Source organism: Parafrankia elaeagni (assembly GCF_000374165.1).
Taxonomy (GTDB): Bacteria; Actinomycetota; Actinomycetes; order Frankiales; family Frankiaceae; genus Parafrankia; species Parafrankia elaeagni.
The window spans coordinates 115,343-168,763 of record NZ_KB893705.1 but is presented as its reverse complement, the minus strand read 5'-3'; the positions used below and the strand labels follow the sequence as shown (position 1 = coordinate 168,763).

The following is a 53,421-nucleotide window of genomic DNA, read 5'->3' as shown; positions in this document are numbered from 1 at the left end:
CCTAGAGCCTGTTTGGGAAGTTCATCGGGGTAGCCATTCGTTGATCGCGGCGATGGTGACTGTTGCTTCGTAGCGAACGGCGAGTTTGTCGTAGCGGGTCGCGACCGCCCGGTGACGTTTGAGCCGGTTGATGCCGCACTCAAGGAGCAAGCCGCACTGCACACATAGGCGAGCCAGGGGTGGGGAATGCCCTTGTGGTTGGGGTTGATGGCCTGTTGGCGCTGGTCGCGGTCGTTCGGCGGCTGCGGGAGGGGCGGGCTGACGGGGAGCGCGGGGGTGATCGTGGCGCTGGCGGACGCGGTGGTGCCGCCGTGGGATGCGTTCCCGGAGGCGAACCGGGAGGCGGTGCGGCGTCTGCTGGGCCTGCTGGTGGAGCGGATGACGGTGCTGCCGACACCGGCGAGCGGGCGGTGTGGCGATGAGCGGGACGAGCGTCGCGGCTGATTCGCGGGAGCGTGCGGGTGGCAAGGTTCAGCCGTGGCATCGTGATCGTCTGGCGGCGGTGTATGTGCGGCAGTCGACCGCCGAGCAGGTTGCTGATCATCAGGAGTCGACCCGGTTGCAGTACGGGTTGGTCGAGCGGGCGGTCGGGTTGGGGTGGGCGCGGTCGCGGGTGCTGGTGATCGATGAGGATCTCGGGTGTTCGGCCTCGGGTGCGCAGGCCCGGCCGGGGTTCGCCCGGCTGGTCTTCGAGGTCGGGCTGGACCATGTGGGGATCGTGGTGGGCCTGGAGATGTCCCGGCTGGCCCGGTCCGGCCGGGAGTGGCATCAGCTTCTGGAGTTGTGTGCCCTGTCGGGAACCCTGCTGGCGGACCTGGACGGGGTCTATGACCCGGCCGAGCACAACGACCGGTTGCTACTGGGGTTGAAAGGCACGATCAGCGAGGCCGAGCTGTATCTGATCAAACAGCGGATGTGGTCCGGGCGGCTGGCCAAGGCCCGACGCGGCGAGTTGGCGGTGCCGTTGCCGATCGGGTTCGTGCGCCGGGAGTCGGGTGAGGTGGTCCTGGACCCGGACGAGCAGGTCCAGGCGGTGGTCCGGCTGGTCTTCGACCTGTTCGAGCGGTTCGGCACGGTGAACGCGGTGCTGTGTTTCCTGGCTGACAACGGCATCCAGGTCGGGATACGACAGCGGGCGGAACCCGGACGTGGGCAGGTGAGCTGGCGGCGGCCCAGCCGGGCGGTGGTGCACAACATGCTGCGCAACCCGGCCTATGCGGGCATCTACGTCTACGGCCGCAGCAGGCTGGACCCAAGACGGCGCCAGGCGGGTAGACCGTTCACCGGGCGGGTGCGCACCGAGCGGGCAGAGTGGACCGTCTGTCTGCCCGGGGTGCTGCCGTCCTACATCAGCGTCGAGCAGTACGAGCGGAACATGCAGCGGATGCAGGCCAACCAGTCCCGGGCCGCGAGCCCGGGCCCGGTGCGCGACGGCCCGGCCCTGCTGGCCGGGCTGGTGGTCTGCGCCCGCTGCGGGGCGAGGATGACGGTGCGCTACCAGCACGGGCCGCAAGGACGGCTGCACCCGGCCTACGTGTGCGCCCGGGACAAGACCGACTACGGCACCGGGCAGTGCCAGCAGCTGGCCGGGGACTGCCTGGACACCCACGTGACCGGCCTGCTGTTGGCCGCGCTGACCCCGGCCGCGTTGGAGGTCTCCCTCGCCGCGGCCGACCAGGTCGAACAGCGCCGGGCACAGGTGGACCGGATCTGGCGCCAACGGTTGGAACGGGCCGACTACCAGGCAGACCGGGCCCGGCGCCAGTACCAGTTGGCCGAGCCGGAGAACCGTCTGGTCGTGCGGCAGCTGGAGGCCGACTGGGAAGCCGCGCTCGCCGAACGGGAACGCCTCGGCGAGGAATACGACCGGTTCACCACTGCCCGCCCGCGCACCTTGACCGCCGCCGAACGCGACCAGATCCGCTCCCTGGCCGCCGACGTCCCTGGCATCTGGCACGCACCCAGCACCACCGATGCCGACCGCAAACAGCTGATCCGGCAGCTGATCGAACAGGTCCGCGTCGCCGTGATCGACACCACCGAACAGGTCCAGGTCGAGATCATCTGGGCGGGCGGGCACCACACCCGCTCCCAGATCGTCCGCCCGGTCGCCTGCCTGACCCAGCTCAGCTACTACCCCCAACTCGCCGCCCGGGCCCGCGAGCTGGTCGAGGCCGGGCACACGACCAGGCAGATCGCTGAACGCCTCAACGCCGAGGGTCTTCGTCCACCCAAACGCAGCGCGACCTTCACGCCCAACGCGGTCAACGACCTGCTGCGGGCCCTGGGCATCCAGCGGACCCGCACCCCAGCCCGTCACGCCCGCCCGAAGCTGGATGACCACGAGTGGTGGCTGCGGGACCTCGCCGAACACCTGGACATGCCCGAACCCACTCTCGACGCCTGGGTCCGCCGCGGCTGGGCCACCGGATACCTGCATCCCCAGGCCCGGCTGACCGTCGTGCGCGCCGACCCCGACGAGGTCGAACGCCTCCGCGCCCTGCACCACGTCCCCCGAGGCCAGCACAACCGGCGCCCCTGGCTGACCAATCAGGCAGCACACCTCGACAACATCGACGAGAAAGGAACCGACGGCGATGTCGAACAGCCACAGCTATGACAGCACCGTGGCTTGCTCCTCTCCACGGCGTGGCGCTGCTTGTACGCCTCCGGGTCGAAGTGGGGCGGCCGCCCGCCGCGGCTGCCGAGCTTCTTGCGGTTCGCGGCCTGGTCTTTCTTCTCCGGGATGGTCGTGCGGATCCCGCGCCGGCGCAGGTAGGCCCGGTTCCCCTTCGAGCTGTACGCCTTGTCCGCCAGCACCCGATCCGGGCACGTCCGCGGCCGGCCCGGTCCCGGTCGAGGGACCCGGATCTGGCCCAGCACCGCGGTGAACTGCGGGCTGTCTCCGCGCTGCCCGGCGGTGACCAGCAACGCCAGCGGCTTCTGCCCCTGTTCACAGGCCAGATGCAGCTTGGTTGTCAATCCACCCCGGGACTTCCCGATCCCATGATCCGCCGGTTCGGTGTCAACACCACCCGGGGACTGCCGCTGCGCAGCCCCTTTTTTGACGCCCCCGCCGCATGCTGATGCGCCCGCGCCACCGTCGAGTCCACCGACACGTCCCAGGTGATCAGACCGGCGGCGTCCGCCTGGGCCTGTAACGCGGTCAGGACCCGCTTCCACGTCCCGTCACGCTGCCAGTCCCGGAACAGCCCGTACACCGTGCGCCAATGCCCGTACCGGGCCGGGACATCCCGCCACGGCGCCCCGGTCCGCGTCCGCCACCGGATCCCATCGATCAGCTGACGGCGCGACCACGTCGCCGGCCGGCCCGGTTTCTTCTTATCCGCCTCCGACGGCAGCAACGGCTCCAGCACAGCCCACTGCTCGTTCGTCAGGTCACCCCGCGCCACACAACTGATCATCCAAGCCGGATCACACCAGCCGATCACCAGCAGCACAGATCAGCGACTTCCCAAACAGGCCCTAGGTCCTGGCCATCCCGGGCCGGTCGCGCTGACGACCCGGGTACTGGATTGCTGCCGGCAGGGACGACAATCGCTCGGTGGGGGAACAGGGTTCGTTAGTCGGGCGCGACCGGGAAATGGCCGCGGTGGGCGCCGCGTTGGACCGCCTCGCCTCGGCGCGGCGCCGGCCAGGTTTCGACTGGATGGAGATCCGTGGCGAGCCCGGCATCGGTAAGAGCCGCCTGATCGGCGAACTCGCCGAGCTTGCCGACGCCCGTGGCCATCTCGTACTGCGGGGCCACGGCGCCGAGCTCGAACAGGACATTCCGTTCAACGCCCTCGTCGATGCACTCGACGACTACCTCGGCGCGGTGGATCCGGCGCGGTTGCGCCAGCTCGGCGCCGACCGGCTCGACGAGCTGGCCGCCGTGTTTCCGGCGTTGCGTTCGCTCGGGACCGTGCCGACCGGCAACACCTCCGAGATGCAACGCTGGCAGACCTACCGGGCGGCGCGAGCGCTCCTCGAGCTGCTCGCTGCCAACCGGCCGCTGGTACTGGCCCTGGACGACCTGCACTGGGCCGACACCGCGTCGGTCGAGCTCGTCGCTCACCTGCTCCGCCGGCCGCCGAACGCGCGGGTGCTGCTGGTCGTCGCGGTGCGGCCCCGCCAGGTGCCGAAGGCGCTGGCCGCGGCGTTGTCGGCCGCGTCGGCGTCCGCCGTTGTCGCGGCCACCGACGGCCAGGCCAGGGCGAACTCATCCGCGGCCGTGGGCGTTCGGCTGGAGCTTGCCCCGCTGTCGCCCGAGGACAGCGACACGCTGCTCAGTCCCGTGACCCGTGACCCGGTCGTCCGGCGTCGCTGGTATCGGGAGAGCGGCGGTAACCCGTTCTACCTCGAACAGCTTGCCCGCACCCGCCCCTCCACCCGTCCGCTGTCCGCGGTCTCCGGGCCGTCGTCCGTACCGCCGGCGGTGACGGCCCCGACCGGCCTCGACGGACCGGACGACGTGCCGCCGGCGGTGACGGCGGCGGTCGGCGCCGAGATCGCACAGCTGCCCGAGGTCGTACGGCGGTTCGCGCAGGGCGCTGCTGTCGCCGGCGAGGTGTTCGAGCCGGACCTGGCAGCCGAGGCCGCCGCGCTCCCCGAAGCCGACGCCTTCGAAGCACTCGATTCGCTGGTCGCGGCGGACGTGGTGCGACCGACCGAGGTGCCGCGCCGGTTCATGTTCCGGCATCCGATCGTGCGCCACGCCATCTACATGTCCGCCGGGCCGGGCTGGCGGATCGCCGCTCATGCACGGGCGGCTGATGCGCTCGCCGCCCGAGGCGCGGCGGCCACCGCCCGAGCCCACCACGTCGAGCGTGCCGCCCGTCCCGGCGACGAGGCCGCGATCGCGCTGCTGACCAAAGCGGCCGCGGCCAGCCGGCTGCGCGCGCCGGCAGCCGCCGCGCACTGGTACGCCGCCGCGCTCAGACTGCTGCCGGGCGGTGAGTCGAGCCCCGGCCAGAGTGCCGACGTCGACGGCGACGGCGACGCGGACGGCGGGTTGCGGCGGCTGGAGCTGCTGTCCCGGCTGGCTGCCGCACTCGACGCGAGTTACCAGCCGCAGCAGGCCCGCGTGGTCCTCGACGAGATCATGGGTCTGATTCCGCGGGAATTCGGTGCCGAGCGGGCTCATCTCGTCGCGCTGCGCTCGGCGGTGGACCATGTGCTGGGCCGGCACGGCGAGGCACGTGCCCTGGTCCTGGACGCTGTGGCGAGCGCCGAACCGGGCACCCGAGAGAGCTGTCTGCTGCGGCTTCAGCTTGCCATCGACCATTTCTACACCGGTGAATACGAGGGGATGCGCCGCTGGCAGCAGGAAGCGCACGCGCTCGCCGGCACCCTCGACGACGCCCCACTGCTCGCCGCCTCGGCCGGGCTGCTGGCGGGTGCCGAGTACATGGTCGGTGACGTCCCGGCCGCGATCGCCGAGGCCGCCGGCGCGGCACGCCGCTACGACCTGCTCTCGGACGACCAGGTCACCCCGCACCTCGACAAGCTCGCGTGGCTGGGCTGGACGGAGGCGTTCCTCGAACGGTTCACCGACGCGCTGCGCCACCTCGACCGGGTCGACACGCTGGCGCTGCGCAACGGCCGGGGCAGCATCGGCACTCTGACGGCGGTCGCACGGTCGCTGGTCCTGACATGGCGGGGACGGTTGCCGGAGGCCGCGGTGGCAGCCGAAGCCGCGGTGGAGGCGTGCCTGCTCACCCCGCACCTGCCCTTCCTGTCCTGGGCGCTGGCGGCGCGGTGTGCCGCGGCGACACTGGCGGGGGACCTCCCCGAGGCGCTGCGGTCGGGGGCGCAGGGAGTGCGGGCGGCCAACCCGGAGAATGACGCCGTCTCGGTGATGGCCGGTTCCTTCTTCGCGGAGGCGCTGGTCGAGGCCGGTGAGCCCGACCGCGCCGTCGATGAACTACTGGGTGCGGCCGGCGGCGCCGAGCTGCCACGCATCGAAGCTCCCATTCGGCCGTACTGGTACGAGGTGCTCACGCGGGCCGAACTGGCTCGCGGGATGCCCGAGGCGGCCGCCGGCTGGGCGGTGCTCGCCGAGCGGACGGCCACCGCCGCCGGCGGTGGGCTCGCGGGACGGAAGGCCTCGGCGATGCGAGCGAGAGCAGCCGTCGAGTTCGCCCGGGGACAGTCGTCGGCCGCCGCCGCGTCGGCGCTGGCCTCAGCCGCCGAGGCCGAGCGGGCCGGCCTGCCGATCGAGCTCGGCCGGTCGTTGATCGTGGCCGGGCGGGCGCTGGCCGCCGACGGGCAGAACGCGCGGGCGGTCAGCGAGCTGCGCCGGGCCGAGTCCCGACTCGACGCGTGCGGTGCCAACCGTCCCCGGGACGAGGCGGCCCGGCTGCTGCGTCAGCTCGGCGAGCGGGTGTCGCGGGGCGGTCGACCGTCGGCGCGGGCCCAGGCCCAGGCCGCTGCGACCCTGACTCGTCACCAGTCCCAGGCGGTCGTCCTCAGCGTGGCAGCCGGCACGCTCAGCGCCCGAGAACGTCAGATCGCCGAGCTGGTCGCCGCCGGCCAGACGAACCGCCAGATCGCCGCCGCGCTGTTCGTCAGCGAGAAGACCGTCGAGAGCCACCTGACGAAGGTGCTTGCCAAGCTCGGCGTCCCCACCCGAGCCGGCGTCGGTTCCGCGCTCCGTTCCTGACCGGCCCGTTCAAGGACCACTGCGCGGCACCGGCCGGCACCAGGGGTTTCCCTGATGTTCGGGTGCCTCCCCGGAACCCGAAAGTGACCTTCGTGCCACATGGCACGTCGGGTCACCAGGGAGGGGACGCCGTGTGCGTTTCGCAGGGCTCGTCGAGGCTGGCCGGGTACATGGCCGACCTGCTCGAGTGCAACCGGCTTGTCGCCGGCGGCGACCGGCGCGCCGAGACCTACCTTCGCCGCGGCATCGCGTTCTGGATGGTGCGTGACCACCACCGGGCCATCGCCGACCTGAGCGCCGCGATCGAGGCGGATCCCCGACTGCCCGACGACCGGCTGGCCTACGCGCACTACCGCCGGTCGGTGTGCCGGCACCAGGTGCTCGACCTGGCCGGCGCCGAGGCCGACGCGTCGGCGGCGATGGCGCTCGACCCCGTCTCGTACGTCTACACGGCACGGGCCATCGCCCGCTACTTCGACGGCGACCCGCACGGCACGCTGGCCGACGCCGAGTCGGCCCTGCTGCGCGACCCGAACGACTGGGAGGCCCGCGCGTTCCGGGCCCGGGCCCGGCTGGAGCTCGGGCTGCTGGCCGAGGCGGTCGAGGACTTCGGCTGGGTCATCGCCGACGGCCGGTGTGAGAAGTACGCCTCCGAGCTGCACCTACAGCGTGCCGAGGCGTTGCTCGAACTGGGCCGGCCCGAGGCGGCGGCGGCCGACTGCACGACCGCGATCGACGTCAGCGCGCACGAGCAGTCGCACTGGCCGTTCATCGTGCGGTCCCGCGCGCTGTGCGCCCACCGCCCCTACCTGCTGCGGGCCCGCGCCTGGCTGGCGACGGGCGACCTGCCGACGGCACTGGCCGACTGCTTCCACGCCGCGACGATCGTGCCCGAGGACCCGGCTGTCTACGAACTGCGGGCGCAGGTCTACCAGGCCGCCGGCCTGTTGGACGAGGCGATCCACGACCTGGCGCGCGCCGCCCACCTGCATACCGCCTACCGGGACTCGGATCTGCTGCCGGCGGCCGCGTGATGATCGCCGATCTGCCCTTCCTCGGTGTCGGGCTGAACTACGAGGCGCCGATGCACGGCCAGTATCTCGCCCACCACGACGAGATCGACTACCTCGAACTGCCGACCGACGCGTTTCTGCTGCGGATGCAGTGGGACGACGAGGACGGCCGGACGGCCTGGCGGGACCGGGCGGTCGAGATCGCCGCCGCCTTCCCCGTCGTGGCGCACGGCATCCGGATGGGGCTGGCCGACGCCGCGCCGTACCGGACGTCCTATCTCGACCGGCTCGAGCCGTTCCTGGACCTGATCGACCCGGTGTGGTTCAGCGACCACCTCGACCAGGGGTCGGTGCCGGACGGAGCGCAGCGCAGCGAGCTGATGCACGGCATTCCGATCGCCTTCACGGCCGAACAGGCGCAGGCTGTCCGCCGCAACATGCGGACTGTCACCGACCGGGTCCGGCGGCCGCTGCTCGTCGAGAACACCTGGTACGACTACATGATCAAAATTCCGGGTGCGATGGACGAACCCGAGTTCGTCCGGCAGGTGCTCGACGGCACCGACCACGGCCTGCTGCTCGACCTCACCAACACCTGGATCAACGCCCAGAACTACGGCTTCGACGTCGATGCGTGGCTGGCCGCCGCACCACTGGACCGGGTCGTCGAACTGCATGTCGCCGGCGGCGAGCTGCGCACCCGAGGCCCGAAAGCGGGCACCTGGCACGACAGCCACAGCCGTCCCGTTCCCGAGCAGGTCTGGGCGCTGGTCGAGGATGTCGTCGCCGCCGCACCGGTTCGCGCGATCACCCTCGAATGGTCCAACGACGTGCCGCCGATGCCCGATCTGCTGGACCACCTCAGCCGGGCCCGACAGCTTCTTCACGCCTCGCCCTTTTACCAGAACAAACGTGTCGTCGACCCGGAAGGAATATCGCATGTCACTCCAGGCAATGCAGTTCGTCATCGGTAAGGCGGCCACCGACCAGGCTTTCCGGCAGCGACTGAAGGCCGATCCGCTGGAAATGGTCGTGCACATCTCCGCGCGTTATGCCTACGAGTTCACGCCGGAGGAGGTGCAGGCGCTCGCGGCGATGGACTGGGACGGCCTTGACGGCGTCGCGCAGGACCTGGACGAGCGGATCTCGCGCGTCCGACTGGGCAGGAGCAGTTCGCTGACGAACCCGACCTGCTCCTGCACGCCCGAGTCGGGCAGCAACCCGGACAAGTGAGCCGGCCGAGTCGGCCGTTCCTGCTCCACTTCGCCGAAGCCGAAGCCGGTGCCGAAGCAGCACCGGTACCGGCACCGGTACCGGCACCGTCGCCGGCTCGGGCGGCGGTGGACGTGCGGGACCTGGTCGCCAGGCTGATGCCGGCGTTGGCCGGCCGGATAGCGGCGGAACCGGAACCGGTCGTGCTGCTGCTGGCCTATTCGCGCAACCCGGACTCGGTGCTGCTCGAGCGTGCCCTGCTCGCCCGGGGTGTGCCGTGCCGGCTGCTCGGGGCGGACGACTTCCCCACCGACGTCACGGTGACCTGGCGCGGCGACGGGAAGCGGACGGGCGGCGAGGTGTTCGGCCTCGACTCGGCGCAGGTCAGGAGCGTGTGGTTCGGGCTCGCCGGGCCGACCGGTGTACCGGCCCGGCGCCTGCCGCCGTTCGAGACGGGCGAATGGGCCGACGCGCTCGCTGGCTGGTGGCGGAGCTGCCCGGTGCCGTTCGTCAACGACCCGGACGCCGGCAGCCGGGCCGGCAACAAGATCACATCATTGGAGCACGCCATGGAGGAGGGCCTGACGGTGCCGGACACCCTGGTCACCAACGACCCGGACCAGGCCTTGGCGTTCTGCCACGCCTACGGCAGCGCCGGGGTGATAGCCAAGTCGCTGAACAGCCACTACGTCGAGCTGGACGGGCGGCGCCACAGTCTGTTCACCCGCGTCCTGAGCACCGCCGACCTCGCTCTGCTGCCGGCGACGCTGGCCGCCGCGCCCTGCGTGTTCCAGCCGCTGCTCGACAGCCGGCTCGAACTGCGGGTGACGGTCGTCGGCGAGCAGGTCTTCGCCGCCTCGACCGCTACCGCCGACCTCGCGGCGGCGGGGCTGGCGGGCAGCGGTGACGTGCGACGGGTGCGGCGCGCCGTGCCGATGACGGCTCACTGTCTCGACGACGACGTCGCTCACCGCTGCGTGCGGCTGGTCGCCGGCCTCGGCCTGCGCTACGCGGCACTCGACCTGGTCATGACACCGGACGGCGACCACGTGTTCCTGGACCTCAACCCGCGAGGCGGCTGGTGGTTCGCCGAGCAGCGGGCCGGCCTGCCGATCAGTGACGCGGTTGCGGGGTCGCTGTCTTGACGGTCAGCACGCAGGCCCAGCAGCGGCAGGCCGCGCCGGCACCCGTGGCCGCGGCCACGCACACGGCCACGGACACGCACACGGCCACGGACACGGTCACGGCCACGGACACGGACACGGTCTGGGATCGGCTTGCCGACGCTGCCAACCCGGCCCACTACCGACCGAAGCGGCTGGACGGGCTGGTCTGGCGCGAGCTGCGATCCGCGCGGGGCGAGGAGTACGTCGTCGTCCAGAACCCCGACGCCGCGACGTACCGCAAGATCACGATGCCCGAGTTCTACCTGTTCGAGCTGATGGACGGCAGCCGCAGCGTCCAGGATCTGGTCGTCGCCTACATGATGAAGTACCACCGGTTCGCCCTGCCGCTGGTCCTTCGTCTCGTGCGCAACCTGAAGGTCGGGCAGATGCTGACCGACCCGCCCCGGTTCGTGTTCGGGCCGTTGGGCGAACAACTGCGCCGCCGGCCGGTGAGCTCGTTCGCCACCGGGTTCGCGAAGTCCTTCGTCCGGCGCGAGTTTCCGCTGCACGGGCTCGACGGCCTGGTCGGCCGCGCCTACGACCGGGGCGGGTGGGTGCTTTTCACCCGGCCAGCAAAGATCGTCATGTTCGCGGTGGCGGTGCTCGGCGTGCCGCTGCTGGCCTGGTCGCTGTCGTCGTCGGCGTCGGGGCTGGCCGACCAGTCCCTCCTCGTCACGGTTCCGACGTTGTACGGCTGCCTGCTGGTCGTCGCCGTGCTGCACGAACTGGCGCACGCCTTCGCGGCCAAGTCCTACGGCCGGGTGGTCCGGCGCGGCGGACTGTCGATCTTCTACGGCTCGCCTGGGATGTTCGTCGACACCCAGGACATGTGGATGGAGCCGCGTGGGCCACGGATGGTCTCGGCCTGGGCCGGGCCGTTCTCCGGGTTCGTGCTCGCCGGGCTCTCCGGCATCGTCCTGGTGGCCATGCCGGACGCGCCGTGGGCGGCAGTGGTCGCGATCTTCGGCACCGCTGCCCTGGCCGTGAACCTGGCCCAGCTCACGCCGCTCATCCAGCTCGACGGCTACTACATGCTGATGGACTGGCTGGAACTGCCGAACCTGCGAGCCAGGGCGCTGGGATTCATCCGGGGAGAGCTCGCCGGCAAGGTCCGTCGCCGGGAGCGGTTCGACCGCACCGAACGCGTTCTGACGATCTTCGGACTGGCCGCCGCGGTGTACACCGGCTACGTGCTCGTCCTGGCAGCCGGGTTCGCCTGGGTCCGGGCGAAGACGATGGTGAGCGACGCTGTCGCCGTGCCGAGCCTGGGCCGGGTCCTTGCCGCCACGGTGGTGCTGCTCCTGACTCTTCCGCTGCTGTACGTGCTCGGGCAGCGGCTGTGGCGGGGTGGCTCGTCGCTGGTGGTGGCGAGCCGACGGCTGCGCCGGCTGGCCGCGGAGCGCCGCTACCGGGAGCGGGTCGCGGTGCTCGCGGACGTACCGCCGGTCGCCGACCTGGGGAAGGCATACATCCAGTGGATGGCGCGGCGGACCACCGAGAAGGTGTTCCGGGCCGGCACCGTGGTGGTCGCGCCGGACGAGGTCGCCGAGGTCTTCTGCCTGGTGCTGTCCGGCGAGGCCGAGGTCGTCGAATCGGGTGCGAGTGCCGGGACCGGGCCGGGCGCGGGAAGTGCGCCGCGCACGCTCGGCCCTGGCGACTACTTCCCGCCGCCCGGACTGCCAAGGTCGCCCCTGACCGTGCGGGCGCTCACCGACGTGCACGTGTTGCGGCTGGCCGGCCCCGATTTCTCCGACCGACTCGCTCCGCTGCTGGCCCGGCGGGCCGAGAACGACAGCCGGGCCGACGAGCGGGCCGCGCTCGAGGGCTTCGCCCTGTTCGACGGCCTGGGCACCCGTGACAAGGACACGCTGCTGGCCCACCTGCGGGCACGGAGCTGCGTGGACGGCGAGGTCGTCGTCGCCGAAGGCGACCCCGGTTCGGCCTTCTACCTGGTTCGTAGCGGGGCCGTCGCGCTGGCACAGAGCTGCGCCGGCGGGCCGCCGCGGACCCTGGGCACCGGGGACTTCTTCGGCGAGAGCGCACTGCTGCACGACGAGCCCCACACCGCGACGGCCACGTCGGTCGGCGAGACCAGGCTGTGGGAACTGGACCGGATGACGTTCGACGACGTGGTGTGCCGCTATTTCGGGCTGTCCCACGCCGTACGCGCATCCGCCGAGGCGGGCGAAGCGGCCCGTGCCGCCGAGGCGCTGGCGGGCACGGTGGCCGGCCGCTGGCTTGAGATCGAGGTCGGCGACCCGGCACCCGAGTTCACCCTCGAGACCGCCAGCGGGCCGTCGCCGGTGTCGTTGTCGGACTACCGGGGCCAGGTGGTGATGCTCTGGTTCTCCCGCGGCTACAACTGCCCGTTCTGCCGGGAGTACATGGCCCGGTTGGCGCCGGCGGTCGGCGATTTCGAGCGGGCCGGCGTGCAGATCCTGCAGCTGGCGCCCAACCTCGTCGACTCTGCCCGCGAGTTCTGGCGCGGCAGGGACCTGCCGTTCCCGTTCCTGTGCGACCCGGAGAAATCCACCTACCGGCTGTGCGGCCTGCAGGACATAGGTGCCGGTGAAGCGCAGCGCAACTCGGTGCGGGGCTTCACACGCGCGTTCACCACCGGCCAGGGCCGTACGACGATGCACGCGCTCTGGCTTGACGTGGTGAATCCGTCGATCGGCGAACGGCTCGGCCATCACACGATGACGGCGATGCAGCAGGGCGTCTTCCTGGTCGGCCCGGACGGCGTGCTGCGCCGCAAATACGTCTTCGGCCCACTCGACGAACCACCGTCGAACACCGAACTCCTCGAAGCAGCCGCCGAGCTGGGATCGATCGAGCTGAAGACAACACAACTGGAGGCGGGCTCGTGAACTGTTGGGTGTGCAATCTTCCTGGGCACGCGGTCTGTCGATTCTGCGGCCGATGCGTCTGCAAGGACCACGCGAAAACGATGCCGTTCCTGCTCGAGGCCTTCGCCACCAGCCGTGGGCTGGAAGGGTTGGCGGTCGACGAGGCGATCTCGTGCGGCGTCTGCCGGCCGGCGCCTGAGCCGATCCGACTCGACTTTCTCGATCCCGGAGCGCCCGCGCCGCTGTCGCACGAGCCGACCCCATGACAGACCTCGCACCGAAACCTCGTGCTGAGGCCGACCATGCCTCCGCCGCGGTCCCCACAGGGGCCGATCTCCCGGTTCCCCGGCCGCTGCTCACCATGACCGGTATCGAGTTCGTCGTGCTGTTCTTCACCGGCACCGGCCTGGCGTTTCAGTACAAGCTCACGGCCAGGGTGTGGGCGTGGGACGACCTCACGCTGTTCAACAGCCGGTTCCTCGGCGCCATCTACCTGACGTCGCTCGTCGCCGTGGCCTGCCTGCTCGCCACCAGGCGCTGGTCGCCGGCTCGGGTCGTCGCCCCGATGATCGGCGTCTTCACGTTGTGCGTGATCGTCGTGTCGACCGCCTACCCGTCGAGGTTCGCCTTCTCGGACCGGCCGCTGCCGGTGATCGGCTGGTTCGTCCTCTACGTCGCGCTGCCCGTCTGCGCTTTCTGGTACACGTGGCGGCTGCGTGGACGCGGCCGGGCGGCCGGCGTCGCGACTCCGGTGGCGTGGCGCTGCTGGCTTCGGCTGTTCGCCGTCCTGATGACCGGGCAGGCCGTCGGTCTGTTGGCGGCGCCCGAGCAGGTCACCGAGTTCTGGCCCTGGACTGTCGACGCGTTCCACGGCCGGCTCTACGCGGCGACGTTCCTGGCCGGCGGCGTGGGCGCGTGGCTCGTCTCGGTCCGAGCGACACGCGCCGAACTTCTCACTGTGGGGTTGACGCAGGCGTCGTTCGGCCTGTTCGCGATCGGCGGCGCCGCACTGGTCGACCTCGACACCGGTGTCGTCGAGTGGTCCGACCCCGGCACCACCGCCTGGCTCGCGATGATGTCGCTCTGCGCCGCGAGCGGCTTCGCCGTCATAGCCCGTTCGCTCCAGACAGCTGCTCGGCCCGCCCGTTTGACATCTGGCCTCGACGCGCCTGTATAGTACAGAAACACCGACGCGGGGTGGAGCAGCTCGGTAGCTCGCTGGGCTCATAACCCAGAGGTCACAGGTTCAAATCCTGTCCCCGCTACCACTAAAAATTTCTCCCCGAAAACTACGGTTTTCGGGGAGAAATTTTTGTGTGGTTTTTCGGGTTCGGAGCGGTCCCGGTGGGTGACCCGGAACCGACCGGGTCGTCGACGACGGCCAATGCGTCGGGTCGACGTCTCGCGGTGACGACCGGCGATCAGGCAGGGCCGCCTTCGTAGGCTCCGCCCATGTCCGGTCCCAGGATTCACCGTGCTCGGTTCGACGAACTCCCGCCGCGCGTCCTGTACGCCCTGCTGCGGCTGCGGGCCCAGGTCTTTGTCGTGGAGCAGCGGTGTGCCTACCAGGACCTCGACGGCCGGGACCTGGAGCCGGCGACACGGCACCTGTGGCTGGCCGTGGAGCCGGCTGAGCCGCTCGCCTACCTGCGGGTGGTGGAGGAGGCGGAAGGCCTGCGGATCGGCCGGGTGGTCACGGTCGTCCACGCACGCCGCGGTGGCCTCGCCGACCGGCTGCTCACCGCCGCGCTCGGCGACGCGGGCGGCGGGCGGCCGGTGGTCCTCAGCGCGCAGACGTCCGCCGTCGGGCTGTACACCCGCCACGGTTTCGTGGCTGCCGGCGAGGAGTACCTCGAGGACGGCATACCGCATGTCCCGATGGTCCGGCCGGCCACCGCCTCCGGGATCGTCCGGTGAGAGCGGCGGTGGAGGACGCCGCCTCGGTCTGCGGGTCTTCCCGTCGGCGGAAAGTCCGGTATCCGTTGTCAGCGGCAGCCCCGAATTCCTCCGAAGAATGCCGCTGACCTGGAACGCACGGGATAGCTCCGCGATGGTTCGCGGTTGGGAGGACGACGCAGGGAACGGAAATTCCGGGTCCTGGTTGATGTCCGCTCCGGGTGCCTCGCGCGCTTCACCCGAACGGTCACTATTCTCCGCTGCGGGAGGGGTCGGGCTGCCCGCCGCCGCGTTCTTTCGGTGGAGGGAGCCCGAGCGCGAAACGCCGCGGATGGTTCGTCGCGGCATCAGGAGACCACCAGCCGTCGCTCCCCGGAGGATCCAGATGACCTCACCCCCACGGCCGTTCGCGGCCGTCACGCTCGCCGCGGCCGCGGCCGGGCTGCTGATCGCCGGTTGCCAGGTGGGTGTGCCGACGCCAGGATCATCGGCACCGACGTCCAGCGCGACCCCGGCTCTTCCCTCGGCCACACCGACGCAGCCGACGTCGCCGACGCAGCCGCCGAGCACCGCTCCCCCGACGACCCCCGGCCCAGTGGCGACCACCTCGCCCGCCGGCACCCCGCCGCCCGCCAGCACCGCGTCGCCCAGCCCGCCGACGTCCACACCGCCCGGCGGCGGTGGCACGGGGACCCTGACCCCGACGATCGTCGTCTCCCCGACCGGAAACGACTCCGCCAGCGGCACGCTCGCCGCCCCCTTCGCCACGGTGCAGCGCGCGGTCAGCGCGGCGCGGCCCGGGGCCGTCATCGCCCTGCGCGGCGGGGTCTACCAGCCGACCGCCAAGATCGGCATCACGACCAGCGGGACGGCCGCGAGCCGCATCGTGCTGACGTCATACGGCAATGAGCATGCCGTCATCGACGGCAGCCGGCTGCCCTCCACCACCAAGCTGATCATCACCAGCGCGTCCTACTGGGACTTCGAGAACCTCGAGCTGCGGAACTCACCCCAGCAGGCGCTGTACGCGCAGACGGTGCACCACACGAGGTTCCGGCACCTCGACATCCACGGCAACCAGAACACCGGCCTGGACCTGACCGGTGAGGGCAGCAGCGACAACCTCATCGAGAACGTCGACAGCTATGACAACCACGACAACGCGACCAGCGGCCAGAACGCGGACGGCATCGGCGTCAAGTTCGGCTCCGGCACCGGGAACATCGTGCGCAACGTCCGGGTCTTCGACAACTCCGACGACGGCCTCGACCTGTGGGCCTACACCAGCCCGGTGACTATCGAGAACTCGTGGGCGTACGGCAACGGGGTGAACCGGTGGAACATCGGCGGTTTCACCGGTAACGGAAACGGCTTCAAGCTCGGCGGTGGCAGCAACCCGCGGCCGGCCGTCGCACATGTCGTGCGCAACAGCGCCTCGTGGGCGAACACCAGCAACGGCTTCACGGAGAACGGTAATCCCGGGTCGCTGCAGCTGGCCTCGAACACCGCGTACGGCAACGGCGGGGCCGGTTTCTACTTCTCGCTGTCCTCCTCGACGCTGAGGGCGAACCTGTCGGTGAACAACAGGACGCCCGCGAACATCGGCAGCGGGACGAACGCCACCGGGAACTCGTGGGCACTGGGCGGCTCCTACAGCGCCACGAGCTTCGTCAGCGTCGACGACACCCGTGCCCGAGGTGCCCGGGCGGCGGACGGTTCGCTGCCGACGACCGGCGGTTTCCTGCGCCTGACCACCAACCCCCAGGCGCTGGGGGCTCAGCTTCCATAAGCCGGGCAGCTGGCAGCCGGCGGCGTGCCTGACCCACTTCAGGTTCCAGGCACACCGCGCGAGCTGGCGGGCCGCGACACCTGCCGAAGGACCACCGGTCCCAGGAGCAGGTGCCGCGGCCTGCGCGCCCGGGTCGTCACGCCACGCCACTCGGTTCCCTGCCCACGGCACTCGGTTCCCTGTTGCTGACCCGTCGCGGCTCCGGCAACTCGATGACGACGACCTCGTCGAACCCGCACCATGGAGGCATGGCGAAACGCGCTCTCCCACCCCGTGTTCCCTCCCTGGTCGGGGACGGCACCGAGTTCGACTCGAAGGAGTACCTGCGCTTCTCCGTCGAGGTCCTGGCCGACGTCGACGTCGACGCGCTCGACGAGGCGGGGAAGGTCGCCTACGCGCAGGCCCTGGCGCTGATCGCGATCGCGTCGAACGCGAAGCACCTGCAGCACCTGCCTCTGATCGACGGCAACCTTGAGGTGCCCTGACCCGGAGCCCGATCGGACGGACCGCCGGGCGGTTCTCCCGTCCGGCTACCTCCCCGGTGTGGTGAACGCCCAGCCGCGCCAGGTGTCGATCCGCACCAGGATCACCGGCCCGCTCGGGGGGTGGGCCTGGTACTGCTGGTACTTCGCCACCAGACCGCGGACGGCCGCCCTGCGCGCCGCCCCCGGCGAACCCTCCGCTCCCCCGTCGACGATCCGGGCGTGACCGTCCGCCCGCACCCACCACAGGGCGTCCCAGTCGTCGGAGTACTGGTCGACGAGGAGGCTGACCTGCGGATTGGCGGCGATGTTGGCCAGCCGCCGCAGCGCCGTGGAGCGCTTCGGCTTGTGGTCGACGGCGATCGCGACCTGGTCGCCGTCGAGTGCGAAGGTGACGGGCACCAGATGCGGCTGGCCGGCCGCACCGGCCGTCGCCAACCGAGCGACCCGCGCCACCGCGAAGCGGGAACGACACTCGGCGTCGGCCAGGTCCATTCCGGTCACGGTAGCGGGCCGGCGAAGATCAGAGCGCCGCGACGAACTCCGCGACCGACATTCCCGTACCCCGGATGATCCTGCGCAGCGTCCCGACAGGTATGTCGCGCTCCGAATGGACGGGGACCACCGTGAAGCGGCCGTCCGGGTTACGCAACATATGGTGGCTGCCGCTGATGCGGACGGTCTCGAAGCCGAGTTTCTCCAGCACCTTGACCAGCTCCCCGCCTGACAGAACAGGAAGGGGGGGCATCAGGCGACGTCTCTGACAATCGTCAGAACCGGCGGAACGCCAAACTCCTCAATCACCAGACTGACGGCATCGTAGAGGTCGGTGAGGGCTTCCTCGGGGGTGCCGCCGAGCCCATGGGCGCCACCGCTCGGGAAGGACGCATGCGCCGCCCAGGTGCCGTCCTCCTCCTGCTCCAGTTCGTAGGGGATCTGGACCATCCGCTTCATGCAGGCGACTGTACGCCGCCTGTACCGATGCCAGCAGTGGTCCCGTTGCCGGGCCGGGCACGTCGGGCGGTGACCCAGACACCCTCGGGAGCAGCGCGCCCGTCTCGCCACCCCGTACCATCGCCTCGGACAGGGCCTGACCGACCCCGAAGGCGACGTTTCCCTCGCACTGCAGCAGTGAGGTCCTGCCCGTTCGCCGTTCCCTACCGAGGCGTGGCGACCAGGCGCTCCAGGAAGTCCCGGTAGCCGCGCAGCGCGTCGCGCAGCGTGTCGGTCGACGGGGCGCCGTCCTCGCGCCACGCCGCGCGCAGCCGGTCCTGCTCACGCCGGACGGCCTCGGTGAGCTGGTTGACCGCCTCGTCGAGGACCTGGTCGGCCTGGCGTACCGCGCCTCGCGGGTCGTCGACGAACGACAGCAACGCCTCCTGCCACCGCTCCTGCAACCTGGCCGACGCCGCAGGCCCCGCCGGCGGGTCGGTGCCGGCCTCCGCATCCCCGTCCCGCGCCGCCGGATGCTCGGGGGCGAGAGCTGCGGACGACGCTCCGTCCACGGTGCGACCGGGGTGGTCCGGCGTGGCGTCGACCGGACTGGTGCTGTCGACCGGACTGGTGCTGTCAGCCGGGCTGGTGGCACTGATCGGCCTGGTGGCCTCGGCTGCCTCCGAATCGGGGCGGAGGGCGCCGGTCTGGGTCGAACGATCCTCGAGGCTCATCAGATGTCCCTTCAGGCACGCTGCCGGCGGCCGGTGGTCGCCTCTTCGCGGGTGGTCGGGGTGTCGGTGGTCGGCTCCGCGGTGCGTCGGTCCGCGGTGTCCGTGCTCGCCGAGACGGGGGTGGAGCCGACTGGCCGGTCGTAGCGGGCCGTCGTGCCCTCGCTGGAGACGGTGAACGCCTCGAAGACCGCCCGCAGGCCCAGGAAGCGTTCCCGCAGCGCGTCGGTGTCGTCGGTCGCCGCCCCGTCCACAGCACCGTGCGCGCCGCGGTAGCGGGCGGCGGCAGCCGGGTCGTCCACGGCGAGCAGGCCGGCGGTCTCGTCCCGGTCGTCGGTCGGATAGCCGCGCGTACGGAGCGCGGTGGTGACGAGCTCGTCCGCGCGGCTCGTCGCGGTCGCCGGCTCGTCGACGAACAGCGCCTGCAGGGCGGCCCACTCGGTCTGCAGGGCCGCGCGCCGGTCGCTGGTCAGCGGTCGGATGTCGAGTGAGTCCCGGCGGCGGGCAATGCCGGCGAGCCGACGTTCGGTGCCCCGCCGGTCGCCCGTCTCCTGCAACGTCCGGTCGTACTCGGGGCCGAACCGGTTTCTGAGACGCGATGAACGGGAGCGATCGACGACGAAGACGGCGGCGAAAGCCGCGCCGAGAATCAGGACCACAAGAATGGCCCAGGCGAGAAGTGACACCGGACACCGACCTTTCGCACCTTCGCGGATCTGTCGCGATACGCGGTGCCGAGTACCCGGCGTCAACACGTTAAAACGACGGGCCCTTACCGCGTTCCCGTCACCGGCGCCGGGTCAGCCGGACGAGGGACAGCCGCCGCCTGTGCGGCCGGCGCGGCGCGGGCGGCGCGGGCTTCTCTGGCCGGCCACGCCCGGGACAGGACGAGGTGGTTGACCGTAATCAGCCAGCACCACCCGAGAAACAGGCCGGCGACGACGTCCGAGGCATAGTGCATTCCCCGGTAGGAGCGGCAGAACGCCACCACCAGCGGAACGATGACGACCAGCGGCGTCGTCACCGCGGCCGACACCATCGGGATCCGCCTCCCGCGGTGACGCGCGACGCCGATCAGAATGCAGGCCAGACCGCCGTACAGGCAGACGGCGGCCGCGGTGTGGCCCGACGGGAAGCTCGCCATCGGGTCCCCCGGATCCAGGCGGGTGACCTGCGGGCGGGGCCGATCGACGAGGCTGTTCGACACCTCGTAGATCGCCGTCTCGCCGGCGGTGAGCAGAATCGCGCCGCCGGGAAGCCACCACTGCCGTGTCCACCACACGGTCACCGCCGCGATCACCGCGGTGGCGACGATCACGACGTAGGTGTCGGACAGGTACGTCCCGGCCCAGGTCAGGTCGACCAGCCAGCCGTCGCGACGCGCGGCGAGCTCGCGGGCCGCCGCCGCGTCGGCGTCGTCGATCCCGGCGAACCCGTCGAGGATCAGCCGCCCGGCGGCAACCAGCACGACGCCGAGCACCGCCGCAACCGTGACCAGCCCGACGGGGATGCGGAGCTTCGAGGTACGTCTCACCGTGGGTCACCCGCGGGACGGGGGCCCGGTGCCGTGCGGCGGACGTCGGCCATGCCGATCAAGGTGCCCCGTCCCGATCCAGGGGAAACGCCCCGACCGCACCGTGATCGACGCAGTCCGGCCGGGGTGCGCATGGCACGCCAGGGCCAGCCGTCGGCCCGCCGACGGCGGGCCGGCACTCACGGATCACATAGCGCAAACCTTGCCAGGAGACATAATGAGGACACACGATCGGAAGGCCGGTGCCGCCCGCGCCCGCGCGGGGGGAGGCAACATCGATGCCGAGCGCGACCGCACAGGCCGGGAACGATCGACCGGTGGACGATCCGGCCCAGCGGCGGCGGGTCCTGCTGACCTGCCTCACCGGGATGTTCGCGACCACCTTCACCGCGACCCTGCTCACCGTCTCGCTGCGGACCGTCGCCGACGACCTGGGCAGCACCGTGGGGGTGGTCTCCTGGGCGGTGACCGGGTCGTTGTTCGCCCTCGCGGTCGCCATGCCGATCCTCGGCAAGGTCGGGGACATCCGCGGCCACCGCCGGACCTTCATCACCGGCACCGCCCTCGCCGTGGTCTTCTCCGCGGCGACCGCGCTCGCCTGGGACGCGACGTCCCTCATCGCCTTCCGGATCATCGCCCAGCTCGCCGGCTCGGCGACGATCCCGGCGTCGTTCGCGATGCTGTTCGCCGTCTTCCCCCCGAACGAGCGGGTGCGCCCGTCCGCCTGGGCCTCGGGAGTGCTCTCGGGGGCGTCCGTCACCGGGCTCGCCATCGGCGGCGTGATCATCGACCTGGTCGGCTGGCGTGCCGTGTTCTCCCTGCAGGCCGTCATCGCGGCGGTGCCGCTGATGGCGGCGATCCGGGTGCTGCCCCCGGACCGGGGGGTGCGCAGGGTTGCCCTCGACCGGGCCGGCGCCGCCGTCCTGGCGCTGGCGGTGTTCGCGGTGACCTTCGGCGTGAACCGGGCGGCGGTCTGGGGCGCGACGCCGCTCGTCATCATTCTCCTGGTCTCGGTGGTCCCCCTGTTCTGGGTGCTCACCGTGATCGAGCGCCGCAGCGCCGAGCCGGTCGTGCCGCTGGAACTGCTGGCCGCTCGGGAGGTCCGGGCCGCCGGCCTCACCTCCTTCATGCTCTCCGCCTCGCACATGGGGAACTTCCTCGTGACGCCGCTGCTCCTGCAGGGCCGCTTCGGCCTGTCGGTGACGCTCACCTCCGTCGTCACGATGTGCCGCACACTGTCGATCGCCCTGGCCGCGCCGTCCGCGAGCTGGCTCGGAACGAGGCTCGGCCCTCGCCTGCTGGCCAGCATCGCGGGAGGCGTGTACGCGCTCGCGCTGCTCCTGCTCGCCTACGGGACGATGGCCGGAGTCCTGTGGGTGGTTATCGTGGGGCTGATCATGAGTGGCCTCGCGTTCGGGCACGCCCAGCCACCACTGATCGTGATCGCCAGCCACGGCGCTTCGGAGAGCAACTTCGGGCTCGTCACCTCACTGCAGCAGACGGCGGGCCAGATCGGCGGTGTCGTCGGCACCAGCCTGCTCTCCGCCCTCGTCGCCGACACACTGGCCCCGGGGCCGTTCGCGGTCAGCTATCTGATCGCCGCCGGGTTCGCCGTGCTCGCCGCCGCCGGGGTGCTGGTGCTCAGCCCACGCTCGACCACCGGTCCGAGGTCGACCACCTTCGGCGCCCTCGGCGGCACCGGTTCGACCACGGGCACCGGAAAGATCATCGGCCCCGCCGAGGGCGCTGTGACCGGTGATGCCGCGCCCAGCACCGGTATCGGCACCGCCATGGTCACCAGTGCGCTCGCCGACACCGCCGAGACCGCCGACGCCGGCCTCGACGCAGACACCGGCTCGGAAGCCGACTCGAAGGCCGGGAGCGGGAGCGGCTCAGCGACGGGCAGCGGACGGAAGGCCCGCGCTCAGGGACTGTGAGCGGCCGCGCCCGCGGGTGCGTCGCTGCCAGGCGGCAGCGACCTCGCCGGGCACAATGACCTGGCATCGAGTTACCGAAGTCCCGAGCGCGATCCATGCTGAACCGGCACGCGAATCCTGCGTGGACCGTGGCGCCAGCGTGCCCGGGAGACCAGCGTACCCGGGAGAAGAGAGCACACGAAGTCGGTGAACCCGGCGCAGGAGAAGGCCATCTCCGGCGGAGCCGGCTGATACCGCATGCCCGAAAGCCGGCCGTGCAGGAGCGCACGGCCGGTGCCAACAACCACAGAAAGCGGGGACGACGTGGGCAACAACGTGGTCGACGGCATCTACCGAATCAGCATCAATGGTGAGCAGCTCCTCACCAACACGGGCAACGGCCCCACCGTCCTCCTGCCCGAGAACGGCCGCGGCCAGGAGTGGGAGATCCAGAACACCGGAAACGGCACGTACACCATTCGCAACGCCTCCTCCCCGGAATTCCTCGGATTCGAGGGTGAGCCGGACACGTTCGAGCCGGTCCGCCCGCGGCCGGAGCCCCGGGAGTGGCGGATCGAGGAGGGCCCCCGGCCCGGCACCTTCAACATCGCCGTCGTGGACAACAACGAGCTCACGCTGGGGCTGCACCCGGCGCTCATCTACCCGCCCCTGATCGCACTGTCGCCGATCTTCCGCGAGGACAGGGGCTGGAACCTCCAGCCCGTCAACTGACCCGGCGGCCCGCCCGGCAGCTCTGATCGCCGCTGGAGGATCCGCGGGCGGAGACCGGGGGTGGGAGGCAGCGCGGACCGCCCTCCCACCCCCGGACAGGCCCGGCGGTACCCGGCGGTACCCGGCAAGGCACCCGGCAGGCACCGTCAGAAGCGCCAGCGGCTCGCCCCGCCGGGCTCGACAGTCCGCAGCGCCGTGGCGGCGGACGAGGTGATCCGGTAGACGTGCCAGGGCGGCGGTCCCGCGGACGGGGCACTGAACTCGGCGGTCAGCGCCCGACCGGACTCGTCCACCCGCGCCGGCCAGCCGTCCGCGCTCCAGTGGGCGGCCATCGCCGGCCGGATCTCCACCTCCGCACGGCGGCCCGAGCCAGCTCGGCACTGCCCGACAACGCCGGGCTCAGCGCGGCCGTGACGGCGAGGGCGGTGTTGTGGATGCCGATCTCGAACCCGGCCGCGACGGCCGCCGGATGATCAGTTGCCGATCACGACCCGGTTGACGTAGTAGTGACTGGCCACTAACTTCGTCGTGTGGCTACGACCGGGGCGAGGCAGACGGCGGAGGAACGGCGCGTGTCGGTGCTCGCGGCAGCCGTGTCCGAGTTCGCCCGGGGCGGGCTGGAGGGCACCTCGACCGAGGCGATCGCCACCGCGGCCGGAATCTCCCAGCCTTATCTGTTCCGGCTGTTCGGCTCGAAGAAGGGCCTGTTCCTGGCAGCCGTCAAGGAGACGTTCGCCCGCACCGTCGCGACCTTCGAGGCCGCGGCGGGCGAGCGGTCCGGCCAGGAGGCGCTGACCGCCATGGCCACGGCCTACAACGACCTGCTGGCCGAACCGAGCTACCTGCTGATGCAGATGCAGGCCTACGCCTCCTGCGGCGATCCGGACATCCGGGTCGTGACACGGCGGGGTTTCCGCGACCTCTGGTATGCGGTCGAGCGTCTCACCGGTCTGGAGGTCGACGTGCTGCGCGCCTTCTTCGCCATGGGAATGCTCTGCAACGTCTCCGCCGCGATGGACCTGCCCGCCCTCGACGAACGCTGGGCCCAGATCATCTGCTCCGACGGCGTGGGCGTCGAGACGAGCAAGCAGGCTCTGGCCAGGGGCTTCATGGGCCCGGCCAGCGCCGACACCGACGACACCGACGACGACGCCGCCGACACCGACACCGACACCGACGACCCCACCGGCGAGCGCACCCAGCACTGACACCGACCACACGGCCGACGCCACCACCGGCAGGATCGACATCGACTGAGCAGTACCAGACCTTCGATGGCCTTTTTGCGACCTTCGAAGGAAGTGGTCAGTCACTACCTTGGAGGGAAGCCGATGACCACCGACCGGAACCGCCTCACCTGGACCTTCGTGATCACCTGTATCGCCGCCTTCATGACCTCCCTGGACAACCTGGTGGTCACGATGGCCCTGCCGTCGATCCGCGAGACCCTCGACGCCAGCCTGGCCGAGCTGGAATGGACAGTGAACGCCTACACCCTGGCCTTCGCTGTCCTGCTGCTGCCCGCCGCGGCGCTGGGCGACCGGCTCGGCCGCCGCCGCGTCTTCGCCGCCGGCCTGGCGATCTTCACCGTGGCCAGCGCCGCCGCCGCGCTGGCACCGACCGTCGGCACCCTCATCGCGGCCCGGGCCGTGCAGGGCGTGGGCGGGGCAATCGTGCTGCCGCTGTCGATGACCCTGCTGTCGGCCGCGGTCCCCGCCGAACGCCGCGGCGCCGCCCTGGGCATCTGGGGCGCCGTCTCCGGTCTGGCCATCGCGCTCGGGCCGCTGGTCGGCGGGGCCATCACCCAGGGTGCCGCCTGGCAGTGGATCTTCTGGCTGAACGTCCCGCTGGGCGTGGCCGCGATCCCGCTGGCCTTCACCCGCCTCACCGAGAGCCGGGAGGCGTCCAGCCGGCTGGACGTCACCGGCACCGCCCTGGTCAGCCTGGGCCTGTTCGGAATCGTCCTCGGCGTGGTCCGAGGCCAGGAGCACGGCTGGACGAGCCCCGCGGTGCTCAGCACGCTGATCGCCGGCGCGGCCGGACTCGTCGCGTTCGTCGGCTGGGAGCTGCGGTCCGAGCGGCGCGGCGGCGCTCCGATGCTGCCGATGAGCCTGTTCCGCCGGCGCGGGTTCGCCGCGGTCAACGCGGTCGCGGCCCTCTTCTCCTTCGGCATGTTCGGCTCGATCTTCCTGATCTCCCAGTACCTGCAGAACGTCATGGGCTACTCGCCGCTGGACGCCGGCCTGCGCACCCTGCCCTGGACGGTGATGCCGCTGCTCATCGCCCCGATCGCCGGCCCCCTGTCCGACCGGATCGGCGGACGTCCGCTGATGGTCACCGGCCTGGCCCTGATGACCGGTGGCCTGCTCTGGCTCCGCGCCGACCTGGCCCCCGACACCTCGTTCCTGACCCTCGTGCCCGCCTTCGTCGTCTCCGGCATCGGCATGGCCCTGTTCTTCGTCCCGGTCGCCAACGTGGTCATGGGCTCGGTCGCGACCGAGCACGAGGGCCTGGCCTCCGGCGTCAACAACGCCGTCCGTGAGGTCGGCGGGGTCTTCGGCATCGCCGTTCTCGCCTCGGTGTTCGCCACCGCCGGCGGTTACGCCACCGCCGCCGACTTCACCGACGGCATCCGCGTCGCCCTGCTCGTCGGCGCGGCCGCGACCGGCGCCGGAACGCTCGGCTCCCTGCTCGTCCCCCGCCACCGGACGTCCACCGCCGCCGACACCGAGGGCGGCGTCGAGGTCGTGGGCGGCCCGACCCTCCGCCTCGACTACGAGCCCGCGAAGTCCTGACAGCTCGATCGGTCCAGGCGACACGATCGGTCCATGCGACACGCCCCGCGGACTGCAGATCCATCTCGTGGAACGCCAGCACACCGCCCGCCCTGGCGCGGATCCGGGACGTCGGAGTGGCTGCGCGCGCTGCGCCGGACGGATCCGGGCACCTACCGGTCGGTCAACACGGCGATCGACATGCTCGCGGAGGGCGGGCCCGGACTCGGGCGTCCGCTCGTCGACACCCTGCGAGGATCGGCGGTCAGCAACCTCGCAGTCCCGTTGGCAGAGGTCGCGTACGACGGCTGGTTGGCCTCCGAGAGGAAACGGCGGGAAGAAGCATGACCGAGTTCCACGACTGGGACGACATCCGCGCCGAACTGCACGACGGGGATGACGAGGCGCTCGCCGCCGAGCGGGCGCGCATCGAGGCATGGGCCAGCGCGTTCCACCTCGCCGAGGAGCGGAAGCGGCTGGGTCTGACCCAGCGCCGGGTCGCCGAGCTGATGGGCGTCTCCCCGGGCAGGGTGAGCCAGATCGAGAACGGCGATCTCGATGTGAACGAGGTCGCGACACTGAGCCGGTACGCCAGAGCCCTGGGTGCCCGCATGCGCATCATCTTCGACTACGGGAACGACCTCCGCCAGATCGCATGATCCCTCAGGGTCTCGGTAGGCCGCCCTCGACGCTCCCGGCGAGCGGGACCATCGCCGCGGCCGCGGCCGGTACCGCGCCTTCCGCTCCGGTGGTCACGCGTCACGACTGCGGAGTGCATGCCAGCCACCGAAGACCGCAGCCGCCGCCCAGACAGCCATGATCAGTGGGCCCAGCCACGGGTTGTAGGAGACGTCGGGGTCCGGCTGGACGTTCATGACCGCGTACAGCCCGGCCCGGTCAGGCAGGAACTGGGTGACGTTCCACAGACCGGGAACCTCCATGCTCAACGGGGACAGCAGGAACAGGAAAGGCAGGAAAAGGCCCAACGTCGCGGCCAGGGAACGGGTCATCGCGGCGAGGCCCATACACAGGAGGGTCAGCAGCGGAAAGTAAAGGATCAACGAGATCACGCCGCGCACAGCTCCGGGATCGCCGAGGGAGACACCGTTTCCGCCCAGTAGGCCCTGGGTCAGGAAAAAGGTCAGCGGTGCGGCCGGGAGGGCGATGGCCAGTGACAGGCCCGCGGCGGCCAGGAGCTTGGCCAGATAGAAGCGGGTCCGCTGGGGAACGGCGGTGAGCGAGGTGGTGATGGTGCCCTTCTCGTATTCGCCCCCGAGGGACAGCATGGCGAAGACGGCCAGCGCGATCTGGGCGAAGTTCAGGCTCCAGAAACCCACCGCCAGCGGATCGTAGTCCGCCTGGGTGGCCTCCGCGTCGCCGTAGGCCCCACACGCGAGGGCACCGATGCCGACGAGCATGACGGCGGCCAGTGCCAGCGACCAGACGAGGGAACGGAGGGATCGGATCTTGGTCAGTTCCGAGTACAGCACCGGCTTCACGAGCATGTCAGAGCGTGCTCCCGTCCGGCGGTGGCGGTGAACTCGGTGGAGTGAGCAGTCAGGCGCAGGAACGCCTCCTCCAGGGAGTCGCTGTGCAGCGCAAGCTCCTGAAGCGGCACGCCCTCGCGGGCGGCGACCGCGCCGATCTGGTCCGGCTGGGCGCCGGGTACCTCCCACATCCCGCCAGGCCTCGGTGCCAGGGCGAGCCCCACGGCGGCCAGGGCCCTGCCCAGCCGTTCGGGCCTGGTCGTGCGCAGCCGTACCCGGCCGCGGCCGTACCGGGCGCCGAACTCGGTCATGCTGACGTCGGCCAGCAGACGGCCCCTGCCGATGATGATCAGATGGTCGGCGGTCACCGCCATCTCGTTCATCAGATGGCTGGAGACCAGGACTCCCCGTCCGTCCTCGGCGAGCTCCCTGAGCAGGCTCCTGACCCACTGGATGCCCTCGGGGTCGAGGCCGTTGAGCGGCTCGTCCAGGATGACCACCCGAGGATCACCGAGCAGCGCGGCCGCGAGCCCGAGCCGCTGGCGCATGCCCAGGGAGAAGCCGCCGATCCGGCGTCTGGCCGCAGCGGCCAGGCCCACCCGGTCGAGTGTCTCGTCCACCCGTGTGTCCGGGATCCTGTTGCTCCTGGCCAGGACCAGCAACTGGTCCCGGGCCCGCCGCCCTGGATGCACCGCGGACGGATCGAGGAGCGCACCGACGTGCCGCAACGGCTCCCGGATCTGCGCGTACGGCCGGCCGCCGATGAGCACCTCGCCACCCGTCGGCCGGTCGAGGCCGAGCATCATCCGCATGGTGGTCGACTTGCCCGCCCCGTTGGGCCCGAGGAAGCCGGTCACGCGGCCCGGTTCGACCTGAAAGCTGAGCCGGTCCACAGCGACATGCGGCCCGAAGCGTCTGGTGAGACCCCGAACCTCGACGCACACCCGAGACGGTCGTTCCTCCTTGGATGTCATGGTCGTAGTAGGCGCCATGGCATGCTGCGAGCGGATCCCCCGGCGGTCTCACCTTCTCTCCCTCCCCTGGGGGAGGTGCTCCGGGGAGGGCGTGGGCATCATGGAGCAGTGCCGATCTCTGTCGCTGCGCTGCTCCGGCCCGCTGTGTACACGCGCTGGCTGCACCTGGCCATGGGCGGTGTCTTCGCCGGCAGTTGTGTCATGGTGGTGCCCGGTTTCGACGAATCCCTGCCACGTACCCTGCTTTTCTGCCTGATCTCCCCGTTGCCGTTGCTGGCGCTCGCCGCGATCGTGCCCGGGACCCGGCACGCGGAGGGTGCCCAGGCGCGATGGCTCCTGAAACCGCGGGACGGCGCCGAGATAAGCGTCGCGCCCTCGCGTTCGCTGGACGACCGGTGGCGGACCTGGCTTTGGCTGGTTTTCCGTGTCTGGCTCGGCGTTGCCGTCCTGGCGCTGACAGCCAACGGCTTGACCCTCGCCCTCCAGTTCGGTTTCGCTCCTTTCCGGCAGGGATCGCTGCAGGCCGCCGGGGTTCGCATGCTGGACAGCGATCGCCTTTTCCTGGGCCCGTTCCTGGCACCGCCTCTGGTTCTTGCGCTGATGGGGACGATCATCGCGGCCGGCGGGCTTCAGGCGCGAGCGGCCCGGGCCCTCCTCGGCCCGTCTCCGGCCGAGCGGCTGGCGGAGGTCGAGCACCGGGCTGAGCAGCTTCTGGAGCGCAACCGACTCGCCGCGGAGCTGCACGACTCCGTCGGCCACGCCCTCACCCTGACCATCCTGCAGGCCGGCGCGGCGAAGCAGCTCGCGAGCACCGATCCCGCTTTCGTCCACCGTGCGCTGACAGTCATCGAGGAGACCGGCCGGCGCGCCATGGACGATCTGGAACGGACCGTGGGGCTCCTCCGCGACGCCCCGGCAGGACCGCGGGCCCGCCCCACGCTGGCCGAGCTCGATACCTTGCTGGACGGCGCACGGGCCGCGGGAACCCCGATCCTCGCCGACGTCAGTCCACGGATCGACAGCATCCCCGGGGTCGTGTCGCGGGAGGCCTACCGGATCCTGCAGGAGGCGGTGACCAACGCACTGCGGCATGTGCCGGGCGCCCCGGTTGCGATCGACATCGTTGTGGACGGCTCCTGTCTGGAACTACGCGTCGTCAACCCGCTGCCCGCGAGGTCCACCGGCCCACCGCGCCAGGACGGCAAAGGACTGCGAGGAGCGAAGGAACGTGCCGTCCTCCTGGGTGGCGAGTTCAGCGCGACATCCCGGGACGAACACTGGATCGTCGAAACACGACTACCCCTCGACATGGGGTCCGGTCTTCAGGCAACGCGTGGCGGCCTGGCCAGTTTCAGTCGCGGCGACAGCGTCATGGCGGCGGACGGCGGGCCGTGACAGCGAACGGCCACCGGGAAGACCCTGGGCATGCGTGCGACAGCCCGAAACCGCATTGCGCTCAGGATGGCCCGCCGCAGGTCTCGATCCTCCTCATCGACGATGAAGAACTGGTGCGGGTAGGGCTGCGGGTCATCCTGGAGTCAGGCGGCGACATCGTCGTCGTCGGCGAGGCCTCCGACGGCGCACAGGTCGTACCGCTGATTCGGGAGAAGAACCCGGACGTCGTCCTCATGGACATCCGCATGCCGCGGGTGGACGGGTTGGCAGCCATCCGAAAGATCGTCGCAGACGTCGCCCAGCCACCGAAGATTCTTGTGCTCACCACCTTCGAGCTGGACGACTACGTCTACGAGGCCCTTCGCGGCGGGGCCAGCGGATTCCTCCTCAAACGCGCCCCGGCGCAGGAGATCGTCCAGGCCGTCCACACGATCGCCCGCGGTGAAAGCCTGCTCTTTCCCGAAGCGATCCGACACATGGCAGGCAGGCGGCCGAACCGAGAGGCCAACGAGGCGATGCGGCGGGCCGCACTCACCGACCGGGAGACCGACGTCCTTCGCCTGATCAGCGAAGGCCTGTCCAACAACGAGATCGCCAGCAGGCTGTACCTCGGTACCCAGACCGTCAAGACCCACGTGAGCAGCGTGCTCGCCAAGCTCGGTGCACGTGACCGCACCCAGGCGGTCATCGTCGCCTACGAGTCCGGCTTCGTGGATGCTGACAGGCGCTGATGTGCTGCACCCAAACGGCCGGGGGCGGGGCGGAAGATCAGGAACGTGCCGGTTGCGTAACCTGCCCGCAATCAAAGTGCGTAGTTCTCGCTTCGATGGCCACCGCTTCGCGGTAGGCTCCGATCGTCGGTCTCGGGTCCAAGATACCGACTTCAACGGTTTGCTCCGGGGCAACATGATGTGCCGTGAGCGAAGTGTGATCCCGATGCCCACAAGGGGGGGAACCTGAGCATCGAGATATCCGGACAGTAGGCGGCGACAACCGGCGCTGACCAAAGCTGTCCCTGGCTATCCCAGATCCGGGCTGCCAGGAATCGAAGCGTACACGCGACCCGCGGTGGACACCACGACCACCCGCGCCGGTATTTCACGACCGTCACGCCATCTCGCCGGAGCGGTCGTTCTTCTGCGCCCGCACCAGACCACGGAGCTCGAATTCCCGACTGTTCGGCTCCGCTGCCGCTGTTGGTGAAGAGTCAACCGCCGCCCGTTTTTCGGTTACGCAGGCCGTGGCGTGGACCGGCTATTCAGCATGGCCAGTTTCGGGTGAAAGGATCAGCACGTGGCCAGTTCGGACCTGACCAAGATCTACAGTGACCGGAACTATGTCCACACCACGCTGGCGCGGCATCAGGGAGTGCTGCTGGGCTTCGCGATGGACCGCGACCGGCGGATCCACTACACGGTACTGAACCCGGCACCGGGCGCGGGCAACGGTCTCGACACGGCGGCGTGGAGCGCGAACCCGCTTCCGCTGCCGTTCCCCACGGAGATCGCGGAGGTGGGACGCGCGATCGCCGGTACCACCTCGCTGCCGAAGGTGAGGCGCGGCGGGGTCGAGGCCGGCGCGACCGAGACGCTCAGGCCGGACGAGATCGACCCGTTCCTGTCGACGACCGCGCGCCTGTCCGCCAAGGCCGCGTTCCAGGTGGTCTCGGACAGCTCGTACGTGCTGGTGTTCCGCCAGGCCATCGCCGCCACCGACCCGCAGGCCCTCTACAAGGTCGCCGACGGTTCGGCGTCCGCAGCCCCCGGCCGCGCGTATGTGAAGGACACCGCGGGCGAGCGGGTCGCCATCGTGGACTCGACCCTGCTGTGCGACCGGTTCCTGCTGGTCGGCACCGAGCTGAAGCCGGTCACCCAGGTGCGCTACCGGCGCAGCCGCCACGCCACCCGCCCGGAGTCGGCGAAGGACTCGCCGGGCACCACCGACATGGACAACCGCCCGTTCCTCGAGCCGACGCACGAGCTGACCTTCGTCGGCGGGCTGGTCGACGGCGCCTTCACGGTCCTGCTGCTCCCCACCCAGGTCCACGACACCCGCCGCTGGCAGATCTTCGCCCGCAACGCGCACACCGACCGCGTCGACAGCCTCAACATCGAACAGGCGCCTGACGGGCTGTTCAACACCCGCGGCACCCGCTACTACACCAGTCCCGACCCCGCCTACACCCATGACGTGCTCGAGCGCGAACCGGGCGTCTGCCCGTTCACGAAGGAAGCCCTGGTCCCCGTGCACTCCACCGGCTTCGGGGAGACCGCGGTGCGCTTCGACGGCACGGACGCCCACGCGAGCGTGCTCGCCGCGGACGATCTCGGTCTGGACGGCGACGCGTTCACCCTGGAGGCGTGGATCAGGCCGACCGCGTACGGCGGCTGCGTCCTGTCCCAGCTGGATGGCGGCTGCGGGCCATTCGACCTCGGTCTCGACAACGCCGGAGGACTGACCCTGCGGCGCGGCTCGGCGACGGACACCGTCACCGCGACGCCGTCCGTCGCCCTGGACACCTACACCCATGTCGCGGTGATCGTCAGCGGTGACGATGTCACGCTCTACCGCGACGGGATCCCGGCCGCCGCGGGCACGCTCGCGGGCTCGGCGTCGACCGGGCCGCTGCTGATCGGCGCGCGGGACGTCGCCGGCACACCCGGGGACTTCTTCACCGGTGACATCGACGAGATCCGGGTCTGGGACCGGGCCCGCGCCGCGGGCGAGATCGCCGAGGACGCCCGCCACCGCCTCATCGGCAACGAACCCGGCCTGGTCGCCTACTACCGCTGCGACGAGGGCGCCGGCACGACCCTGCACGACCAGACCGACAACCCCCGGAACGGCGATCTCAAGGGCTCCGCCGCCTGGGTGACGTCCGAAGCGCCGGTCGGTGACCATCCCGGTGTCCGCCGCGACAGCTTCGCCTTCACCGGCCGGACTCCCGTCGCGGGCCTCGCCGCGAGCCTCTACTTCCAGCAGGAGGACACCGCCCTGCCAGGCAGCGGGCAGCGGGCTCCGGCGAAGCGACAGGCCCGGGTTCTGCTCGCCGCCCCCACCACCGGGCCGGCCCCCGACGGCACCACCACAGGCCGCGCCTACCTGGCTGCCCTCGACTTCGCGGTGGGCCGCGACGGCCGCCTCGCCCAGGTGCCCGACCAGCTCACACTGCCGGTCGTCGGCAAGCCCGACCCCACCGCGGATGTCAGCAAGGTCTCCGAGCTGGAGGAGGTGATCGAGGAGCTGCTCGACGCGATCGCGAAGGACCGGGAGTTCGTCCGGACGGCCGCCACCGAGACCCAGCGGATACCTGCCGTGGAGACGGACCGGAAGGCGGCCGAGGCCGAGGTCGCCCGGCTGGCGGCGCGCGGGACCAGACCCATGCCCCCCGACTGCTATGTCATCCAGAGCCTGAACAGCAGCTTCCTGAAGGTGATGCTGGACTCGATGCGGGTCGGTGCGCGAGATGTCCGGCTCATTTCGGCCAGCAGTGTGTCGACGGGCAGGCACGGGGCGGTCTGGCAGCTCGTCAGGACCGGCCGGAAGAGTGCCGACGGGCGGGACGTCCACCTCATCTACAACGTTGAGCGTGGCTGGCCGCTGCGGGTGACGGACTCCGTCCTCGCGCCGCGCGACAAGGTCGGGGACCCCGCCGCCGCGGACCTGGTCGAACCGAGCATCCACTACACGCCGGGCTCGCCCGCCACCCCGTACGAGGAGTTCGTGCTGGAGTTCCTGCCGGGCAGCTCCACCGACTTCTCGCTCGTCTCGCTGTGGAACGGCAACCGGGTCGCCCTGATCAAGATCCATCTTCCCGATTACCGGGAGTATCAGGGTGTCTATCGAACCGTCCGGCCGGGTGAGGCGGTCGCCGAGGGCTCGACGGTCTTCCGGCTGCATTACGTGAGTGCCGTCACGGAGAGCGAGCGCGCACGCAGGGAAAGTGCGCAGCAGGCCGAGCAGGCCGAGTTGGACAGCGCGCGGCGCAGGCTCGACGACCTCGCGAAGGAGCTCGCCCGGCTCCACGACATCCAGCCGCAGCTCGCGGCGAAGCGGGCCGAACTCGCCGCCGCCGAGGCCAGGCTGAGCGACACCAGGAACGAGCTGGCGCGGCTCACCGGGGGCCTGCGGGGCAGCGACGACGTGACGCTGCCCATGCGTCATCTCCACACCGACCGAACCGGGCTCAGCGTTGCCGGCGGGCTGCTGGCGTTCGCGTGGTCGGCGCACACCCCGTTCCTGTTCGACAGCGCCACCGGCGACCTGACCCTGTACTTCCGCGGTGGCGACGGGCAGTTCTTCGCCACCTACTACGACACCGACGTGCTGCGCTCCGTCAAGCAGCTCGCGGCCGGCACCAGCCTGATCCAGTTCCGCGGCCGCGACCCGCTCACCGACCTCGACGACGTCAAGATCACGATCAGTGACCACGGCCAGGTGCCGACCCGCTGCACAGTGGAGATCAGACGGGGGTCCCACACCGAGACGTTCAAGGCCGTGCCCCGCGCCTTCAAGGACTTCGCGACTGTCCTCAACGGCACGTCCAAGGCGGCGTCCAGCCAGGTCGGGAAGGTCTCCGCGGCCACGGGCAAGGTGATCACGCTCGCCGAGGAGACGCCCAGGACCGTTCCGGCCGGCGCCTGCCTGACCGTCGGCTCGGCCGTCTTCCTGACCGACACCGAGACACCGTCGGGATCGGCGACGCTGACGCTCACGTCGCCCGCGGAGAACCTGGTCACCGTCGACGAGGAGGTGAACGAGGTGTTGTACGACTACAGCCTCGCCTCCGCGACCCGGCCCGGCGTCTCCGTCACGAAAGGCTCGCAGATCGTCCAGACGGTGACGGACGGAACCGACGGCGAGGTCGGCAATGGCACTGCCACCGACCTCCAGAAGGGTCACGGCTGTCGGTGGCGGGGCGAGTCACCTGGCCGGGCGCTGGGTTTCGCCGCCCGCGACAGTCAGTACCTGTCGCTCGACAGCACGAGACTCGGCGACGCCGCGGCCCCGGGTGACATCACGGTCGAGGCGTGGGTGAACCCCGACGAGGCGCCCGCCAACAGCCGTCTGATCACCGCCAGCATCCCCGCGTCCGCGGCCGCGACCGCGACCGCGTCCGCCGGTGACACCAGGTTCACGCTGGGCCTTGAGCCGGCCCCACGCTCGGACGCACTGGCCTTCGGTGGCAACGCCCTCGCGAACCTGTCCAGCGTCGACCTCGGGGCCACCGACTTCACCATCGAGTTCTGGGCGAAGCGGCAGGAGACGGGCGTCCGCGTCGACCCGGTGATGGTGCAGCTGACCTCCACCCGCCGCGACATGATGGTCATCGGATGGCTTGGGGACGCACGGTTCTCGTTCGCGTTCGGCGCCGACGCGCTGACCACCGCGTCCGCCTACCCGGACCTGAGCTGGCATCACTGGGCCGTCACCTACGACCGGGCCACCGCGGAGCGCAACATCTACCGTGACGGGTTCCTCGTCGCCAGCGGCCGTGCCTCCACCCCGGATCTGGAGCCCGGCTTTCTCCTCCTCGGCTATGCGGTGCATCTGCAGACGTACAGCAGGATCGGTGTGGACGAGGTGCGGATCTGGAACCGCGTCCGCTCCCAGGACGAGGTGATGCTGGACCGGCGGCGGCGGCTCTCCGGTCGCGAGCCCTGGCTGCTGCGTTACTGGAAGTACACGGAAGGTGCCTTGCCGGAACTCACCAGGAAGGGATCGAACGGGTCCCTCAGTGGCCAGGTCCCGGCGACCGAGTCACCGATCAGCGAGTTCCGGTTCTTCGCCGGGTTCGGCGACCGCCTCGTGCGGACGCAGGGAGTACTGCCCTGCGGCGAGTGGAACCATCTCGCCGCCTCGTTCGAACAGTCGTGGGCGGTGCACACGGCGGGTCGAGGCCATCTCGACGCGGGCACCGACAACGGCCTCAACCTCACCGGTGACCTCACCATCGAGATGTTCCTCCGGCTCGACTCGCTCACCGACGTCCAAGGCCTGATCTCCCGCGGCACGCCTGGCGACGGCGCGGGCGGAGCCGTGCCCTACCACCTGGTGGTCCTGCCCCAGGGAACGCTCGTCCTCAGCTTCGAGACCGCCGACGGGACCCGGAAGAGCATCGCGTCGAACGCCGCGATCAAGGCGGGCACCTTCCACCGGATCGCCGTCTCCCGTCGACTCGTCAACGGAACAGAGCAGCGGAACGAGACCCGCACGGTCGGCGGGACGACGGTCAACGTCGTCAACTCCGTTCCGACCGCCGGTTACTACGAGATCGTGTTCTACGTCGACGGCAGTCAGGTCGGCAGATCTCGCGCCGACACGGTGGAAGTCGGCGGCAACGCGGCCCCCGTCGAGATCGGGCGGGTACGCGACGGTTCGCTGACCTACCCGATGCGGGGCACGCTCGCGGAGGTACGGCTGTGGAACGTGGCCCGCGATCCGGCGAGGATGTGCGGACCGGTCACGGCGTCGGACCGCGGCCTGGTCGCCCACTGGCGGTTCGCGGAGAACGCCGGAACGGTCACCACAGATGCCGGCGGGTTGTACCGGGCGCAGCTGCACGACATGACCTGGGTCACGAGCCCCGACCCCGACGGCGCCCGTCTGACCGTCTACCGCAACGGCACGGCGCTCAAGACCGACACCGTGTCCCAGACCGACGCGCTGCGCACGGACGGCTATGGCGAGCGGCAGCTCACCGTCGGCGGGCGGATGGTCGGGGGAGCGCTCCGGAACGCCTTCGACGGGACGCTGGAGGAGCTGCGGATCTGGCGGACCGCGCGCACCCGGGAACAGATCCTGGACAACATGTTCGGCCGGCTGAAGGGCGAGCGGGAGAGCCTCGTCGCCTGCTACTCCTTCGACGCGGACTCCACCGTGGCGACGGCGACCGAGGTCCGCGACAGCGGCCTGCGTGGCTGCCACCTCACGTTGCCCACGGGCGGCCCGCGGCCGACCTCGGTGCTCTCGACCGCCCCGGTGTCCACGGACACCGCCCAGGTCCGCTCGGCCCTCACGGGTGTGCGCAACCAGTTCCACGAGCACATCGACGGGCCGCCCGCCGTCGCCGAGTACGCCGACACCCAGGTCGACGCGCGCGGGCTGATCAGCGGGGTGATGAAACGCTGCTACAGCTACCCGCGCGACGGACGCTGGCATCTGGTCACCGGTTACAAGGTCGGGAACCTGTACAGCGAGTGGGTGAGCCAGGCGCAGTTCGACCCGCAGATCGTCGGCTACGTCGAGGGTGCCCCGCCGATCCCCTCGGAGAACCTGACAAGCACCAGCGGTGTCTTCGGCTCCGGAACCTTCGACGACGCCACCAAGGTCGAGGTCGCGCGGGCCGAAGAGGTCGTCCACACGCAGTCCTCCAGCACCGAGCGGAGCCGCAACCTGGGTTTCGGCCTCTCCCGCAGTCTCGGTGTCGAGGGTGAGATCGAGAACATTCTGGCTCCCCTCGGCCTGGGTGTGTCCATTCCCGTCCAGCTCTCCGCGACGCTCAACCGTGAGAGTCAGTACGAGTTCGGGAACGCGTCGACCAACGAGAGCTCGGTCGAGAAGGGTGAGAAGGTCGGCCGCGACACGACGGTCGGACTGCGCGGCGGGTGGGAGGACCCCGACAGGCTTCTGAACACGACGATCGGGCGCCGCTGGATGCCGTCGAACGTCGGGTTCGCCCTGGTCCGATCGTCCACGGCTGACATCTACGCGCTACGCCTCACGCACAACAAGGCACTCGTCGCCTACCACATGATGCCGAGCCCGGACGTGCCCGAGGACTGGAACCTCATCCAGTTCCCGATCAACCCGCGCTACACGAAGCAGGGCACCCTGGACGGCACGGTCGGGTTCAGCGACAAGGGGAAGGTCCTCGACCCGGACTACCCCCAGGCCGCAGGACGCGGCGAGTACAGCTACTTCAAGCCCGACGAGGCCTACGCGCTGAAACGCCGTATCGAACACAACCGGCAGCGCCTTCGGAGCTACTATCAGTCGCTGTCGACGCAGCCGCCGGACATCCTGCGCTCCTTCGGGGAAGGGCTCGGCGCCACGATGAAGCAGTTCGGCATCGAGGCGGGCCTGACGCTGGGTGCCGCCGCGATCCCGTTCGTCGGCCCCTTCCTCGGCATCGCCGCCGGGGCCGGCGCAGGGGTGCTGAGCGTCCTCAACCCGCACCTGGACGACATCACGCTCCCCGATGACACCCGCCTGGTGGACGGGTTCTCACGGCGCGACCTGGTCAACACCTACATCTGGAGCGCCGACGGCGGGTTCCTGACCGAGACCACCGAGACCACCGACGCCGTCAGCGAGACGACCAGCGGAACATTCACGGCCACCCGGACCGAGAAGATCGGCCTGGAGGTCGGCGCGGAAGTAATCATCTCCGCGGACCTGGGGCTGAACCTGACCGGCAGCATGGGCTACACCTCCACCCGGACGGCGACGAAGACGTCGACGAAGACCTTCTCGTTGAACGTCACCTACGGCTACAACGCCGCCCTCTGGAAGGTCACCAAGGACGGCAACCGGGTGACCGACGCGACGGGAGCCGGAAAGAGGCAGGAAGGCAAGGTCGACGCCTACCGGTTCATGACCTTCTACCTCGACTCCGACAGCGCGAACTTCGAGGACTTCTACGGCAAGGTCGTGGACCCGACCTGGATCAGGGAGAGCACCGACCCGAACGCCGTCGCGCTGCGGCAGGCTCGCCAGTCCACCAAGAAGCCGCCGTGCTGGCGGGTCATGCATCGCGTCACCTACGTCAGCCGGGTACTGCCCGCCGTCCCGCCCGCGTCCGCGCCCCCGCTGGAGAAGGCGATGCGCAAGGCGGACTTCGCCAGCGACGCCGAGCTGATCGCACGCCTGACCCCCTACGTGCGGGACGCCACCGCCGACTGGGACGAGCTGCAGGCCGCCACCGCCGAGGCCGTCCGGCTCCATCTGCCCGAACTCGTTCCCCACACGAAGGCGATCACGGAGCTGTTCGCCCGTTACTTCGGGGTATCGGACGACTCGTGACCGACGACCCGGCGGGCGGCCTCGGGGAACGGTGCGTTCGGAGGGAACCGGGAGACCGCCCGGTGGCCTCGTGTGGTTCTCGTCTCCGGCGGGTGGCCGGGCTGTCCGCCGCGGGCTGCACAATCGACATCGGGGAGCCGGCCGCATCAGACGAGGTGATCATGAGTACCAGGAACCGCGAGAAGCGGAGGGCCAAGCAGAAGGCGCGCGCCGAACGCAACCGTTCGTGGGCGGCCGGTCCGGCGAACGGGTTCGGCGAGGAACCCGACCTTCGGGAGCTCACCTGGGCGTCTGCCGAGCTCCAGCTCACCGCCGCGTTGCAGGCCCGTCGCGGCGGTGACGAGTCCGCGCTGGCGCGCCACGTGGCGGCGCTGGCCGCGGTGTCGGGCGGGCCGGCCGGCCCCGAGATCGTCAACCGCTGTCTGCTGGCCTGGCTCGACCGGATCATCGAGCTCTGCTGGCGAGGCGGCTGGCAGCCGGCGGATGTGCATCGGGTCGCCGGCCGGCAGGCGGGCCCACGGGTGGCACGGCTGGCTCTCGACGCGATCGCCGCGCAGATGCGCCGCTACGCCGCCGCCACCGTCGACGAGCGGTGGGAGGCGCAGCTGCGAGTCCTCGACGCGACTGCCTGGTGGAACGACGACGGCGGATGGCTGGCGGCCCGGGGCACCCGCGAAGGCATCGAGCAGGTCGAGGTGCTCTTCGACGCCGTGGAGCTTCTCCACCTGCTGCACGGCCTGCCCGCGGTGCAGATGCTGTGCCCCGCCCCGGGCACGGCGCGCCGACACACGCGGCCCGGCGCGGGCGCTGCCAGCACCGCCGGCGCCGGTGTCCTCAGCGGCGGCACCGGCATGCTCGACAAGGTCCGCGGGCTGCTGGCGAAGGCCGAGTCGACCACCTTCACCGAGGAGGCCGAGGCACTGACCGCCAAGGCCCAGCAGCTCATGGCCCGGCACAGCATCGACGAGGCGCTGCTGGCGGCGCGCAGCACCGGCAAGGCCGCCGAACCGGACGGCCGCCGGCTCGGCATCGACAACCCCTACGAGGCGGCGAAGGCGATCCTGCTGGACGTGATCGCCGACGCGAACCGCTGCCGCACGGTGTGGGCGAAGAGCCTCGGCTTCTCGACGGTGATCGGCTACCCGGCGGACCTGGACGCGGTCGAGGTGCTCTACACCTCCCTGCTCGTGCAGGCGACCACGGCGATGATGCAGGCCGGTTCCCGCCAGGACCGTCAGGGGCGGTCCCGGACCCGCGCGTTCCGCCAGTCCTTCCTCACCTCGTTCGCGACCCGCATCGGCGAGCGCCTCAGGGCCACGACGGAGGAGGTGGGCGCGCAGGCCGCCGCCGAACCGGGCCACGACCGGCTGCTGCCGGTGCTCGCCGCCCGGGACGACTCCGTCCGGCGGACGACGACGAAGATGTTCCCGGAGGTCGTGACGAAGTCGGTGACCGCGTCGGACAGCGAAGGCAGTGCCCTCGGCCGGACCGCCGCCGACCTTGCGTCCCTGCACGTCCGGGACGAGATGACCGCCCGTCGCTAGTACCGGGTCGAAAGTGACTCAGGGTGAGGCGACTGCCAGCCCGGGGTACGACTCGCCTCGGCCCTCGCCTCCCCAGGACCGCCAGCTCGAAGCACGGGCGGCGCCACGTCTTCCGCTCCGATGTCACGCGTCACGGCTGCGCAGCACATGCCAGCCGCCGAGGAGCGCAGCTGCCGCCCAGACAGCCATGATCAGCAGACCCAGCCACGGATCGTAAAGGTCAGCAGCGGAAAACAGGCGAGGTGGGCGTCCGGGGGCGTCTCCACGGTGTCTCATCCTGGCTCTCGCCAGGGCCGCCCGCGATGTACATCGCATCCGCCGCCCTCCGCCGGACGTCCCACCCAGATGCGCATATTCTCTGGATGTCGGTGCCGGATCTCGCTGTGCCCTGTCTCCGTGCCAGTCGACCCTGGAGGGATCGGTCCGCGTGAGGACAGACACCGTCGTCATCAGTGCCGCCGCCGGCTGGCTCCCGCCGCGCCGCGAGGCCCCGGCCGAGGCCGGCGTCGCCCCCGAGGATGCCGGCTACACCGCGCTGGCGGTGTCAGACGGCCCGTCGGCTCCGGAGATGGCGGTGCTCGCCGCGACCGCCGCACTGGAGCGGGCCGGCTGGAGCGGAGCCGACCTCGACCTTGTTCTGCACGCCTGGAGCTACTACCAGGGCCACGACTTCTGGTCCCCCGCGCACTACCTCGCCGACCAGCTCGGGGCGCGGGACGCGCAGCCGTTCGGGATCCAGCAGATGTGCAACGGCGGGGCGGCGGCGTTGCAGACCGCGGCGGCGCACCTGCTCGCCGATCCGGCCGTCGGCCGGGTGCTGGTCACCACGGCGGACCGCTTCTGCCCACCGGGCTTCGACCGCTGGAACAGTGATCTCGGTGTCGCCTACGGCGACGGGGCCAGCGCCCTCCTGGTGAGCCGGGCGACCACCGCCCCGGCGGGTACCGACGTGGTGGACGTCCGCCCGTCCGCCGCGGGAGCAGCGGATGTCGGTGGGGCGGATGCCGGGGTGGCGGGCGAGCTGCGGCTGGTGGCGGTCAGCTCCGTCTCGGCGCCGAGCCTGGAGGGCATGCACCGGGGCACCGACGACTTCTCCCCCGCCGCGCGCCTGGCCGCGCCGGCGGTGGACGTCCGGCGTACCAAGAAGGCCTACCTGCGCCGGCACGGCAGCTCCGGCTACCGGGTCGCCGAGCGGGAAGGGATCCGGGCCCTGCTGGCGCTGGCGCTGGACGAGGCGGGGCTGAGCCGTGACGGCGAACGGCCTCGCTGCGTCGTGCTCCCCCGGGTGCACCGGGCCCCGCTGGAGTCCGTCTTCGCCCCGGTCGTCGAGGAGGTCACCGGCGCCGAGCCGATCGACTTCGGCCGCGCCACCGGCCACCTGGGCGCCGGCGACCTCACCACCGGCATCGCGGACCTGATCGATAACAAGATCCTCGCTCCCGGCGAGACAGCGCTGGTCCTGAGCACCGGCGCCGGTTTCACCTGGTCCTGCGCCACCCTCACCGCACCTGCCTGCTGACCGGGCGGCCCCGGCCCTGTCCTGATCAGCAGATGCGGGGCAGTTGTTCGCCGAGCGGGCGGTCGACGACGCGGGTGGTCCCGAAGGCGGTGCGGGCGACGACCAGGCCCGGGTGATCCGCGGTGACCGTGCCGATGATCGCCGCCTCCGCGCCGGCCGGATGCGCGCGCATCGCGGCCAGCGCCGCGTCCGCCTCCTCCGGGGCGACGAAGGCGACGATCTTGCCCTCGTTGGCGACGTGGAGCGGGTCGAGGCCGAGGAAGGCGCAGGCCGCCTCCACCACCGGCGGGACGGGCACCGCGCTCTCGGTGAACTCGACCCCGGTGCCGGACGCGGCGGCGATCTCGCACAGGGTGGTCGCCAGGCCGCCCCGGGTGGGGTCGCGCAGCGCGTGCACCCCGCCGGGCGCCGCCGCCAGCATCGCGGCGACCAGGCCGTGCAGGGCCGCGGTGTCGGAGCGGACGTCCCCGCCGAACTCCAGGTTCTCCCGGACGCTCAGCACCGCCACGCCGTGTTCCCCGATCGGCCCGGACACCAGGACCCGGTCACCGGGCCGCGCCCGCTCGGGGCGGATGTCGACGCCGGGCGGGACGACCCCGATGCCGCTGGTGTTGACGTAGATCCCGTCGGCGAGGCCCCGCTCGACGACCTTGGTGTCGCCGGTGACCAGCCGGACGCCGGCGCGGGCCGCGGCCCGTCCCATCGCCTCGGCGACCCGGCCGAGCACCTCGAGGTCGAGGCCCTCCTCGAGGATGAACCCGGCGGACAGCGCCACCGGGACGGCACCGCTGCAGGCAAGGTCGTTGACGGTCCCGTGCACCGCCAGCTCGCCGATGCTGCCACCGGGAAAGAACAACGGGCGGACCACGTAGGAGTCGGTGGAGAACGCGAGCCGGACCCCGCCCACCTCCAGCACCGCCGAGTCCGCCAGCGCCGGGACCGGCGTCCGGGCGCCGTCGTCCGGCGCCGCGGCGAACGCGGGGAGGAACAGGTGCTCGACCAGCTCGCCGGACAGCACTCCGCCGCCGCCGTGGCCCAGCATGACCGCACTGTGGTCCCGCAGCGGGCGCGGGCACACCCAGCGCGTCGGGTCGACCGTCTCAGGCATGGCGAACCCCCGTCATGGCGAACCCCCGTCAAGGTGAACCTCGGTCAGGTGAACCTCGGTCATGGTCGGCCGCCTCCGCCAGGGCCGGCCGCCCCCGGGGCGGTGCCGGCGGGTGCCAGCCGTCGGAACTGGAAGTAGGCCGCGCAGGCGCCCTCGGTGGAGACCATGGTCGCGCCCAGCGGCGTCCGCGGGGTGCACCGACCGCCGAAGGCGGGGCACTGCGGCGGCTTGATCACCCCGCGCAGGACGTCCCCGCTGCGGCATTCCGGTGACTCCTCGGCGGTGAGCCCGGTGACGTCGAAGCGGATCGCGGCGTCGAACGGGGCGTACTCGTCGGCGAGCCGCCAGCCCGAGTCGGGGATCACGCCGATGCCCCGCCAGGCCCGGTCACACACCGTGAAGATGCTGTCCAGGGTGCGCCGCGCCACCGGGTTGCCCTCGGCGCGCACGGCCCGCGGGTAGGCGTTCTCGAGCTCGGCCCGCCCGTCCTCCAGCTGCAGGACGGCGGCACGCACCCCGTCCAGCAGGTCCAGCGGCTCGAAACCGGTGACGACGATCGGCACCCGGTGTGCCGCCACCAGCGGTTCGTACTGTGTGGTGCCCATGACCGTGCAGACGTGCCCGGCCGCGAGGAAGGCGCTGACCCGGTTGTCGGGGGCGGTGAGCACCGCGGCCATCGCGGGCGGTACCAGCACGTGGCTGACGAGCATGGAGAAGTTGCGCAGCCCGCGGTCCCGGGCGGCCACCAGGGCCATCGCGTTGGCGGGGGCGGTCGTCTCGAAACCGATGCCCAGGAACACGACCTGGCAGTGCGGGTTCTCCGCGGCGATGCGCACGGCGTCCAGCGGCGAGTAGACCACCCGGACGTCCCCGCCGCGCGCACGGACGGTGAACAGGTCCGTGGCGCTGCCGGGCACGCGCAGCATGTCCCCGAAGGAGCAGAGGATCACCCCGGGCCGGGACGCGATCTCCAGCGCCCGGTCGATGGTCTCCAGCGGCGTCACGCACACCGGGCAGCCGGGGCCGTGCACGAACTCGACCTGGTCGGCGAGGAGCTGGTCGATGCCGTTCCGGATGATCGAATGGGTCTGCCCACCGCAGACCTCCATGATCGTCCAGCGGCGGGTCGCGGCGGCGGCGATCGCGTCCACCAGCCGGGCCGCCAGCTCGGGATCACGGAACTCCCGCAGGTACCTCATCGGCCCCCACCCGCGTCCTCCCGGACGGTGGTGACGCGGCCAGGGCTCGCCAGGGACACGATCTCAGGTCCTCTCTGCGTGGGCTCTTCGTCGGCCGGTGTCGGTGGGCTCAGCCCGTCGGGCGGCGGTTCGCCCACCAGGTCGGGCGGCGGTTGGCTCAGCGCGGCGATCGCCGCCTGGCCCAGCGCGAGCCCACCGTCGCCCGGCGGAACGACGCGGTGGGCCAGCACCTCGAAGCCGGCCGCGGTCAGCCGGTCGCGGCAGGCGCACAGCAGGATGACGTTCGCGAACACCCCGCCGGTCAGCCCGACCACCTCGACGCCGTGCCGGTCACGCGCCGCGCGCGCGACCTCGACCACCGCCTCGGCGACGGCCAGGTGGAAGGCGCGAGCCAGCAGCCGCGCCGGCGTTCCGGCGCGCAGGCCCGCGACCAGGCCGGTGATCACCGGGGCCGCGTCGAGCACGAAGGAGGCCTCACGACCCCCGGCGCTGGCGCCGGCCTCCCCGCCGACATCCGCGCCGACTCCGAAGGCCAGCCGTGGGACGGCCGGCGTGGGCAGGGTGGGCAGGGTGGTCACGTTGTCCGGGGCCGGTGCGGGGACGTCCGCGGCGAGGGCTTCCAGCTCAACGGCGGCCTGCGCTTCGAAGGTGCTGCGCTGCCGCACGCCGAGCAGGGAGGCCACCGCGTCGAACAGACGTCCCATGCTGCCGCAGGGCACGCTGGAGAGGTTCCGTTCCACGAGCACCCGCAGGACGTCCAGCTCGGTCGGGGAACAGGCGCCCACCGGCGGCAGATCGTCAGCCCAGGGCAGGCCGGCGGCGGCGAGATGGGCCAGCGCGCTGCGGTACGGGTTGCGGGCCGCCGCGTCGCCGCCAGGCAGCGTGACCGGACGCAGCCACGCGAACCGCTCGGCTCGGGTCACGTCCGGGCCGACCAGGAGGCCCTCGCATCCCCAGATGGTCCCGTCGAGACCGAAGCCCGTCCCGTCGAACGCCAGCCCGAGCACCGGTGGCCCCACCCCGCGACCTGTGCCGGCAGGTGCGGCTGGGCTCGCGGGACCCGCTGGGCCGGCTGGGCCGGCTGGGCCGGCTGGGCCGGCTGGGCCGAGGCGCCCGTGTTCGGCCAGCAGGGCGGCGACGTGCGCATGGTGATGCTGGATCTCCCGGATCGGCATCGGCATCGGCGTCGGCACCGGCGTCGCCGGGCCCGCGGGCGTTGCGGTCGCCGCGGCGCCGCCCGGCTGGCGTGCCGCCCAGGCGCGGGTCAGGTAGCCGGGATGCCGGTCGGCGGCGATCAGGGACGGGGCGACACCGTGCAGGTGGGCCATCCGCGCGCAGGACTGCTCGAACAGCCGCAGCGCGTCCAGCCCGGCGATGTCACCGAGATACTGGGAGACGATCGCGTGGCGTCCGGTCGTGAGGCAGATCGTCGACTTGCCGTCGCCGCCCACCGCGAGCACCGGCCGGACGGCGCGACCGAGGTCGACCACCTGTGGCGCGTACCCCCGGGAGCGCCGCAGCGGCAGCACCCGCTCGCCGTCCCAGCGCTCCACCGAGTCGTCGCACGGGGCGACGATCGGCCGGTCATGGGTCAGGTAGGCGTCGGCGATGCCGGCCAGCCGGGTGCGCGCCTGGGCGTCGTCGACGCAGATCGGCTCCCCGGAACGGTTGCCGCTGGTCATCACCAGCGCCCGTGGCGGCTGCGGCATGCCGGGCCCCGGCACCGGCGTGAACAGCAGGTGATGTACCGGGGTGTAGGCGAGCAGGAGACCGATGAGCGGACTTCCCGGCGCCACCAGCGCCGACAGGGCCGCGCCGACGCGGCGGCGCCGGGCCAGGACGATCGGCGCGGCAGCGGAGGCGAGCAGGTCCCGCTCGGGCGTGGACAGGTCGGCGATCAGCGCGGCAGCCGCGACGTCCCGCACCATCACGGCGAGCGGTCTGTCGGGACGTCCCTTGCGGGCCCGCAGCAGCGCGACCGCCGCGTCGTCGGCGGCGTCGCAGGCCAGGTGGTAGCCGCCGATGCCCTTGATCGCGACGATCTGGCCGGCGGCCAGTGCCCGCTGTGCCGCCGCGAGCGCGGCGTCCGTGCCGCCAGCGCCAACCGCGCCGCCCATGTCACCCATGCCGTCCGCGCCGTCTGCGCCGGGCTCGCCGGGCTCGCCGGGCTCGCCGTCGGCGGCGGCCGGGTGGAACCACAGGCTCGGGCCGCAGGACGGGCAGCAGATCGGCTCGGCGTGGAAGCGGCGGTCCGCCGGGTCGGTGTACTCGTCGGCGCACCGCGGGCACATCGGGAAGCCGGCCATCGAGGTCGCCGCGCGGTCGTACGGCAGGCTCTCGATGATCGTGAAACGCGGGCCGCAGTTCGTGCAGGTGATGAACGGATGCCGGTAGCGGCGGTCGGCGGGGTCGGTCAGCTCCCGCCGGCAGTCGGCGCAGACCGCGACATCGGGCGGGACCATCGTGCGCGGCCCCGCCGCCGGTGGGCCGGTCGCGCTCTCGACGATGCGGAACGCCGTCGTGTCCGCCGGTGCCGCTGCGGCCGCCCGCTGCGCCGAGGCCGCCGGCGTCACCGAGACCGCCAGGCTTGCCGGAGCCACCGGGACCCCCGGGGTCACCGGGGCTGCCGGGGCTGCCGGGGCTGCCGGGGCGCTGCGGCGGGCCGGTGCGGCGGAGGCCATCTCGGTCACCGTGATCCGCTCGACGCGCGCCAGCGGCGGCGCCGGCGCCGCGAGCAGCCGCAGGAACTCGGCGACGTCCGGGTCGGTTCCCTCGACCTCGGCGACGACGGAACCGGCGTCGTTGCGGACAAACCCCGTCAGGCCGAGCCCGGCGGCGAGCCGGTAGACATGCGGACGGAATCCGACGCCCTGCACCACACCCTCGATCGTCACCTGCCGCCGGACCCGGGGAGCGCTGCCGGACGTCACGCGCGCCGCCCGCGCCCGGCCCGACGGGTGCCGGCGGTCGCCGGCTGCCCCATCATGTGGAGCCGGTCAGCGCGCGGTGGCGGGCGATCTCGTCGAGCACGGCGCGCACGGCCGCCACCGAGTCGTCGTCCCCACTGTTCTCGAAGATCGAACAGGCCTCCTGCAGCACCGCGGCGGCCTGCGGCAGGGCACCCAGCTGCGCGAGCGCGTTGCCCTGGCTGGCCAGGACCCGGGCGTAGCTGACCGGGCTGTCCAGGCCCACCCGGGTCGCGATGATCTCCTGGTAGCGGCCGGCGGCCTCCACGAGGTTGTCCCGCCGGTGCGCGGACGGCGCGTGGACCAGCGCGTTCGCCAGGTTCAGCTGCGTGCTGGACCACTCCGACGGATGCGTCTCGCGGGTGTAGACGGTGAGCGCGGTGCGCAGGCCCTGCATGGCCACGCCGATCCGCAGCTGGTCGGAGGCGGAGTTCATCGGCATCGCCAGGTAGGCGGCGGCGAGACTGACCTGGGCGGAGGCGAACAGCTCCGGCGCGGTGTCGATGGTGATCAGGCGCAGTGCCGCCAGGTAGTTCTCGGCGGCGGTGCGCAGCCCGGCCAGGTCGTCGCCGGCGAGCTCGTGATGCACCGAGCCGAGGGTGAGGTGCAGCTCGGCCCGTCCGGCGGCCAGGTCGGTGGAGGCGAGGGCGGCCAGCGCCGTGGTGAGGTCGGTGACGACCGCGAAGGTGGGGCCCTCGACATCGCGGCGCAGCCCGGCGGCGGTCGCCATCAGCTGGGCGGCCAGGCCGGGGGCCGACTCCGCTGCCGCGCCGATGCCCTGGGCGAGCGCCCGCCCGGCGTCACCGATGCGGCCGGCCGCCATCGCGTGCGCGGCCTGCGCGGAGCACACCAGCGCCGCGATCTCCCCGGTCGCGTCGCCCGGGGCGGGCGGCTCGCGCCGCTCGCCGGTGGCGAAACGCACGACGTCCACCAGCACGCCGAGTTCCGCGCCGAGGTCCGCGCGCAGCGCCACGAGCTGCTGCGCCGGGGTGCCCGCCGGGTCCAGCACGAACCGGTTGTAGCGGGTGACCACGTCATCGCCCCGCAGGCGCTCGGCGGCGCCGGCGACGTCCCCCCGGTAGGCGAGCTCGATCGCGGCCAGCTCCGGTGGCCACGCGGTCGGGAGCATCCCCGCCGCGAGGGAACGACGGACGGTCGCCGTCTCCTCCCCACCGGGTACCAGCAGGAAGCCCGCGGGCAGCGGGAACACGCCGACCGGCTGTGGGCGCGCACACGGCGCGCCCGGCGCCGTCGCATCCCTCGCATCCCTCGCATCCGGCGCGCCCGAGCCGGTCTCGGCGGGGGCAGGGTTGTCTGTGGCCATCTGTGTCACCCGTCGTGTTCGGTCGGGTGCCCCGGGGGGCACCGGCTGGGCGGGAGGGAACGTGGACGTGTTCGCGTCACAGGGCCGCGCGGCGCCTGCCCACGACCCGGCGAGCCCCTTCGTCAGGTGGAGCGTTCCCGGGTGCCCGGGCAGCCTCCGACGCGGCGTCCGGCGGGCCCGCCGCAGGAGCCTTCGGCAGGAAACGCTATGTGCCAGGGGGCCGGCCGCCGATCGACAGTGGGCAGACGCTGCCACCAACGCGCCAGCGGATGTGTCACCGCCGTCACCCCGGCGGCAACGGACAAAGGTTTGACGGGCCCGATCGGGGCACACAAGGGGCACAGCCGGCCGCACCACGCGAATCCGACGCCACGCGGCATCCGACGGTCCCTGCCCACCAGGAGGAAACGATGGGTCTGCGCTACACGAACCGGTCCAAGGCCGGTCCGCTGCGGTTCAACATGGGCGCCCAGGGCCTGTCCTCGGTCAGCATGAAGGCGGGCCCGTTCACCTGGCGCCTGTGGTCCCGTCGGCAGCGGGCCGGGATGTCATCGGTCGATCTGCCGGGTCACTGGTCGTGGCGGCCGTCCGCCCGGCGTCGCTCGCGGAGCACCTCGCGGGATTCCTGAGCCTCACCGCAGGAGCTGCGGGCGACCAGCGACGGTTCGACGAGCACGGTGACCGTCTCGCCCGGGGATTCGACGACGAGGTCCGCCGCCTGGCGGCCCATACGGATGACAACGCCGATCGTGCGGGAACGACCTGCGAAGATGCCTCTCGTGAGCGCGTTGGGGGTGTATTCGAGCCGGGTGACCGTCTCCCACACCCGGGCGGCCGTCGGCGCGGTGACGGCCCCGCCGTTGAGAACCCGGGAGACCGTCGCCGTGGACACACCCGCGTGCGCGGCGACGTCACCGAGGCAGTTACCGCCGCGCCGTAGACACCGGCGCCGACACGGTCGCTGGCGCCCTCGCCCTGGTACCGGCCCAGGACAGGACGGGGTGCAGACGGGGCCGACCTCCGGGCAGCACCGCACCGGCAACAGATCAGAGTTTCGAACACGGCCCGAGGCCAATGGTAAAAGCTGATTGAAACGCGCGGACAAAGGCTGCCAGCAGATTTTTCCACCTTTCGAAAACCCGCACGGACCACCAACGTGAATCACTCCGTCCGCCCGCGCAACCTATCCGATCAAGCCTTTAACGAGGCCACCGCAACGGACTATTGCTGCACCTTCCAGCGGCCAGGAAGTCACAACAACACTGCTTCCGCCAGACCAGTGCACCGTGCACTGCACGCGATCTACACCATGCCGCCAGCACCGCCGCCGAAGCACCGTCCAACCCGACCCTGCGGCAGGGTGCTCGACGTTCGGGGCTTGCCGCCAGGGGAGAACTTCCAGTTCGACGGCTGCATCGTGGGCCGAGAAAACCCCGCCTGCGCCCACGAATCCGTATGGGCACGCCCACCACCCGGCAGGGAAGCCAGCCAGTTTCGGCGGCGACATAACGCAGACGACGCGAGATGAACGACACAAGAAAGACAGAGATAAAAAGAGGCAGAGAAACGAAAAGGCAGAGAAAAACCGCTCCCCGCCTCTTCTAATTTATAGCGCACCGGGGGGCTTGCGGCAAGGCCCGGGTCATGCCGCAGAATCGTCCGCCGAGGCCACGACGCACGGAAAAGCGCGGTGGGCCCGACGAGAGGTTCGACAGCGCTGGTGGCGGCGGTGATGCGATCGGCCGCCTCAGCAGAGACGAGCATGGCTGCCGTGGAGGCATCGATCATGATCGAGAATTACGTCCTGGATCTTCAGGAGGTCGACGAGACGCAGGCCGCGGCCGTCGGTGGCAAGGGCGCGCACCTGGGCGGGCTGTCGCGGATCGACGGCATCCGGGTGCCGGGTGGCTTCTGTGTGACCGCTGGAGCCTTCCGGCGGATCATGGCGGAAGCGCCGGCGATCGACGATGGGCTGGATCAGCTGTCCGGCGTGAACCCGGACGACCGGGAGGGGATCCGGGCACTCGGCGCGCAGCTACGTCGGCTCATCGAAGGGGTCACCATCCCGGGCGATCTCGCGGCGGCGATCACAGGCGCGCTTGCCCGGCACGGCGAACAGGCCGCCTACGCCGTCCGATCGAGCGCGACGGCGGAGGACCTGCCGGCGGCCTCCTTCGCCGGCCAGCAGGACACCTACCTGAACGTCGTGGGGCCGGCGGAGATCCTGCGGCACATCAGCCGGTGCTGGGCCTCGCTGTTCACCGAACGGGCCGTGGCCTACCGCCAGCGCCACGGCCTCGACCACCGCACGGTCCACATGGCCGTGGTCGTGCAGCAGATGGTTCTCCCGGCGGCGGCCGGTGTCCTGTTCACGGCTGACCCTGTCACGGGCAACCGGACGGTCGCCACCGTGGACGCCGGTTTCGGCCTCGGCGAGGCCGTGGTCTCCGGCCTGGTGAACCCGGACGTCTTCACGGTGCGGCACGGCGATGTCGTCGCCCGGGCGATCGCCGCCAAACAGCGTGCCGTCCACGCCGTGGCGGCCGGCGGTACGCGGGTGGTGGCGATCGACGCGCAGCGGCAGAGGCAGCCGGTGCTGACGGACGCGCAGGTCCTGCGGCTCGTGCGGCTCGGGCGGCGGATCGAAGCGCACTTCGGCCGCCCGCAGGACATCGAATGGTGCCTGGCCGAGGGTGACTTCCAGATCGTGCAGAGCCGGCCGATCACGACGCTGTTCCCCATCCCCGAGGCCGGTGACCAGGAGAACCACGTCTACGTCTCCGTCGGTCACGGGCAGATGATGACCGACCCCATGAAGCCGCTGGGGCTGTCCCTGTGGCAGCTGACGGCCCTGGCGCCGATGCACGAGGCCGGCGGGAGGCTGTTCGTCGACGTCACCCGGCGGCTGGCCTCACCCGCGAGCCGCGCCGGCCTGCTGGACGTCATGGGGAGAGGCGATCCGCTGGTCAGGGACGCGCTGGAGACCGTCCTCGACCGTGACGGCTTCGTCCCGTCACTCCCGGACACGAGTCCCGCCGGGCCGCCGGGCCGCGCCGCGCCCATCCCGATCGAGACCGATCCGGCCATCGTCACCGAGCTGGTCGAGCGCAGCCGGGCGTCCGTCACCGCCCTCGAGCACGACATCCGGACGAGGACCGGACCGGCACTGTTCGACTTCCTGCTGGAGGCCTTCGAGGAACACCGGCGCGTCCTGAGCGATCCACTGAGCATGCAGGTGATCATGGCGGGGATGGAGGCCACCTGGTGGCTCAACGACCGGCTGCAGGAGTGGCTGGGCGAGAAGAACGCCGCTGACACGCTGACGCTGTCCGCTCCCGGCAACGTCACGTCCGAGATGGGCCTGGCGCTGCTCGACGTCGCGGACGTGATCCGCCCGCACTCGGAGGTCGTGACGTTCCTGCAGGGCGTCGAGGACGACGGCTTCCTGGACGAGCTGGCGACGCTGCCGGGCGGGGCCGAGGCGCGCGACGCCATCGAGGCCTACCTCGACCGGTACGGCATGCGCTGCGTCGGCGAGATCGACATCACGAGGCCGCGGTGGCGCGAGCGCCCCACCATGCTCGTGCCCGTCATCCTCGACAATGTCAGGAACTTCGAGCCGGGTGCCGCCCGGCGGCGCTTCGAGCAGGGCCGGCAGAAGGCACAGCAGAAGACGCAGGACGTGCTGTCACGCCTGCGGGCCCTGCCGGACGGGGACCAGAAGGCCGACGAGGCCGGGCGGATGATCGACCGGGTCCGAACCTTCATCGGGTACCGGGAGTACCCGAAGTACGGCATCGTCAGCCGCTACTTCGTCTACCGGCAGGCCTTGCTGGCGGAGGCCGGGCGCCTGGTGCGGGCCGGCGTCCTCCGCGAGCGGGAGGACATCTTCTACCTCACGTTCCAGGAGCTCCACGACGTCGTGCGCTCCTCACAGCAGGTGGATGACCGGCTCCTCCAGCAGCGCAGGGACGCGTTCCGGTCGTACCACGCGCTCACCCCGCCCCGGGTCCTCACCTCGGACGGCGAGGCCCTCACCGGCGCGTACCGGCGCGACGACGTGCCGGCCGGCGCCCTGGTCGGCCTGCCGGTCTCCGCCGGGACCGTCGAGGGGCGGGCCCGCGTCATCCTTGACCTGGCGCAGGCCGAGCTCGAGGCGGGCGACATTCTGGTCACGGCCTTCACGGACCCCAGCTGGTCGCCCCTGTTCGTCGCGGTCGCCGGCCTGGTGACGGAGGTCGGCGGCCTGATGACGCACGGCGCGGTGATCGCCCGGGAGTACGGCGTGGCGGCCGTCGTGGGTGTGGAGCAGGCCACCCGGCTGATCCGGGACGGGCAGCGGATCCGCGTGCGCGGAACCGACGGGTACGTCGAGATCCTGCCCTGACCGACCCGGCGGCCGGGGTCACGGCGTCATGGAGACCGTCGGCGGCGACGGTCTCCTTATCGCCACGCTGGTGCACCGCCGGTCCGTCAGCGAGATCGCCGACAGGCTCGCACGACCTCTTCCGCGACGACCTGCTCGACTTCTGATCCGTCGGACGGCACGGCGGGTGCCGATGCCGGTCGTCGGCCGAGTTCCGCAACGCCGGTGACGTTGTCGCGATCGGGCCCGTTGTGCCCCGGACCAGAGATAGGTTGCTGTGCGTGCCCGATCTCGATCTCGTTGTTTCCTCGCCCGCCGAGGCGTTCGCGGTCCTGAGGGAAGGCAACGCGCGTTTCGTGCAGGGTGAACGCCTGCACCCGAATTAGGACGCCGACCGCCGCTCGGCGGTGGCGCCCAGACAGCAGCCTTTCGCCGTGCTGTTCGGATGTTCCGACTCCCGACTGGCAGCCGAGATCATCTTCGATCGAGGGCTGGGAGACCTCTTCGTGGTCCGGACCGCCGGGCACGTCGCGGGGCCCGAGGTACTGGGCAGCATCGAGTACGGCGTCAGCGTGCTCGGCGCGCCCCTCGTCGTCGTTCTCGGCCACGATTCGTGCGGCGCCGTCACCGCGGCGTCCGTCGCAGATCGTGACGGGAACGTGCCTGTAGGCTACCTCGGGGACGTGGTCGAGCGGGTCATGCCCAGCGTGCTGTCCGCGCGGGCAGCCGGGCACACCGATATCGACGCGTTCGTGCGCACGCACATCCGGCGGACGGTGGACGGCCTGGTCGGCCGGTCGGTCCTTCTCGCGACCGAGGTCGCC

38 protein-coding genes, 1 tRNA gene and 3 pseudogenes (1 of these 42 running past the window's edge) are annotated in these 53,421 nt (G+C 71.4%); 26 read left to right on the top strand and 16 right to left on the bottom strand.

Annotated features, from left to right (window positions below; genetic code table 11):
* Positions 1-21: 21 nt before the first annotated feature.
* Positions 22-144: pseudogene (locus B207_RS39565) on the bottom strand (IS5 family transposase); the annotation flags it as partial.
* Positions 145-276: 132 nt separating this feature from the next.
* On the opposite strand from B207_RS39565, the gene B207_RS39560 reads away from it, so the two are divergent.
* The gene (locus tag B207_RS39560; RefSeq protein ID WP_018635768.1) at positions 277-444 is read left to right on the top strand and encodes a hypothetical protein; all 168 of its coding nucleotides are present in this window, start codon (positions 277-279) and stop codon (positions 442-444) included.
* Positions 419-2,620: a recombinase family protein gene (locus tag B207_RS0106770; protein WP_018639959.1), complete on the top strand. Its 2,202-nt coding sequence runs from the start codon at positions 419-421 to the stop codon at positions 2,618-2,620. The genes B207_RS39560 and B207_RS0106770 overlap by 26 nt, the downstream gene beginning before the upstream one ends.
* Here B207_RS0106770 and B207_RS42760 read toward each other — a convergent pair.
* Positions 2,551-3,425 (bottom strand): annotated as a pseudogene (locus B207_RS42760) (IS5 family transposase). The gene B207_RS0106770 and the pseudogene B207_RS42760 overlap by 70 nt on opposite strands.
* 140 nt (positions 3,426-3,565) lie before the next feature.
* Between B207_RS42760 and B207_RS0106755 the strand changes: the two are divergent.
* From B207_RS0106755 to B207_RS0106700, 12 genes are all read left to right on the top strand, one after another.
* Positions 3,566-6,664, top strand: a complete 3,099-nt coding sequence (locus B207_RS0106755) for a helix-turn-helix transcriptional regulator (protein WP_035740139.1) — start codon at positions 3,566-3,568, stop codon at positions 6,662-6,664.
* Positions 6,665-6,795: 131 nt separating this feature from the next.
* Entirely contained in the window at positions 6,796-7,698 is a 903-nt protein-coding gene (locus B207_RS0106750) for a tetratricopeptide repeat protein (protein WP_035740190.1), read from the top strand.
* The gene (locus B207_RS0106745; RefSeq protein ID WP_018635763.1) at positions 7,698-8,651 is read left to right on the top strand and encodes a DUF692 domain-containing protein; all 954 of its coding nucleotides are present in this window, start codon (positions 7,698-7,700) and stop codon (positions 8,649-8,651) included. Before B207_RS0106750 ends, B207_RS0106745 begins: the two co-directional genes overlap by 1 nt.
* Positions 8,617-8,910: an Os1348 family NHLP clan protein gene (locus B207_RS0106740; protein WP_230204878.1), complete on the top strand. Its 294-nt coding sequence runs from the start codon at positions 8,617-8,619 to the stop codon at positions 8,908-8,910. The genes B207_RS0106745 and B207_RS0106740 overlap by 35 nt, the downstream gene beginning before the upstream one ends.
* The gene (locus tag B207_RS0106735; protein WP_018635761.1) at positions 8,907-10,034 is read left to right on the top strand and encodes a hypothetical protein; all 1,128 of its coding nucleotides are present in this window, start codon (positions 8,907-8,909) and stop codon (positions 10,032-10,034) included. The genes B207_RS0106740 and B207_RS0106735 overlap by 4 nt, the downstream gene beginning before the upstream one ends.
* The gene (locus B207_RS36725) at positions 10,031-12,925 is read left to right on the top strand and encodes a cyclic nucleotide-binding domain-containing protein (RefSeq protein ID WP_051102437.1); all 2,895 of its coding nucleotides are present in this window, start codon (positions 10,031-10,033) and stop codon (positions 12,923-12,925) included. The genes B207_RS0106735 and B207_RS36725 overlap by 4 nt, the downstream gene beginning before the upstream one ends.
* Before the next feature lie 80 nt (positions 12,926-13,005).
* Positions 13,006-13,170: a hypothetical protein gene (locus tag B207_RS38000; RefSeq protein WP_018635760.1), complete on the top strand. Its 165-nt coding sequence runs from the start codon at positions 13,006-13,008 to the stop codon at positions 13,168-13,170.
* Positions 13,171-13,265: 95 nt separating this feature from the next.
* Positions 13,266-14,081: a hypothetical protein gene (locus tag B207_RS0106720; RefSeq protein WP_230204877.1), complete on the top strand. Its 816-nt coding sequence runs from the start codon at positions 13,266-13,268 to the stop codon at positions 14,079-14,081.
* A 14-nt stretch (positions 14,082-14,095) separates the two neighbouring features.
* Positions 14,096-14,172 (top strand) — tRNA-Met (locus B207_RS0106715).
* 184 nt (positions 14,173-14,356) lie between these two features.
* Positions 14,357-14,821: a GNAT family N-acetyltransferase gene (locus B207_RS0106710; protein ID WP_018635758.1), complete on the top strand. Its 465-nt coding sequence runs from the start codon at positions 14,357-14,359 to the stop codon at positions 14,819-14,821.
* Positions 14,822-15,185: 364 nt separating this feature from the next.
* Positions 15,186-16,589 (top strand): right-handed parallel beta-helix repeat-containing protein, encoded by a 1,404-nt coding sequence (locus B207_RS32885; protein ID WP_018635757.1) that lies wholly within the window; start codon positions 15,186-15,188, stop codon positions 16,587-16,589.
* A 182-nt stretch (positions 16,590-16,771) separates the two neighbouring features.
* Positions 16,772-17,074: a hypothetical protein gene (locus tag B207_RS0106700; RefSeq protein WP_230204876.1), complete on the top strand. Its 303-nt coding sequence runs from the start codon at positions 16,772-16,774 to the stop codon at positions 17,072-17,074.
* 45 nt (positions 17,075-17,119) lie between these two features.
* Here the strand turns inward: B207_RS0106700 and B207_RS0106695 are convergent, their stop codons facing one another.
* The 6 genes from B207_RS0106695 to B207_RS0106670 form a co-directional block, all read right to left on the bottom strand.
* The gene (locus B207_RS0106695; RefSeq protein ID WP_018635755.1) at positions 17,120-17,566 is read right to left on the bottom strand and encodes a TIGR03668 family PPOX class F420-dependent oxidoreductase; all 447 of its coding nucleotides are present in this window, start codon (positions 17,564-17,566) and stop codon (positions 17,120-17,122) included.
* 28 nt (positions 17,567-17,594) lie between these two features.
* The gene (locus tag B207_RS0106690) at positions 17,595-17,819 is read right to left on the bottom strand and encodes a type II toxin-antitoxin system HicA family toxin (RefSeq protein ID WP_018635754.1); all 225 of its coding nucleotides are present in this window, start codon (positions 17,817-17,819) and stop codon (positions 17,595-17,597) included.
* Positions 17,819-18,025, bottom strand: coding sequence for a type II toxin-antitoxin system HicB family antitoxin (locus B207_RS0106685; protein ID WP_026310763.1), 207 nt, complete (start codon positions 18,023-18,025; stop codon positions 17,819-17,821). Before B207_RS0106685 ends, B207_RS0106690 begins: the two co-directional genes overlap by 1 nt.
* A 203-nt stretch (positions 18,026-18,228) precedes the next feature.
* Positions 18,229-18,738: a hypothetical protein gene (locus B207_RS36720; RefSeq protein ID WP_018635752.1), complete on the bottom strand. Its 510-nt coding sequence runs from the start codon at positions 18,736-18,738 to the stop codon at positions 18,229-18,231.
* An 11-nt stretch (positions 18,739-18,749) separates the two neighbouring features.
* Positions 18,750-19,421: a hypothetical protein gene (locus tag B207_RS0106675; protein WP_018635751.1), complete on the bottom strand. Its 672-nt coding sequence runs from the start codon at positions 19,419-19,421 to the stop codon at positions 18,750-18,752.
* An 86-nt stretch (positions 19,422-19,507) separates the two neighbouring features.
* Positions 19,508-20,269, bottom strand: a complete 762-nt coding sequence (locus tag B207_RS0106670) for a phosphatase PAP2 family protein (protein WP_018635750.1) — start codon at positions 20,267-20,269, stop codon at positions 19,508-19,510.
* Between the two features lie 278 nt (positions 20,270-20,547).
* On the opposite strand from B207_RS0106670, the gene B207_RS0106665 reads away from it, so the two are divergent.
* Together B207_RS0106665 and B207_RS0106660 are read left to right on the top strand one after the other, a co-directional pair.
* A complete protein-coding gene (locus tag B207_RS0106665) occupies positions 20,548-22,206 on the top strand; it encodes an MFS transporter (protein ID WP_051102435.1) in 1,659 nt (552 codons plus the stop codon).
* 273 nt (positions 22,207-22,479) lie between these two features.
* A complete protein-coding gene (locus B207_RS0106660) occupies positions 22,480-22,917 on the top strand; it encodes an RICIN domain-containing protein (protein WP_230204875.1) in 438 nt (145 codons plus the stop codon).
* 146 nt (positions 22,918-23,063) lie between these two features.
* Here the strand turns inward: B207_RS0106660 and B207_RS0106655 are convergent, their stop codons facing one another.
* Positions 23,064-23,267, bottom strand: coding sequence for a hypothetical protein (locus B207_RS0106655; protein ID WP_018635747.1), 204 nt, complete (start codon positions 23,265-23,267; stop codon positions 23,064-23,066).
* Between the two features lie 222 nt (positions 23,268-23,489).
* Here B207_RS0106655 and B207_RS0106650 point away from each other — a divergent pair, with 222 nt between their 5' ends.
* The 3 genes from B207_RS0106650 (at position 23,490) to B207_RS0106640 (ending at position 26,350) form a co-directional block, all read left to right on the top strand.
* Positions 23,490-24,125, top strand: coding sequence for a TetR/AcrR family transcriptional regulator (locus B207_RS0106650; RefSeq protein ID WP_018635746.1), 636 nt, complete (start codon positions 23,490-23,492; stop codon positions 24,123-24,125).
* A gap of 123 nt (positions 24,126-24,248) precedes the next feature.
* The gene (locus tag B207_RS0106645; RefSeq protein ID WP_018635745.1) at positions 24,249-25,712 is read left to right on the top strand and encodes a DHA2 family efflux MFS transporter permease subunit; all 1,464 of its coding nucleotides are present in this window, start codon (positions 24,249-24,251) and stop codon (positions 25,710-25,712) included.
* A gap of 323 nt (positions 25,713-26,035) precedes the next feature.
* Positions 26,036-26,350: a transcriptional regulator gene (locus B207_RS0106640; protein WP_018635744.1), complete on the top strand. Its 315-nt coding sequence runs from the start codon at positions 26,036-26,038 to the stop codon at positions 26,348-26,350.
* 93 nt (positions 26,351-26,443) lie between these two features.
* Here the strand turns inward: B207_RS0106640 and B207_RS0106635 are convergent, their stop codons facing one another.
* Both B207_RS0106635 and B207_RS0106630 read right to left on the bottom strand, forming a co-directional pair.
* On the bottom strand, positions 26,444-27,196 hold the full coding sequence (locus B207_RS0106635) for an ABC transporter permease (protein ID WP_018635743.1): 753 nt from the start codon (positions 27,194-27,196) through the stop codon (positions 26,444-26,446).
* A complete protein-coding gene (locus tag B207_RS0106630) occupies positions 27,187-28,152 on the bottom strand; it encodes an ABC transporter ATP-binding protein (protein WP_026310762.1) in 966 nt (321 codons plus the stop codon). The genes B207_RS0106635 and B207_RS0106630 overlap by 10 nt, the downstream gene beginning before the upstream one ends.
* 108 nt (positions 28,153-28,260) lie before the next feature.
* Between B207_RS0106630 and B207_RS0106625 the strand changes: the two genes are divergently transcribed.
* From B207_RS0106625 to B207_RS0106605, 5 genes are all read left to right on the top strand, one after another.
* Positions 28,261-29,547 (top strand): sensor histidine kinase, encoded by a 1,287-nt coding sequence (locus B207_RS0106625; RefSeq protein WP_018635741.1) that lies wholly within the window; start codon positions 28,261-28,263, stop codon positions 29,545-29,547.
* 86 nt (positions 29,548-29,633) lie between these two features.
* Complete coding sequence (locus tag B207_RS0106620) at positions 29,634-30,278, top strand: response regulator (RefSeq protein ID WP_026310761.1); 645 nt, start codon at positions 29,634-29,636, stop codon at positions 30,276-30,278.
* A 562-nt stretch (positions 30,279-30,840) separates the two neighbouring features.
* On the top strand, positions 30,841-38,571 hold the full coding sequence (locus B207_RS0106615; RefSeq protein ID WP_018635739.1) for a LamG-like jellyroll fold domain-containing protein: 7,731 nt from the start codon (positions 30,841-30,843) through the stop codon (positions 38,569-38,571).
* A gap of 161 nt (positions 38,572-38,732) precedes the next feature.
* The gene (locus B207_RS0106610; RefSeq protein WP_026310759.1) at positions 38,733-40,115 is read left to right on the top strand and encodes a DUF2786 domain-containing protein; all 1,383 of its coding nucleotides are present in this window, start codon (positions 38,733-38,735) and stop codon (positions 40,113-40,115) included.
* 427 nt (positions 40,116-40,542) lie between these two features.
* Positions 40,543-41,634 (top strand): 3-oxoacyl-[acyl-carrier-protein] synthase III C-terminal domain-containing protein, encoded by a 1,092-nt coding sequence (locus B207_RS0106605; protein ID WP_018635737.1) that lies wholly within the window; start codon positions 40,543-40,545, stop codon positions 41,632-41,634.
* 25 nt (positions 41,635-41,659) lie between these two features.
* Here the strand turns inward: B207_RS0106605 and hypE are convergent, their stop codons facing one another.
* The 5 genes from hypE to B207_RS41130 form a co-directional block, all read right to left on the bottom strand.
* The gene (hypE, locus tag B207_RS0106600) at positions 41,660-42,742 is read right to left on the bottom strand and encodes a hydrogenase expression/formation protein HypE (protein WP_018635736.1); all 1,083 of its coding nucleotides are present in this window, start codon (positions 42,740-42,742) and stop codon (positions 41,660-41,662) included.
* A gap of 59 nt (positions 42,743-42,801) precedes the next feature.
* On the bottom strand, positions 42,802-43,941 hold the full coding sequence (gene hypD / locus B207_RS0106595; RefSeq protein WP_018635735.1) for a hydrogenase formation protein HypD: 1,140 nt from the start codon (positions 43,939-43,941) through the stop codon (positions 42,802-42,804).
* Complete coding sequence (locus tag B207_RS32875) at positions 43,938-46,835, bottom strand: carbamoyltransferase HypF (RefSeq protein WP_018635734.1); 2,898 nt, start codon at positions 46,833-46,835, stop codon at positions 43,938-43,940. Before B207_RS32875 ends, hypD begins: the two co-directional genes overlap by 4 nt.
* A gap of 88 nt (positions 46,836-46,923) precedes the next feature.
* The gene (locus B207_RS0106585; RefSeq protein WP_154675180.1) at positions 46,924-48,231 is read right to left on the bottom strand and encodes a hypothetical protein; all 1,308 of its coding nucleotides are present in this window, start codon (positions 48,229-48,231) and stop codon (positions 46,924-46,926) included.
* A gap of 568 nt (positions 48,232-48,799) precedes the next feature.
* Positions 48,800-49,267, bottom strand: a complete 468-nt coding sequence (locus tag B207_RS41130) for a LacI family DNA-binding transcriptional regulator (RefSeq protein WP_268258192.1) — start codon at positions 49,265-49,267, stop codon at positions 48,800-48,802.
* Positions 49,268-50,017: 750 nt separating this feature from the next.
* Between B207_RS41130 and rph the strand changes: the two genes are divergently transcribed.
* A complete protein-coding gene (rph, locus tag B207_RS0106575) occupies positions 50,018-52,618 on the top strand; it encodes a rifamycin-inactivating phosphotransferase (RefSeq protein WP_026310757.1) in 2,601 nt (866 codons plus the stop codon).
* A 260-nt stretch (positions 52,619-52,878) separates the two neighbouring features.
* Positions 52,879-53,421, top strand: a pseudogene (locus B207_RS32870) (carbonic anhydrase) (it continues 111 nt past the right edge of the window).

Excerpts from the sequence above, each read along its gene's own strand:
- B207_RS0106635 (WP_018635743.1), bottom strand. The coding sequence starts at position 27,196 with ATGCTCGTGAAGCCGGTGCTGTACTCGGAACTGACCAAGATCCGATCC.
- B207_RS0106710 (WP_018635758.1), top strand. The coding sequence starts at position 14,357 with ATGTCCGGTCCCAGGATTCACCGTGCTCGGTTCGACGAACTCCCGCCG.
- hypE (WP_018635736.1), bottom strand. The coding sequence starts at position 42,742 with ATGCCTGAGACGGTCGACCCGACGCGCTGGGTGTGCCCGCGCCCGCTG.
- B207_RS0106720 (WP_230204877.1), top strand. The coding sequence starts at position 13,266 with ATGACCGGTATCGAGTTCGTCGTGCTGTTCTTCACCGGCACCGGCCTG.
- hypD (WP_018635735.1), bottom strand. The coding sequence starts at position 43,941 with ATGAGGTACCTGCGGGAGTTCCGTGATCCCGAGCTGGCGGCCCGGCTG.
- rph (WP_026310757.1), top strand. The coding sequence starts at position 50,018 with ATGATCGAGAATTACGTCCTGGATCTTCAGGAGGTCGACGAGACGCAG.
- B207_RS36720 (WP_018635752.1), bottom strand. The coding sequence starts at position 18,738 with ATGAGCCTCGAGGATCGTTCGACCCAGACCGGCGCCCTCCGCCCCGAT.
- B207_RS0106740 (WP_230204878.1), top strand. The coding sequence starts at position 8,617 with ATGTCACTCCAGGCAATGCAGTTCGTCATCGGTAAGGCGGCCACCGAC.
- B207_RS0106690 (WP_018635754.1), bottom strand. The coding sequence starts at position 17,819 with ATGCCCCCCCTTCCTGTTCTGTCAGGCGGGGAGCTGGTCAAGGTGCTG.
- B207_RS32885 (WP_018635757.1), top strand. The coding sequence starts at position 15,186 with ATGACCTCACCCCCACGGCCGTTCGCGGCCGTCACGCTCGCCGCGGCC.
- B207_RS0106770 (WP_018639959.1), top strand. The coding sequence starts at position 419 with ATGAGCGGGACGAGCGTCGCGGCTGATTCGCGGGAGCGTGCGGGTGGC.
- B207_RS0106665 (WP_051102435.1), top strand. The coding sequence starts at position 20,548 with ATGCCGAGCGCGACCGCACAGGCCGGGAACGATCGACCGGTGGACGAT.
- B207_RS0106610 (WP_026310759.1), top strand. The coding sequence starts at position 38,733 with ATGAGTACCAGGAACCGCGAGAAGCGGAGGGCCAAGCAGAAGGCGCGC.
- B207_RS0106685 (WP_026310763.1), bottom strand. The coding sequence starts at position 18,025 with ATGAAGCGGATGGTCCAGATCCCCTACGAACTGGAGCAGGAGGAGGAC.
- B207_RS0106645 (WP_018635745.1), top strand. The coding sequence starts at position 24,249 with ATGACCACCGACCGGAACCGCCTCACCTGGACCTTCGTGATCACCTGT.
- B207_RS0106585 (WP_154675180.1), bottom strand. The coding sequence starts at position 48,231 with ATGGCCACAGACAACCCTGCCCCCGCCGAGACCGGCTCGGGCGCGCCG.
- B207_RS0106640 (WP_018635744.1), top strand. The coding sequence starts at position 26,036 with ATGACCGAGTTCCACGACTGGGACGACATCCGCGCCGAACTGCACGAC.
- B207_RS0106745 (WP_018635763.1), top strand. The coding sequence starts at position 7,698 with ATGATCGCCGATCTGCCCTTCCTCGGTGTCGGGCTGAACTACGAGGCG.
- B207_RS0106695 (WP_018635755.1), bottom strand. The coding sequence starts at position 17,566 with ATGGACCTGGCCGACGCCGAGTGTCGTTCCCGCTTCGCGGTGGCGCGG.
- B207_RS38000 (WP_018635760.1), top strand. The coding sequence starts at position 13,006 with ATGCCGTTCCTGCTCGAGGCCTTCGCCACCAGCCGTGGGCTGGAAGGG.
- B207_RS0106630 (WP_026310762.1), bottom strand. The coding sequence starts at position 28,152 with ATGACATCCAAGGAGGAACGACCGTCTCGGGTGTGCGTCGAGGTTCGG.